This is a genomic window from Mesorhizobium sp. B283B1A (assembly GCF_020165735.1).
In the GTDB taxonomy this organism is placed as follows: Bacteria; Pseudomonadota; Alphaproteobacteria; order Rhizobiales; family Rhizobiaceae; genus Mesorhizobium; species Mesorhizobium opportunistum.
On record NZ_JAIUIQ010000031.1, the window covers coordinates 1 to 55,615 of the forward strand.

At 63.5% G+C, this 55,615-nt stretch carries 56 protein-coding genes (1 of these 56 cut by a window edge); 24 read left to right on the plus strand and 32 right to left on the minus strand.

Features of this window, described 5'->3' with window-relative positions:
• Positions 1-221: 221 nt before the first annotated feature.
• Positions 222-1,718 carry a histidine--tRNA ligase gene (hisS, locus tag LB577_RS23240; protein ID WP_224688764.1) on the minus strand — a complete coding sequence of 499 codons (1,497 nt, stop codon included), beginning with the start codon at positions 1,716-1,718 and terminating at the stop codon, positions 222-224.
• A 348-nt stretch (positions 1,719-2,066) separates the two neighbouring features.
• Here hisS and LB577_RS23245 point away from each other — a divergent pair, with 348 nt between their 5' ends.
• Entirely contained in the window at positions 2,067-2,318 is a 252-nt protein-coding gene (locus tag LB577_RS23245; protein ID WP_023767439.1) for a hypothetical protein, read from the plus strand.
• Between the two features lie 3 nt (positions 2,319-2,321).
• Here the strand turns inward: LB577_RS23245 and LB577_RS23250 are convergent, their stop codons facing one another.
• Positions 2,322-2,960 carry a DNA-3-methyladenine glycosylase I gene (locus LB577_RS23250; protein WP_023776658.1) on the minus strand — a complete coding sequence of 213 codons (639 nt, stop codon included), beginning with the start codon at positions 2,958-2,960 and terminating at the stop codon, positions 2,322-2,324.
• 214 nt (positions 2,961-3,174) lie between these two features.
• On the opposite strand from LB577_RS23250, the gene LB577_RS23255 reads away from it, so the two are divergent.
• Both LB577_RS23255 and LB577_RS23260 read left to right on the plus strand, forming a co-directional pair.
• On the plus strand, positions 3,175-3,918 hold the full coding sequence (locus tag LB577_RS23255) for a L,D-transpeptidase (RefSeq protein ID WP_224688766.1): 744 nt from the start codon (positions 3,175-3,177) through the stop codon (positions 3,916-3,918).
• Positions 3,919-4,189: 271 nt separating this feature from the next.
• The gene (locus tag LB577_RS23260) at positions 4,190-5,110 is read left to right on the plus strand and encodes a bifunctional 5,10-methylenetetrahydrofolate dehydrogenase/5,10-methenyltetrahydrofolate cyclohydrolase (protein WP_224688777.1); all 921 of its coding nucleotides are present in this window, start codon (positions 4,190-4,192) and stop codon (positions 5,108-5,110) included.
• A 15-nt stretch (positions 5,111-5,125) separates the two neighbouring features.
• On the opposite strand, the gene glcF is transcribed toward LB577_RS23260, so the two are convergent.
• The 4 genes from glcF to LB577_RS23280 form a co-directional block, all read right to left on the minus strand.
• Positions 5,126-6,451 (minus strand): glycolate oxidase subunit GlcF, encoded by a 1,326-nt coding sequence (gene glcF, locus LB577_RS23265; protein WP_224688779.1) that lies wholly within the window; start codon positions 6,449-6,451, stop codon positions 5,126-5,128.
• A 4-nt stretch (positions 6,452-6,455) separates the two neighbouring features.
• A complete protein-coding gene (locus LB577_RS23270; RefSeq protein WP_224688788.1) occupies positions 6,456-7,667 on the minus strand; it encodes an FAD-binding protein in 1,212 nt (403 codons plus the stop codon).
• A 221-nt stretch (positions 7,668-7,888) separates the two neighbouring features.
• Positions 7,889-9,385, minus strand: coding sequence for an FAD-linked oxidase C-terminal domain-containing protein (locus tag LB577_RS23275; protein WP_224688791.1), 1,497 nt, complete (start codon positions 9,383-9,385; stop codon positions 7,889-7,891).
• A 278-nt stretch (positions 9,386-9,663) separates the two neighbouring features.
• Complete coding sequence (locus LB577_RS23280) at positions 9,664-10,986, minus strand: DUF3422 family protein (protein ID WP_013893876.1); 1,323 nt, start codon at positions 10,984-10,986, stop codon at positions 9,664-9,666.
• A gap of 210 nt (positions 10,987-11,196) precedes the next feature.
• Between LB577_RS23280 and LB577_RS23285 the strand changes: the two genes are divergently transcribed.
• The 3 genes from LB577_RS23285 to LB577_RS23295 are packed head-to-tail and all read left to right on the plus strand — an operon-like array spanning position 11,197 to position 13,967.
• A complete protein-coding gene (locus LB577_RS23285; RefSeq protein ID WP_224688793.1) occupies positions 11,197-12,000 on the plus strand; it encodes a FadR/GntR family transcriptional regulator in 804 nt (267 codons plus the stop codon).
• Between the two features lie 25 nt (positions 12,001-12,025).
• Positions 12,026-13,162, plus strand: coding sequence for an alpha-hydroxy acid oxidase (locus LB577_RS23290; protein WP_224688794.1), 1,137 nt, complete (start codon positions 12,026-12,028; stop codon positions 13,160-13,162).
• 37 nt (positions 13,163-13,199) lie between these two features.
• The gene (locus tag LB577_RS23295) at positions 13,200-13,967 is read left to right on the plus strand and encodes a metallophosphoesterase family protein (protein WP_224688797.1); all 768 of its coding nucleotides are present in this window, start codon (positions 13,200-13,202) and stop codon (positions 13,965-13,967) included.
• Positions 13,968-14,002: 35 nt separating this feature from the next.
• Here LB577_RS23295 and LB577_RS33175 read toward each other — a convergent pair whose 3' ends face one another.
• On the minus strand, positions 14,003-14,134 hold the full coding sequence (locus LB577_RS33175; RefSeq protein ID WP_013893872.1) for a hypothetical protein: 132 nt from the start codon (positions 14,132-14,134) through the stop codon (positions 14,003-14,005).
• 295 nt (positions 14,135-14,429) lie between these two features.
• Positions 14,430-15,128, minus strand: coding sequence for a type 1 glutamine amidotransferase (locus tag LB577_RS23300; RefSeq protein ID WP_224688798.1), 699 nt, complete (start codon positions 15,126-15,128; stop codon positions 14,430-14,432).
• Between the two features lie 87 nt (positions 15,129-15,215).
• Here LB577_RS23300 and LB577_RS23305 point away from each other — a divergent pair, with 87 nt between their 5' ends.
• The 5 genes from LB577_RS23305 (at position 15,216) to LB577_RS23325 (ending at position 19,804) form a co-directional block, all read left to right on the plus strand.
• Positions 15,216-15,878 carry a hypothetical protein gene (locus LB577_RS23305; protein WP_224688800.1) on the plus strand — a complete coding sequence of 221 codons (663 nt, stop codon included), beginning with the start codon at positions 15,216-15,218 and terminating at the stop codon, positions 15,876-15,878.
• 31 nt (positions 15,879-15,909) lie between these two features.
• A complete protein-coding gene (locus LB577_RS23310; RefSeq protein ID WP_224688947.1) occupies positions 15,910-16,644 on the plus strand; it encodes a 16S rRNA (uracil(1498)-N(3))-methyltransferase in 735 nt (244 codons plus the stop codon).
• Positions 16,645-17,021: 377 nt separating this feature from the next.
• The gene (locus tag LB577_RS23315; protein WP_224688802.1) at positions 17,022-18,395 is read left to right on the plus strand and encodes a glutamate--cysteine ligase; all 1,374 of its coding nucleotides are present in this window, start codon (positions 17,022-17,024) and stop codon (positions 18,393-18,395) included.
• Between the two features lie 90 nt (positions 18,396-18,485).
• Entirely contained in the window at positions 18,486-19,517 is a 1,032-nt protein-coding gene (locus tag LB577_RS23320; RefSeq protein ID WP_224688804.1) for a DUF937 domain-containing protein, read from the plus strand.
• Between the two features lie 29 nt (positions 19,518-19,546).
• Complete coding sequence (locus tag LB577_RS23325) at positions 19,547-19,804, plus strand: hypothetical protein (protein WP_140780420.1); 258 nt, start codon at positions 19,547-19,549, stop codon at positions 19,802-19,804.
• 140 nt (positions 19,805-19,944) lie between these two features.
• Here the strand turns inward: LB577_RS23325 and LB577_RS23330 are convergent, their stop codons facing one another.
• Positions 19,945-20,235, minus strand: coding sequence for a DUF1127 domain-containing protein (locus LB577_RS23330; protein ID WP_023776643.1), 291 nt, complete (start codon positions 20,233-20,235; stop codon positions 19,945-19,947).
• Positions 20,236-20,406: 171 nt separating this feature from the next.
• On the opposite strand from LB577_RS23330, the gene LB577_RS23335 reads away from it, so the two are divergent.
• The 3 genes from LB577_RS23335 to LB577_RS23345 all read left to right on the plus strand — a co-directional run bounded on the left by LB577_RS23335 (position 20,407) and on the right by LB577_RS23345 (position 24,217).
• The gene (locus tag LB577_RS23335) at positions 20,407-21,363 is read left to right on the plus strand and encodes a LysR substrate-binding domain-containing protein (RefSeq protein ID WP_013893864.1); all 957 of its coding nucleotides are present in this window, start codon (positions 20,407-20,409) and stop codon (positions 21,361-21,363) included.
• An 84-nt stretch (positions 21,364-21,447) separates the two neighbouring features.
• Positions 21,448-23,094: an exodeoxyribonuclease VII large subunit gene (xseA, locus tag LB577_RS23340; protein ID WP_224688807.1), complete on the plus strand. Its 1,647-nt coding sequence runs from the start codon at positions 21,448-21,450 to the stop codon at positions 23,092-23,094.
• A gap of 4 nt (positions 23,095-23,098) precedes the next feature.
• Positions 23,099-24,217: a P1 family peptidase gene (locus tag LB577_RS23345; protein ID WP_224688808.1), complete on the plus strand. Its 1,119-nt coding sequence runs from the start codon at positions 23,099-23,101 to the stop codon at positions 24,215-24,217.
• A gap of 54 nt (positions 24,218-24,271) precedes the next feature.
• Here LB577_RS23345 and LB577_RS23350 read toward each other — a convergent pair whose 3' ends face one another.
• From LB577_RS23350 to LB577_RS23360, 3 genes are all read right to left on the minus strand, one after another.
• Positions 24,272-24,523, minus strand: a complete 252-nt coding sequence (locus LB577_RS23350) for a DUF768 domain-containing protein (protein WP_013893861.1) — start codon at positions 24,521-24,523, stop codon at positions 24,272-24,274.
• A gap of 431 nt (positions 24,524-24,954) precedes the next feature.
• On the minus strand, positions 24,955-25,644 hold the full coding sequence (locus LB577_RS23355; RefSeq protein WP_224688811.1) for an SDR family NAD(P)-dependent oxidoreductase: 690 nt from the start codon (positions 25,642-25,644) through the stop codon (positions 24,955-24,957).
• A 294-nt stretch (positions 25,645-25,938) separates the two neighbouring features.
• The gene (locus LB577_RS23360; protein WP_224688813.1) at positions 25,939-26,958 is read right to left on the minus strand and encodes an isopenicillin N synthase family dioxygenase; all 1,020 of its coding nucleotides are present in this window, start codon (positions 26,956-26,958) and stop codon (positions 25,939-25,941) included.
• 406 nt (positions 26,959-27,364) lie between these two features.
• Here LB577_RS23360 and LB577_RS23365 point away from each other — a divergent pair, with 406 nt between their 5' ends.
• The 6 genes from LB577_RS23365 to LB577_RS33180 are packed head-to-tail and all read left to right on the plus strand — an operon-like array spanning position 27,365 to position 31,457.
• Entirely contained in the window at positions 27,365-28,300 is a 936-nt protein-coding gene (locus LB577_RS23365; protein WP_224688815.1) for a MurR/RpiR family transcriptional regulator, read from the plus strand.
• Positions 28,297-28,944 (plus strand): cysteine hydrolase family protein, encoded by a 648-nt coding sequence (locus tag LB577_RS23370; protein WP_224688817.1) that lies wholly within the window; start codon positions 28,297-28,299, stop codon positions 28,942-28,944. The genes LB577_RS23365 and LB577_RS23370 overlap by 4 nt, the downstream gene beginning before the upstream one ends.
• Entirely contained in the window at positions 28,941-30,263 is a 1,323-nt protein-coding gene (locus LB577_RS23375; protein WP_224688819.1) for a glutamine synthetase family protein, read from the plus strand. The genes LB577_RS23370 and LB577_RS23375 overlap by 4 nt, the downstream gene beginning before the upstream one ends.
• The gene (locus LB577_RS23380; RefSeq protein ID WP_224688823.1) at positions 30,263-31,045 is read left to right on the plus strand and encodes an N-formylglutamate amidohydrolase; all 783 of its coding nucleotides are present in this window, start codon (positions 30,263-30,265) and stop codon (positions 31,043-31,045) included. Before LB577_RS23375 ends, LB577_RS23380 begins: the two co-directional genes overlap by 1 nt.
• On the plus strand, positions 31,042-31,293 hold the full coding sequence (locus LB577_RS23385; RefSeq protein ID WP_224688825.1) for a hypothetical protein: 252 nt from the start codon (positions 31,042-31,044) through the stop codon (positions 31,291-31,293). Before LB577_RS23380 ends, LB577_RS23385 begins: the two co-directional genes overlap by 4 nt.
• 38 nt (positions 31,294-31,331) lie before the next feature.
• Positions 31,332-31,457, plus strand: coding sequence for a hypothetical protein (locus LB577_RS33180; RefSeq protein ID WP_023767826.1), 126 nt, complete (start codon positions 31,332-31,334; stop codon positions 31,455-31,457).
• A 121-nt stretch (positions 31,458-31,578) separates the two neighbouring features.
• Here LB577_RS33180 and LB577_RS23390 read toward each other — a convergent pair whose 3' ends face one another.
• From LB577_RS23390 to uxuA, 13 genes are all read right to left on the minus strand, one after another.
• Positions 31,579-32,433, minus strand: a complete 855-nt coding sequence (locus LB577_RS23390; protein WP_224688826.1) for an SMP-30/gluconolactonase/LRE family protein — start codon at positions 32,431-32,433, stop codon at positions 31,579-31,581.
• Positions 32,434-32,451: 18 nt separating this feature from the next.
• Positions 32,452-34,227 carry a CoA-transferase gene (locus LB577_RS23395; RefSeq protein ID WP_224688827.1) on the minus strand — a complete coding sequence of 592 codons (1,776 nt, stop codon included), beginning with the start codon at positions 34,225-34,227 and terminating at the stop codon, positions 32,452-32,454.
• Positions 34,224-35,240, minus strand: coding sequence for a hypothetical protein (locus LB577_RS23400; protein WP_224688829.1), 1,017 nt, complete (start codon positions 35,238-35,240; stop codon positions 34,224-34,226). Before LB577_RS23400 ends, LB577_RS23395 begins: the two co-directional genes overlap by 4 nt.
• Positions 35,237-36,025, minus strand: coding sequence for an enoyl-CoA hydratase/isomerase family protein (locus LB577_RS23405; protein ID WP_224688831.1), 789 nt, complete (start codon positions 36,023-36,025; stop codon positions 35,237-35,239). Before LB577_RS23405 ends, LB577_RS23400 begins: the two co-directional genes overlap by 4 nt.
• Before the next feature lie 2 nt (positions 36,026-36,027).
• Positions 36,028-37,233, minus strand: coding sequence for a CaiB/BaiF CoA transferase family protein (locus LB577_RS23410; RefSeq protein ID WP_224688833.1), 1,206 nt, complete (start codon positions 37,231-37,233; stop codon positions 36,028-36,030).
• Between the two features lie 21 nt (positions 37,234-37,254).
• Positions 37,255-38,040, minus strand: a complete 786-nt coding sequence (locus LB577_RS23415) for an SDR family NAD(P)-dependent oxidoreductase (RefSeq protein WP_140780402.1) — start codon at positions 38,038-38,040, stop codon at positions 37,255-37,257.
• 1 nt (position 38,041) lies between these two features.
• Positions 38,042-39,037 carry an ABC transporter permease gene (locus LB577_RS23420; protein WP_140574566.1) on the minus strand — a complete coding sequence of 332 codons (996 nt, stop codon included), beginning with the start codon at positions 39,035-39,037 and terminating at the stop codon, positions 38,042-38,044.
• A 54-nt stretch (positions 39,038-39,091) separates the two neighbouring features.
• Positions 39,092-40,624 carry a sugar ABC transporter ATP-binding protein gene (locus tag LB577_RS23425; RefSeq protein WP_224688835.1) on the minus strand — a complete coding sequence of 511 codons (1,533 nt, stop codon included), beginning with the start codon at positions 40,622-40,624 and terminating at the stop codon, positions 39,092-39,094.
• Positions 40,614-41,597 (minus strand): ABC transporter permease, encoded by a 984-nt coding sequence (locus LB577_RS23430; protein ID WP_224688837.1) that lies wholly within the window; start codon positions 41,595-41,597, stop codon positions 40,614-40,616. The genes LB577_RS23425 and LB577_RS23430 overlap by 11 nt, the downstream gene beginning before the upstream one ends.
• 68 nt (positions 41,598-41,665) lie before the next feature.
• On the minus strand, positions 41,666-42,697 hold the full coding sequence (locus LB577_RS23435; protein WP_013893838.1) for a sugar ABC transporter substrate-binding protein: 1,032 nt from the start codon (positions 42,695-42,697) through the stop codon (positions 41,666-41,668).
• A 28-nt stretch (positions 42,698-42,725) separates the two neighbouring features.
• Positions 42,726-43,574 (minus strand): IclR family transcriptional regulator, encoded by an 849-nt coding sequence (locus tag LB577_RS23440; RefSeq protein WP_224688949.1) that lies wholly within the window; start codon positions 43,572-43,574, stop codon positions 42,726-42,728.
• A complete protein-coding gene (locus LB577_RS23445) occupies positions 43,574-44,722 on the minus strand; it encodes an ABC transporter substrate-binding protein (protein WP_224688850.1) in 1,149 nt (382 codons plus the stop codon). The genes LB577_RS23440 and LB577_RS23445 overlap by 1 nt, the downstream gene beginning before the upstream one ends.
• Before the next feature lie 122 nt (positions 44,723-44,844).
• Complete coding sequence (uxuA, locus tag LB577_RS23450) at positions 44,845-46,029, minus strand: mannonate dehydratase (RefSeq protein WP_224688853.1); 1,185 nt, start codon at positions 46,027-46,029, stop codon at positions 44,845-44,847.
• A gap of 167 nt (positions 46,030-46,196) precedes the next feature.
• Between uxuA and LB577_RS23455 the strand changes: the two genes are divergently transcribed.
• The 4 genes from LB577_RS23455 to LB577_RS23470 all read left to right on the plus strand — a co-directional run bounded on the left by LB577_RS23455 (position 46,197) and on the right by LB577_RS23470 (position 49,173).
• Positions 46,197-46,979, plus strand: a complete 783-nt coding sequence (locus tag LB577_RS23455) for a FadR/GntR family transcriptional regulator (protein WP_224688856.1) — start codon at positions 46,197-46,199, stop codon at positions 46,977-46,979.
• Positions 46,972-47,757 (plus strand): SDR family NAD(P)-dependent oxidoreductase, encoded by a 786-nt coding sequence (locus LB577_RS23460; RefSeq protein WP_224688860.1) that lies wholly within the window; start codon positions 46,972-46,974, stop codon positions 47,755-47,757. The genes LB577_RS23455 and LB577_RS23460 overlap by 8 nt, the downstream gene beginning before the upstream one ends.
• A 3-nt stretch (positions 47,758-47,760) precedes the next feature.
• On the plus strand, positions 47,761-48,873 hold the full coding sequence (locus LB577_RS23465; RefSeq protein WP_224688862.1) for a mannonate dehydratase: 1,113 nt from the start codon (positions 47,761-47,763) through the stop codon (positions 48,871-48,873).
• 99 nt (positions 48,874-48,972) lie between these two features.
• Positions 48,973-49,173 carry a KTSC domain-containing protein gene (locus LB577_RS23470; protein WP_224688865.1) on the plus strand — a complete coding sequence of 67 codons (201 nt, stop codon included), beginning with the start codon at positions 48,973-48,975 and terminating at the stop codon, positions 49,171-49,173.
• A 650-nt stretch (positions 49,174-49,823) separates the two neighbouring features.
• Here LB577_RS23470 and LB577_RS23475 read toward each other — a convergent pair.
• The 7 genes from LB577_RS23475 to LB577_RS23505 all read right to left on the minus strand — a co-directional run.
• Complete coding sequence (locus LB577_RS23475; protein WP_224688868.1) at positions 49,824-50,819, minus strand: acyltransferase family protein; 996 nt, start codon at positions 50,817-50,819, stop codon at positions 49,824-49,826.
• A gap of 15 nt (positions 50,820-50,834) precedes the next feature.
• Positions 50,835-51,503, minus strand: coding sequence for a methyltransferase family protein (locus LB577_RS23480; RefSeq protein ID WP_224688870.1), 669 nt, complete (start codon positions 51,501-51,503; stop codon positions 50,835-50,837).
• A 297-nt stretch (positions 51,504-51,800) separates the two neighbouring features.
• Positions 51,801-52,340 (minus strand): prepilin peptidase, encoded by a 540-nt coding sequence (locus LB577_RS23485; protein WP_224688872.1) that lies wholly within the window; start codon positions 52,338-52,340, stop codon positions 51,801-51,803.
• Between the two features lie 9 nt (positions 52,341-52,349).
• Positions 52,350-52,898: a tetratricopeptide repeat protein gene (locus LB577_RS23490; RefSeq protein ID WP_023767807.1), complete on the minus strand. Its 549-nt coding sequence runs from the start codon at positions 52,896-52,898 to the stop codon at positions 52,350-52,352.
• 65 nt (positions 52,899-52,963) lie between these two features.
• On the minus strand, positions 52,964-53,914 hold the full coding sequence (locus LB577_RS23495; protein WP_224688874.1) for a type II secretion system F family protein: 951 nt from the start codon (positions 53,912-53,914) through the stop codon (positions 52,964-52,966).
• 18 nt (positions 53,915-53,932) lie between these two features.
• Entirely contained in the window at positions 53,933-54,904 is a 972-nt protein-coding gene (locus tag LB577_RS23500) for a type II secretion system F family protein (RefSeq protein WP_224688876.1), read from the minus strand.
• A protein-coding gene (locus LB577_RS23505; protein WP_224688878.1) for a CpaF family protein crosses the window boundary here: on the minus strand, positions 54,904-55,615 show its 3' portion. It continues 686 nt past the right edge of the window; 712 of the gene's 1,398 nt are visible here — the last part of the coding sequence; its start codon lies beyond the right edge, outside the window — the gene reads right to left on this strand; its stop codon occupies positions 54,904-54,906. The genes LB577_RS23500 and LB577_RS23505 overlap by 1 nt, the downstream gene beginning before the upstream one ends.

Sequence of the window (55,615 nt, forward strand, 5' to 3'; positions counted from 1 at the left end):
AACCCCTCCGTATTGCCCTTGCCTTCTCCTCTCACGCCCGGAGATCAATAACGCAACGGGCCCCTTGTGGGAGAAGGTGGATCGGCGCGCAGCGCCGAGACGGATGAGGGGTACGTGACGGAATGAGACGTTGGCATTCCCTGGAACACCCCTCATCCGACCTCGCTCCGCGAGGCCACCTTCTCCCACAAGGGGAGAAGGACAAGAGGGGGCTGCGCTCGTCACTTAGACCGTTCCTCGGCCTGCGCCGCCAATATCCGCCTCACCTCGGCGACCAGCTCGCTTTCGGCCACCGTCACCTGCGCGGGGCGCGCTGCGCGCCATTCGGCGTTGTCGGTGATCTCGGCCGACATGCGCGCGCCTTCGATCAAATCCTTGATCTGCAGCTCGCCCTTGGCGCGCTCGTCGCCGCCCTGGATGACAGCGACCGGGCAATTTCGCCGGTCGGCATATTTAAGCTGCGCCTTCATCCCGGCGCCGCCGAGATACATTTCGGAGCGGATGCCGGCGGAGCGCAGCTCGCTCACCATCTTCTGGTAGCGGCCGAGGCTGTCAGTGTCCTTGTCCATCACCAGCACGACGACCGGCGCGATCACATCGGCGCTGTCGAGCTTGCCGAGGTTCTTCAGCGCCGTCATCAGCCTGCTAACGCCGATAGAAAAGCCGGTTGCCGGCACCGGCTCGCCACGGAAACGCGAGACCAGGCCATCATAACGGCCGCCGCCACCAACCGAACCGAAGCGCACGATCTGGCCGTCTTCGTTGGGAATTTCGGCCAGAAGCTCGGCCTCGAAGACCGGGCCAGTGTAGTATTCGAGGCCGCGCACGACGGAGCGGTCCATGGCAATACGGTCTTCGCCGTATCCCGCCGCCCTGACCAGAGCCTCGATCGTCGAGAGTTCGCCAACGCCTTCCTGGTAGATCGCGTTCGAACTGACTATGGCATCCCGGCCGGCCTGTGCATTCTTCGCCGTGGCGAGAAGAACCGCCTCGGCTTGCACGTTCTCCAGCCCGGCACCCTTGGCGAAATCTCCCTCACCTTCCTTGCCGCCGTCCCAGCGCCCCGGGCCAAGCAGGAGCTTCACGCCTTCCGGACCGAGCTTGTCCAGCTTGTCGATGGCGCGCAGCACGGTCAGCCGGCGGCCGGCATTGTCGTCGCCGCCAAGACCGATCGCCTCCAGCACACCATCCAGCACCTTGCGGTTGTTGACGCGGATGACGTAGTCGCCGCGGTTGATGCCGAGCGCTTCCATAACGTCGGCCATCATCATGGCCATCTCGGCGTCCGCCGCGACACCCGGCGTGCCGATCGTGTCGGCGTCGAACTGCATGAACTGGCGGAAGCGGCCGGGCCCCGGCTTCTCGTTGCGGAACACCCAGCCGGAGCGGTAGCTGCGGTAGGGTTTTGGCAGGCGCTCATAATTCTCGGCGACGAAGCGCGCCGTCGGCGCGGTGAGGTCATAGCGCAGCGACAGCCACTGGTCGTCATCGTCCTGGAACGAGAACACGCCCTCGTTCGGCCGGTCCTGGTCGGGCAAAAATTTGCCCAGCGCGTCGGTGTACTCGATCAGCGGCTGGTCGGCCGGTTCGAAGCCATAGAGCTCATAGACCGAGCGGATCGTCGCCATCATCTTCTCGACGGCGCGGATGTCCTCGGCGCTGCGGTCGGCAAAACCGCGCGGCAGCCGCGCTTTCGTCTTTTCCGATTTGTCGGCCATGAGATGGGTCTTTTTGCTAGGTAAATGACGACTTATTTTGAGTGCGCGTGTCCTAACCGATGCAGCGGGGACCGGCAAGGGTCAGCGCCTCTGCCTTCTCCCTTGCGGGAGAAGGCCTCGCGAAGCGAGGTCGTATGAGGGGTGTTCCAGGGAACGTCAACGTCTCACTCCGCTGGAACACCCCTCATCCGTCTCGGCGCTGCGCGCCGATCCACCTTCTCCCACAAGGGGAGAAGGAAAACGCTTGAAACAAAAACGAACCGAAAATGAAACAGTCCGGCCATGAGCACGGCATCGTGCCGACACAATCGCGGCCGATATAGCGCACCACATGAAGGGGTTCGGGACATGACCAGCGCAACAAAATTCCATGCCAACAGCGATGCCGGCGAACTGCCGGCGCGCTTGCGTCCGGCCGACATCCGCGCTCCGAAGATGGCTGGCCAGCCCGCCGGGCCATTCGAGATACCGGCCGATATCGGCAAGGGGCCTTCGATGCGCGATGCATTGGTGACCGGCCTGCTGGTGATCTACCCGACGGTGGCCACCGTGGTTGCGATCGTCGCCGGCCTGTTCCTGGCCAGCATCAACGGCACCTGAGCCCTATTTCGGCCGCTTGAAAGCCTTCCTTTCCTTCTCGACCTCCTTGCGGCAAACACAACCCTCGAGGTGGTCGTTGACCAGGCCCATGGCCTGCATGAAGGCATAGACCGTGGTCGGGCCGACAAAACTCCAGCCGCGCTTCTTCAATTCCTTCGAAATCCGCACCGAGACCGCCGTGGTCGGGTTGGCGCGCAGGTGGGCGAGGTCGACGATCCTGGGCCGCTCGTCCTTGCCGGGCTCGAACTTCCAGAACCAGGCGGCCAGCGAGCCGAACTCGTCCACCATTTCGCGGGCGCGCTTGGCATTGTTGATGGTCGAGACGATCTTGCCGCGATGGCGGATGATGCCGGCATTGCCAAGCAGGCGCTCGACATCCTTGTCGGTGAAGGCGGCGACCTTGTCGAAGTCGAAGCCAGCGAAGGCCTCGCGAAAATTCTCGCGCTTGCGCAGTATGGTCAGCCACGACAGGCCCGACTGGAAACCTTCGAGGCAGATCTTTTCGAACAGCCTGCGGTCGTCCGACACCGGCCGGCCCCATTCATGGTCATGATAGTGCAGATAGTCGGGCAAATTGCCATGCCAGAAGCAGCGCGCGACACCGTCGGGACCGGCGAGCAGGCCGGTATTGTCTTTTTCCATTGGCCAAAATCCATTCGTTAATGCGCTTGCGCTGTATTTACTGCGGCTTTACCAGATTCCTGAACCCGGCGGTAACCACACCAAAAGGTTTACTGACAGAACCGCATTTTACGCATTCCGATTCATGTTTCGGTTGCTGCTTGCGCGCCAATGATCGCTGAACCGGGAGGTCGTTTCCACCCGGTTTTATCAGACGATCAAGGGTGCGTTCCCGATGAAGAGAGTTTTGTTTCCCGTGCTCGGCGCCATGGCTGTGTTTGCCTCCGGCGTCACGCCCTCAGCCGCTGACGACCGCTATGCCGACAGGCCTCCGGTGATGGTCAGCCCCGACCTTTCCGCCCCCTGGGTGCTGCAGCTGGGCAATGCGCCCGGCATCGTGCGGCAGAATCGTGAGGTCGTGCAGCAGCCGCGCCTGCGTACCGCGCAGCCGGCGCAGCCCGACCGTGTGCGGACGGCAGCCGTGCAGGCTCCGGCCAAACGCACGGTCATGCGCCCGCAGATCAACCCGATCTACCTGCCGCAGGAAGTCGCCTATGACGGCCCGCAAAAGCCAGGCACGATCGTCATCGACACGACGCAGAATTTCCTCTTCCTGATCGAGAAGAACGGCAAGGCGCGACGCTATGGCGTCGGCACCGGCAAGCCAGGCTTCGAATGGTCGGGCACGCACAAGATCACCAACAAGCGCGAGTGGCCGGACTGGCGCCCGCCGGCGCAGATGATCAAGCGCGAGGCGGCCAAGGGCCGCTATTTGCCGACCTATGTGGCCGGCGGCATGGAGAACCCGCTCGGCGCGCGCGCGCTCTATCTCGGCACGACCGAGTACCGCATCCATGGCACCAACCAGCCGTGGACGATCGGCGGCGCAGTGTCGTCTGGCTGCATCCGCATGCGCAACGAGGACGTGGTCGACCTCTATGAGCGGGTCAATGTCGGAACCACGGTCGAGGTGATATAATAGTTCTCGCGAATCACTTGGCCGGCAAAGCATTGAGCTTTTAGGGGCCAGTCTAGGAGATAACGGGGGACGGGCCGTATGGGGATGCGGCCGGTCAGGAAGGGCAGCACGGGAAACCGCGCTGCCCTTTCCGTTTTCCTGTGAAAACCGAGCCGACACCCAGGCAAGGCTGCGCCCGAACGTCGCGCCGAAGGCATGGTGGTTCGCTTTCGTGCTGCCATTTTCGATGTTCCTTTGCTATGGGAGCGCCACCAGACGAAAGAGTTCATCCATGTCCCTGTCCGACGACAACCGCTATCTCAAGGGCGGCCCGGTTGCCCAGCGCATCATCGCCGCCGTGCGCGAGGATGCCGCGATTGCCAAAGCCGAGGGTTTTCCGCCCAAACTGATCTCGATCACCGTCGGCGATACCGACGCGGTCGATGTCTATGTGCGCAACCAGCGCGCCAAGGCCGAGCTCGCCGGCATCGATTTCGAGGAAAGGCGTTTTCCCGCCACCATCACGTCGGGCGAACTGGAGGCCGCCATCCACGGCCTGAACGCCGATCCGCGCGTCACCGGCATCATCATCCAACGACCTGTGCCCGCCCATATCCCGATCAAGACGCTGCAGGCGGCGGTGCATCCGCTCAAGGATGTCGAGGGCATGCACCCGGCCTCGATCGGCAACATCGTCTACAACCAGCTCGATCTCGCGCCCTGCACGGCGGCCGCCTCGGTCGAGCTGCTCAAGGAAACCGGGCTCGATCTCAAGGGACTGGAAGTCGTCATCGTCGGCCATTCGGAAATCGTCGGCAAGCCGATCGCGTTCCTGCTGATGAGCGAAGGCGCGACGGTGACCGTCTGCCACCACATGACGCGGTCGGTCGCAGCCCATGCGCGGCGCGCCGACGCACTGTTCGTTGCGGTGGGCAAGCCACGGCTGATCAAGGCCGACATGGTCAAGCCCGGTGCTGCCGTCATCGACATCGGCATCAATGCCGAAATCGGGCCGGACGGGACGAGCCGCATCGTCGGCGATGTCGACACCGAAAGCGTGCGCGAGGTCGCCTCCTGGATCACGCCGGTTCCGGGCGGCGTCGGCCCGATCACGGTGGCCATCCTGCTGCGCAACACGATGGTGGCGCTCAGCCGCCAGCGCGCGCTTTACGAGGCGACTTATGGCACGGCGGACAGGCTGGCGGCGGAGTAACCGCCGAGCGCGGCCCTACTCCGCGGCGATCAGATTCTCGTCAAGAACGCCTTCCGGCTTCGGTCCGCCATAGGCCCAGTCGAGCAGTTTTACCGTGTGCACCACGGGCATCTTGGCGGCGGAAGCGATCTGCGTGATGCAGCCGATGTTGCCGGTGGCGACGATCGAGGCGCCTGTCGCCTCGATGTTTCTCACCTTGCGGTCCCGCAGCCTGGCCGAAATCTCGGGCTGCAGGATGTTGTAGGTGCCGGCCGAACCGCAGCACAGATGGCCCTCGCGCGGCTCGCGCACGACGAAGCCGGCCTTGGTAAGCAGCTCTTTCGGCTGGCGAGTGATTTTCTGGCCGTGCTGCATCGAGCAGGCGGAGTGATAGGCAACGACCGTGCCCGCCTTGCGCACCGGTTCGGGCATGTCAAAGGCGGCCAGATATTCGGTGATGTCCTTGGCCAGTGCCGACACGCGCGCGGCCTTTTCGGCATGGGCCGGATCGAGGCGCAGCATGAAGCCATAGTCCTTGATCGTCGTGCCGCAACCCGACGCGGTGATGATGATGGCGTCGAGACCGCCCTGGTCGATGGCGCGCGTCCAGGCATCGACGTTCTGCCGGGCCGAGGCAAGGGCTGCCTCTTCGCGCCCCATATGGTGGACCAGCGCGCCGCAGCAGCCCTCGCCCAGAGGCACCACGACCTCGACGCCGAGTCGCCTCAGCAGCGAAATGGTCGTGTCGTTGATGGCGGGATCGAGCACCGACTGCGCGCAACCGGTGAGGATGGCGACACGGCCCTTTTTCGCCCTCTGCCCGGCATGGATGCCTGGCGAGGCCATCGGCGAAGCTGCCGGTATCGACGCCGGCGCGAGCTTGAGCATGGCGCCAAGCGGCTTCAATGCCGGGACCTTCTCGAACAGGCCGATGAACGGCTTGCCCAGCTTGGCAAGCTTGAGCGCCGCGCGGAAGCGCCGGGGATAGGGCAGCACGAAGGCCAGCATGGCGCGGGTCAGGCGGTCGAGCAGCGGCCGCTTGTAGGTTTCCTCGATATGGGCGCGAGCATGATCGACCAGGTGCATGTAGTTGACGCCCGACGGACAGGTGGTCATGCAGGCCAGGCACGACAGGCAGCGGTCGATATGGGTGACGATCTCCTTGTCGGCGGGTCGGCCGTTTTCCAGCATGTCCTTGATCAGGTAGATGCGCCCGCGCGGTGAATCGAGTTCGTTGCCCAGCGTCACATAGGTCGGGCAGGTGGCGGTGCAGAAGCCGCAATGCACGCATTTGCGCAGGATCTTCTCCGATTCCGCGACATCGGGATCGGCCAGCTGGGCAAGCGAGAAATTGGTCTGCATCGCGTTAGTCCTGGGCCATGCGGCCGGGATTGAGGATGTTCTTCGGATCGAATTCCTGCTTCAGCCGCCTGCTCAGTGCGGCAAGCGCCGGCGACTGCGGCTCGAACACCGGCAGCGCGGCACGATGGGCAGGTGCCGCGCGCACCAGCGTCGCATGGCCGCCGCCATGTTTGCGCAACAAACCGCGCAGCAGAGCGGCTTCCGGATCGCCCTCTTCCATACGCAGCCACACCAACCCGCCCTGCCAGTCATAGAAGGCGCTGACGGCGGCCTGCATGCGCAAGGTCAGGACCATTTGATGACCCTGGGAAGGCGTCATCGAGACGCGCCAGACCGGTTTCTCGCTGCCGTCGGCGAACGGCCTGCAGTCGCGCACATCGCGCCAGATCTGCCGCGAAACGTCCCCGGAAATTTCCTCCAGCGGTCCGGCCTTGCCGAGCAGCGTCTTCAGCGCGGCGATACGATAGGCGACGGACGGACCAAAACCCTCGACACGCAACAGCGTGGCGGCATCGCTGCCGAGAGCGCCGCCGGCGACACGCGCGGCGATGCGCTCCGGCAGTTGGGCAGCGCTCGACACTTCCGCGCTGGAGCCGAGCGCCAGGGCCATGGCGCTTGCTGCCGCCTCGTCGAGCAGGCCACGCACCGCGAGCGTGACCTCGGTCTCGGCCGCGGGCAGCACCTTGAAGGTGACATCGGTGAACACGGCCAATGTGCCCCAGCTGTTGGCCATCAGCTTCGACAGATCGTAACCGGTGACATTCTTGACCACGCGGCCGCCCGACTTGAATTCCTCGCCCCGCCCGGACACCACGTTGATGCCAAGAATATGGTCGCGCGCGGCACCCGCCTTCAGCCGGCGCGGACCGGACAGGTTCGCGCCGAGCACGCCACCGATGGTGCCTCTGCCCGGCTCGCCACCGAGCAGCGGGCCGTAATCCATCGGTTCGAAAGCGAGCTGCTGGCCGTTTTCCGCCAGCAGCTTCTCGATGCCGACCAGCGCCGTGCCGGCCTTTGCCGACAGCACCAGTTCGGCGGGTTCATAGAGGGTGACGCCGGTGAGTTCCGAGAGGTCGAGCGTGTGTTCCGTCTGCAGCGGACGGCCGATGCCGCGCTTGGAGCCGTGGCCGAGGATTTCGAGCCGCGCCTCTTCCGCCACGGCCCAGGCTATGGTGGAGAGGACTTCGGATGAGGTGGTCGGGGTGAAGGTGGTCATGAAGAGAACGCGCCCTCGAATGCGGAAACGCCGCGTTCCTTCGCACCCCCCTCTGTCCTGCCGGACATCTCCCCCGCAAGGGGGGAGATTGGCAGCTTCAGCCACTCGCCTGGCTGGCAGCGCTGGAGATTAGCGAAACCCCACGCGACATCCGATCTCCCCCCTTGCGGGGGAGATGTCCGGCAGGACAGAGGGGGGTGTTCAAGCGCTGGCATACCCACTCAAAACCTCGGAATGTCCGGAAACGGCAGCTTGCCGCCCGAAATATGCATGCGTCCAAGCTCAGCGCAGCGGCGAAGCTGCGGGAACACTTTTCCCGGATTGAGCAGGTGGTTGGGATCGAAGGCGCATTTGACGCGCATCTGCTGGTCGAGGTCGACCTGGTTGAACATCTCGGGCATCAGGTCTCGCTTCTCGACCCCCACACCATGTTCGCCTGTCAGCACGCCGCCGACCTTGACGCAGAGCCGCAATATGTCGGCGCCGAAGCTTTCGGCCATGTCGAGTTCGCCCGGCACGTTGGCATCGTAGAGGATCAGCGGGTGCAGATTGCCATCGCCAGCGTGAAAGACGTTGGCGACGCCGAGCCCGTATTTTTCCGACAGTTCGCGCATGCCGGCCAGCACGCGTGGCAATTCCTTGCGTGGGATGGTGCCGTCCATGCAGTAATAGTCGGGCGAAATGCGGCCCACCGCCGGAAATGCCGCCTTGCGGCCAGCCCAGAAGCTCAGCCGCTCCTGCTCGGACTGCGAAATGCGGCAGGTGGTCGAACCGTTGCGGATGGCGATTGCCTCGACCGCGGTGATGAGATGATCGACCTCGACGCCCGGCCCGTCGAGCTCGACGATCAGCAGTGCCTCGACATCCAGGGGATAGCCGGCATGGACGAAATCCTCGGCTGCGTGGATCGCTGGCCGGTCCATCATCTCCATACCGCCCGGAATGATGCCGGCGCCGATGATGTCGGCAACGCACTGGCCGCCCTGCTCGCTGGTCGGAAAGCCGATCAGCAGCGCGCGCGCCGTCTCCGGCTTCTTCAGGATGCGCACGGTGACCTCGGTGACGACGCCGAGCAAGCCTTCCGAACCGGTCATGACGCCGAGCAGGTCGTAGCCTTCCGCGTCGAGATGATTGCCGCCGAGCCGCACCACTTCGCCGCTCATCAGCACCATCTCGATGCCGAGCACATTGTTGGCGGTGAGGCCGTATTTCAGGCAATGCACGCCGCCGGAATTCTCCGCGACGTTGCCGCCGATCGAGCAGGCGATCTGGGAGGATGGATCGGGGGCGTAGTAGAAGCCCTCCTGCTCGACGGCGGTGGTGATGCCAAGATTGGTGACGCCCGGCTGGGCGACCACGATGCGATTGGGGTAGTCGATCGCAAGGATGCGGTTGAAGCGGCTCATGACCAGCAGCACCGCGTCCTCGAGCGGCAGCGCGCCGCCCGACAGCGAGGTGCCGGAGCCGCGCGGGACGACGCGGATGTTGCGGTCGTTGCAGTATTTCAGCACCCGGGAAACCTGCGCCACCGTTTCGGGCAGCACCACCACCAGCGGCAGTTGGCGATAGGCGGTCAGGCCGTCGCTCTCGAACGCCCGCATGGCATTGGCCGCATCGACAACGCCTTCGCCCGGCACGATGATGCGCATGTCGGCGACGATCTCGTCGCGCCGGCGGATCGTGGCGTCGTCTGGTTTCGGCATGGCCAGGCCGGACATCAGCAGCCTCATTTCGCTTGACTGGTCAAAATCTTTTACCAGTGAAGCGCGATGGTTGCAAATCTCGGCAGCGAAGATCCAAGTCCAGGGACGAGCGAACCTTCCGCAGCGGCAATCTGCCGCTGTCTTACCCTCCCCTTGTGGGGAGGGTCGCGAACGAAGTGAGCGGGGTGGGGGTCGGCGCGGCGCTTTATGATGCCCCCCACCCCGTCTCACGATCTTCGCTTCGCTGCGATCATGAGCCAACCTCCCCACAAGGGGTAGGGTAAGGGCTGCCGCTATTCGCCCGGGTGCTTGCCGGGCTCGGAATGCATCTGGCGCACGCGGCGCACGCCCCACCAGACCAGCAGGATGGCGATAGGCACCGATGCGGCGGTGACGATTTCGGGCGCGAAGGCATGGCCGAAAATCGAGGCGCCCTTGGCGACATAGCCGATGAGGCCGACCACATAGTAGGAGACGGCGGCGACCGAGAGGCCTTCGACGGTCTGCTGCAGGCGCAGTTGCAGGCGGGCGCGGTTGTTCATCGAGGCGAGCAGGTCGCGGTTCTGCTTTTCGACCTCGACATCGACCCAGGTGCGCAGCAGCGTCGTGGCGCGGGTCAGCTTGCGCGACAGATTGGCTTGCCGCTCCTCGACCGACCGGCAGGTGCGCATGGCCGGTGCCACGCGCCGCTGCAGGAACCCGCCCCAGGTGTCGTAGCCGGGCACGGCTTCTTCCTCGAGCGCCTCCAGCCGCTCGACGACGATGCCGTCATAGGCGCGGCTGGCGCCGAAGCGGTAGAGGCTCGATGCCGCGTCCGCCTCCAGTTCCGCGGCCAATTCGGTCAGGTCGGCGAGCAGCGTCTGGCTGTCGCGGGTCTCGGCGACCTTCATTTCCAGCGTGGTCTGGGCAAGCCTGTCCTCGATGCGGCGGGCGCGGCCGGACAGGGTCAGCGCCAGCGGCAGGCCGAGCATGGCGAGCGTGCGGTAGGTCTCGATGTCGATCAGCCGCTGCGACAACGCTCCGGTGCGCGCCGGAGTCAGGCCACGATCGAGCACCAGCATGCGCGTCATGCCGTCGCCGTCCTGGCGGAAATCGGTGACTATGGCCGCATTGCCGCGTTCGACCAGCGAGTAGCACAGGCTGGTCGGGTCGAAAGCGGCGATCAGCCGCTCACTCGCCTGCGTCCACTTGCGAATTTCCAGGCGAATGCCGGAGATGACGGTTCCCGGCGGCGAAAAGCCGTTGCCGAAGGGCGAGTCCTCCTGCGTCCTGCCGTTTTCGGAAAGCGGCCCCTCCCACAGATAGGTCGAGAATTCCGTGTGCCGTTCCCAACGCAGCGAGCCCTTGCCCGACTTCATGGCATGATGGCGGGCCTGGCGATCGGGCGCGGCGATGCCGAGCCGCCGCGACAGCTCGGAAAGGACGGCATGATCGACGCTGGAGCCGCCCTCCGTCATGAAGGCAAGCTGGATCAGGACGCGCGGCTTTTGGATCAGCGGATGCGGCCGGGCATGCACCTCACCCAGCGCGCCGGGCCGGCCTTCATGCGCCGGAAAGCCCATGACGCTGCCTTGGGCGCGCGGCTGGAACTCGAGATTGGACGGGTCGTCTGACACGGCTAGTTCCCCGGGTTTCTTTGAACCCTCTTGTAGTTGCGTCCCTCTAGGACCAATAGGCTGGTGACGCAAACAGCAAAGTTTAGCCGAAGACGATATGGCGCCGTGCGGCAAAACCGACCCGCCTCGGCCAATTGGATAAATAATTTGACCAGTTGGCGACGCAGGCTTTATCCTGCGCGACACCGTTTTCACCTTCCAGGCATTCTGTTGAGCGATATTTTTTCCAGGATCGAGCATTCGCGCACCGCCGACGAGGTCGTGCAGCAGATCGAGAGCCTCATCCTCGAAGGTGTGCTGCGCACCGGCGACCGGCTGCCGGGGGAGCGCGAACTGGCACGCCAGTTTGACGTATCGCGGCCGATTCTGCGCGATGCCCTGAAGGCACTCGAAGGGCGCGGACTGCTGACGACCAAGGCCGGCGGCGGCACGCATGTCGCAGACATCATCGGCCAGCTGTTCGCCAAACCGGTGGCGGACCTGATTTCGATGCATCGCAAGGCGGTCACCGACTATCTGGAATACCGCCGCGAGATCGAAGGCATCGCCGCCGAATATGCGGCGCGGCGCGCCACGCCGGAGGATCTGGCGCTGCTCGACCGCATCATGGCGCGCATGGACCAGGCGGATCGCACCGGCGATTTCGACGACGAGGCCGAAATCGACGTCGAATTCCATCAGGCGATCTGCGAATGCGCGCACAACATCCTGCTGCTGCACACGCTGCGCTCCTGCTATCGGCTGCTGTCGGAAGGCGTGTTCCAGAACCGGTTGCTGGTCTTCACCGTACCCGGCGCACGCGAGGCCCTGCTTGCACAACACCGCGCGATCCACGCCGCGGTGAAGGCCGGCGACCCGGCCGGCGCCCGCCAGGCGGCGATGGATCACATCACCTATGTCGAGCGGTCGATGGCCGAGGCGGAGCGCAGCGGCGACTGGCAACGCGTGTCGCGGCTGCGGCTGCGGCAGCGCTCGGAAGCCGGCGACACCGAACCGGCACGCGGACGCACCTAATCAATTCGATCAAGCGGGGACTATCATGAGCGACATTCTCACCATCGCGGACCTCAAGGATCTCGCGCGCCGGCGCGTGCCCAAGATGTTCTTCGACTATGCCGATTCGGGCGCCTGGACCGAGAGCACCTATCGGGCAAACGAGGAAGACTTCCAGAAGATCAAGTTCCGCCAGCGCGTGCTGGTCGACATGAGCAACCGCTCGCTGGAATCGACCATGATCGGCCAGAAGGTGGCGATGCCGGTGGCCTTGGCGCCGACCGGCCTGACCGGCATGCAGCACGCCGATGGCGAGATGCTGGCGGCGCAGGCGGCCGAGGAATTCGGCGTACCGTTCACGCTCTCGACGATGAGCATCTGTTCGATCGAGGATGTCGCCTCGGTGACGAAAAAGCCTTTCTGGTTCCAGCTCTATGTCCTGCGCGACAAGGATTTCGTGCTCAATTTGATCGACCGGGCGAAGGCGGCGAAATGCTCGGCGCTGGTGCTGACGCTCGACCTGCAGATCCTCGGCCAGCGCCACAAGGATGTCCGCAACGGGTTGACCGCGCCACCCCGCATGACGCTTACCAACATCATCGACATGGCCATCCGGCCGCGCTGGTGCCTGGGCATGGCCGGCACCAAGCGCCGCACTTTCCGCAACATCGTCGGACACGCCAAGGGCGTCGGCGACGTGGCCTCGCTGTCGTCATGGACGACGGAGCAGTTCGATCCGCATCTGTCGTGGAAGGATGTCGCCTGGATCAAGGAACGCTGGGGCGGCAAGCTGATCCTGAAAGGCATTCTCGACAAGGAAGACGCGCTGATGGCGGCCAAGACCGGAGCCGACGCGATCATCGTTTCCAACCATGGCGGACGCCAGCTCGACGGCGCGTCGTCCTCGATCATGGTGCTGGAGGAGATTGCGGACGCGGTCGGTGACAAAATAGAGGTGCATATGGATGGTGGCATCCGCTCCGGCCAGGACGTGTTGAAAGCGCTCTGCCTCGGCGCCAAGGGCACCTATATCGGCCGGCCATTTCTCTACGGCTTGGGTGCGCTCGGCAAGGAAGGGGTTACCAAAGCCTTGGAAATCATCCGCAAGGAGATGGACATCACGCTGGCGCTGTGCGGAAAGCGTCTGGTCACCGACATGGGCAAGGACCAGCTCCGGCGCTAGCTTCGGGTGACGACCTGACCACGGAGAACAGCGAGAGTTGGCGGAACCGGGCATCCATTTTCTCGACGCGCATGGGCCAGACGGCATGCGGCTCTACGCGATCGGCGATGTGCATGGCCGGCTCGACCTGCTGGCCGCCATGCACCGGCGGATCGAGAGCGAGCTGCAATGGGAACCAGTTCGCGACTGGCGGGTGATCCACCTCGGCGACTATGTCGACCGCGGGCCGGACTCCAAGGGCGTCATCGACTTTCTCATCGAGGCGCGCGAACGCGATCCGCGAAATCTGATGCTAGCGGGCAACCACGATATCGGCTTTCTCGATTTTCTGGGAACCCCTGACCCGGAAGGGCTTTTCATGCGCTATGGCGGCGTGCAGACGGCGCTGTCCTATGGTGTGTCACTCACCGCCGATGCCAGCTGGTTCGGCAAGACGGAAACGATGAGACGAAGACACGCGGCGCTGCTCGAGGCAATGCCATCCAGCCATGTCGATTTCCTGCGGTCGCTGCCGTTCTCGGCAACGTTCGACGACTTCTTCTTCTGCCATGCCGGCATCAGGCCGGGCATCCCCCTGGAGAAGCAGAACCCGCAGGACCTGATCTGGATCCGCGACGTTTTCCACGACTACACCGGCCTCTTCCCGAAGATCGTGGTGCACGGCCACACGCCGGTGCCGGAAGCGGAAGTGATGGCCAACCGCGTCAATGTCGACACGCTTGCCTGGCAATCAGGCATGCTGACCGCGCTCGTCGTGGACGGCGCGGACAAACGCATCCTGGAAATCACGATAAGGGAAGCTTAAGCGCCCGCGTCCGGGGACGCGAAGACGTTGCGGCTTTAGCGCAGGGAAGCGGTGACGCCGTAGCCGTCGACCGCATTGTGGTTGTTTGCCGCGTCGGCGGCATAGATACCCAGACCGCAAAGCACGATGGCGGAGAGCATGGCAAAGGACAGAAGCGCTGCTTTCACGGAAGTCATCTCTTGTTGAGCTTTCTGCATCTGTGCACGAGGCGGTTACCAATGCGTTGAAACGGAAAAATCGCTTCAAAATTTCGACGATTTCGCGCTTCTAGGCATGTTCTGTATCGGCGGTGTGTCGCACGGGTCACACAAAAGGTTCATCGCGGTTGCACAGCCGATGCAAAGCGCGCGCCTTCTAGGATGGCGGGCGGACACAAGCCAAGGAAGAAAGGGGTTTTCCCGGAAGGATTCACGGCTGCGTGCCAATTATGTCACGCAGCAGAGCGCCCCAAAGGGCGGAGGCTCAGATAGTCGCCACCCAGGCGCGGGCAATGGCGAGGCCGGCGGCGTCGGCGTCGGGGCCGTTGCGCGCCATTTCGCCATCGAGCTCGCCGGCCCAGTCTGGATGGCGCGCGGCAATGATCGGCGCGAAGGAGGAACTCCAGTCCTTGACCATCGGCCGGTCTGCCTCGAAGTGGAACTGGAAGCCATAGACGGCGCGGCCGACGCGAAACGCCTGATTTTGAGCGACATCGTTGCCGGCGAGCCGTACGGCGTTTCGCGGCAGCTCGAACGTGTCGTCGTGCCACTGGAAGATCGGGAACTTTTCCGGCAGTGCGCCCAGCACCGGATCGGCCTTGGCGTCCGGCGTCAGCGACACGCCGCGCCAGCCGAATTCGTTGGCGCCGCCGATGCGGTTCTCGCCACCGAAGGCGCGGGCGACCAGCTGGCTGCCAAGACAGATGCCGAGCACGGCGCGATCCTTGCCGGCGAAATCGCGGGTCAGTTCGAGCAGCGCCGGAAAATAGGGATACTCATCGTCGGCCAGCGCATTCTGGCCGCCGCCGAGCACCACCATGGCGTCGTGCCCGGCCGCATCTTCCGGCAGGGACTCGCCCTTGTAGGGCAGGCGCACATCGAGATCGGCACCCGCTTCCGCAAGTGCGGCTCCGACCTGGCCCAGGCCGGTATTGTCGTAGTTCTGGACCACCAGCACCCGCATCGCAAAACCCTGCTGACATGAAAAAGATGCGACGAGCGATATCATGCCGCCAGCATTGCAGCCAGATGCGTATCCCAGGAGAGAACTATGCCACTGCAGAACCGGGTCGATCCATTCGGCGCCATCCACGCCGTGCCCGAGCGCGGGCTGTTCACCGGCAATCGCGGTATCATCCACGACCCCGAGACCAGGACGCTGCTCAGGAAACGCTGGGCGCTTCAGGCCTGGATCATCTGCGTCTGCCAATTCCGCAATGTGCGGCGCGAGCCGATGGGCCGAAACCGCAGGAGCGACGACCATCTGGGCGGCAAGGCGGGCTGGACGGAATTGTTCTTCCTCGACGAGGTGACGGCACTGGCGGCGGGGCATCGTCCCTGCTTCTTCTGCCAGCGCGAACGGGCCAAGGATTTCGTCGGCCATTTCGGTGAAGCCTTCGGTATTGCCGAGCCGCGGGCGCCGCAGGTCGACAAGCGACTGCACAAGGAGCGGCTGGCCTCGGGCGGCAAAAGGCCGGATGTCGCAACGGCCGAGCTTGCCTCCCTGCCCGACGGTGCGGTGATCGCGGCCAACGGCTGCGCATATGCCTTACGCAACGGCAAGGCGTTGCCGTGGTCCTTTGCCGGATATGGCCCGCCCATCGACCTTGACCAGTTCGAAGGCAAGGCGCTTGTCCTGCTGACCCCGGAGACGACGCTTGCCGTCCTGCGTCATGGCTTTCGGCCGGTGTGGCATCCGTCGGCCGAGGCTTGACGCCGGCGGCCGGCTCGCCCATTCCTCGGCCATGCGCGCCAATTACAAGATGCAACGGCTGTTCGTGCCCGACGATCTCGCAGGGGATGCCGAGTTCGATGCCGGCCAACAGCAAAGCCATTATCTCATGCACGTGCTGCGGCTCGGCGAAGGGGCCGAGATCCTTGTCTTCAATGGCCGCGACGGCGAGTGGTCGGCGGCCATCGCCGCGAAGACAAAAAGGGCGGTGCGGCTGAAGGTGCTGGCGCTGCAGCGGCCGCAGCCGCCGCTGCCCGACCTGGTCTATTGTTTCGCGCCCCTCAAACAGGGGCGGCTCGACTATCTCGTGCAGAAGGCGGTCGAGATGGGCGCCGGCATCCTGCAGCCCGTCATCACCCAGCATACGCAAGTGGCAAAGCCTTCCATCGACCGACTGCGCGCCAATGTCGTCGAAGCCGCCGAGCAATGCGGCATCCTGGCGGTGCCGGAGGTTCGCGAGGCGGAAAAATTCGAGCGCCTGCTGACCGGCTGGGACAAGGAACGGCGGCTGATCTTCTGTGACGAGGACGCCTCGACCAACAATCCGCTGCCGGCCTTGCAGGCGATAAAGGAAAAGAAGCTCGGGCTGCTGGTCGGGCCGGAGGGCGGCTTTTCCGATGAGGAGCGCAAGATGCTGCGCGCCCTGCCCTTCGTGAGCGCCATTCCGCTCGGGCCGCGCATCCTGCGCGCCGACACGGCAGCCGTGGCCGCACTTGCGGTGATCCAGGCAAGCGTCGGAGACTGGTAAAGGATCTTCCCTTCTCCCCTTGCGGGAGAAGGTGGCCGAGCGAAGCTCGGTCGGATGAGGGGTGCTCCAGCTTGGCGCGGACATTACTCCGTCACCCACCCCTCAACAGTCTCGGCGCTGTGCGCCGATCCACCTTCTCCCACAGGGGGAGAAGGAAAGAAGCCGCAGTTCAATTCCTCTTGACCTGTGGCTCAGGATTTTTCGCTTGATCGGCTACTGACATTTCGTCCATCTAGCGCCGGCGGTCGTCCGGCCGCTCTACAGTGCCGCGCGTCCTTTCGGACGCGCAAAGGACGCTGTAGCATTCGATTGGGGCACATGATCCTTTCCGAAAATCGAAAGTCGATTTTCGGGGTCATCTGCCGAGGGCTAGGATCATGGCGCGCGACACAACCGATTTCCGGCCGATCGAAGGCGTCGACGAACTCGTCGAGCACCTGGCCGAAGGCAACAAGGCGCGCGACAAGTGGCGCATCGGCACCGAGCACGAGAAATTCCCCTTCTATGTCGATGGCAATGCGCCGGTGCCCTATGGCGGAGAGCGCGGCATCCGCGCCATCCTCGAAGGCATGCAGTCGAAGCTCGGATGGGATCCGATCATGGATGACGGCCGCATCATCGGCCTGGTCGAGCCGACCGGCCAAGGTGCGATTTCGCTCGAGCCTGGCGGCCAGTTCGAACTCTCCGGCGCGCCGCTGGAAACCATCCATCAGACCTGCCGCGAGGGCAATGCGCATCTGGCCCAGGTGCGCGAGATCGCCGAGCCGATGGGAATCCGCTTCCTTGGCCTTGGCGGCAGCCCGAAATGGTCGCTGGCCGAGACGCCGAAAATGCCGAAGTCGCGCTATGAGATCATGACACGCTACATGCCCAAGGTCGGCACCAAGGGCCTCGACATGATGTACCGCACCTGCACGATCCAGGTTAACCTCGACTTCGAGAGCGAGGCCGACATGCGCCGCAAGATGCAGGTGTCGCTGAAGCTGCAGCCGCTGTCGACGGCGCTGTTCGCCAATTCGCCCTTCACCGAGAGCCGGCCGAACGGCCTGCAGAGCTGGCGCGGCGACATCTGGCGCGATACCGACAACCAGCGCTCGGGCCTGCTCGAATTCTGCTTCTCACCGGATTTCGGGTTCGCCGACTATGTCGAATGGGCGCTCGACGTGCCGATGTATTTCGTCATTCGCGACGGCCGCTATCATGACATGACCCATATCACCTTCCGCCAGTTCATGGCCGGTGCCGCGCGCAATGAAGTGCCCGACGGGCTGCCGACGATGGGCGACTGGGCCAACCATCTGTCGACGCTATTCCCGGACGTGCGCCTGAAGCGGTTCCTCGAGATGCGCGGCGCCGATGGCGGGCCGTGGCGGCGTATCTGCGCGCTGCCGGCCTTCTGGGTCGGACTGCTCTACGACGAGGCCGCGCTCGACGCGGCGGAGGCATTGACCTCGAGCTGGACATATGAAGAAACACTGGCCATGCGCAATGCGGTGCCTGAACTCGGCATTTCCGCGCCTTTCCGCAACACCACGCTGCGCGAGATCGCTCGCGACGTGCTGGCCATTTCGCGCACGGGGCTGAAGAACCGCTGTAAGAAGAACCGCGACGGCTACGACGAGACCTCGTTCCTCAACACATTGGACGAAGTGGTTGCGCGCGGCACCACCAGCGCCGAGGAGATGCTTTCCGCCTATCACACGCGCTGGGGCGGTTCGATCGAGCCGGTGTTCATGGAATATGCCTATTAACCGCGAGCCATAACGAGCGACAAAAGCTGCTTCAATCGGGCGTTGAAACGAATTAGGCTCTCCGCCCAGGATTTCCCGGAGGAGAAGCCGATGCCTACCTTGTTCGACATGCTGACCCAGGCCCAGAACGGCAATGGCATGCAGGCGCTTGCCCAACAATATGGGCTTTCGATGCAACAGACACAGGCGGCGGTCGCAGCACTGCTGCCAGCCTTTTCGCAGGGGCTGCAACGCAACACCGCCGACCCCTATGGGCTCGGCGCCTTCATGACGGCGATGGCAAGCGGACAGCACGCCAAATATTTCGAGGACGCGACCCGGGCTTTCTCGCCGCAGGGCGTCGATGAGGGCAACGGCATTCTGGGGCATCTGTTCGGCTCCAAGGACCTGTCGCGCGCGGTCGCCAGCCAGGCGGCGCAAGCCAGCGGTGTCAGTCAGCAGATCCTGCAGCAGATGCTGCCCGCGATCGCCTCGATGGTGATGGGCGGGCTGTTCAAGCAGACGACCAATCAGATGCAGGCCGCCGGCGGTTTCGGCGGTGGCGGCAACAATCCGCTGGGCGAGATCATCGAGCAGATGATGCGGCAAGGCGGGGGCATGCAGGCTCCGGCTCCACAACCACGCCAGGCACCGCCACCTCAGAACCCGATGGACAACCCGCTCGGCAAGGTCTTGCAGGACATGTTCGGCGGCGGTACGCCGCAACCGCAAAGCCAGCCGCAACCGGCACCCAATCCCTATGGCGACAACCCGCTCGGCAAGGTGCTGCAGGACATGTTCGGCGGTGGCACGCCGCAGCCGCAAGGCCGGCCCCAGCCGCAGCCGCAGCAGACCCAGAGTCCCTATGGCGACAATCCGCTCGGGAAAATCTTCGAGGAGATGCTACGGCAAGGTGGCGGCGGCTTGCCTGGCGGACAGCCGGCGCCACAACCTCAGGCGTCGCAACGGCCGCAGCAACGACAGGCGCCGCAGCCGGAGACCAATCCGAGCGGTAGGGCGAGGAACCCGTTCGACGATTTGTTCGGCAAGATGTTCGAGACCGGCGCCCAGCAGCGCGACGAGTACCAGAAGGGCGTGGAAACGATCTTCGACCAGTTCAAGCGGGACATGGACCGGCGGTAGTTCGAGCAATGACTTTAGGTGAAATAGTCGTGAACGGCTTGATGGCTGCAGCACTAATTGGGGGTGTCTACTCAATTTATCGGTATGACTTCCTTAGTCCGGGCGATGCTCCCGGTTACAGAGACATTCGCGACGCCTTGAGATACGGAAAACCGCTTCCGTCGCAATGGAAGCCCTTGGACGAGAGCAATCGCGCCGGCTATGGGATCTTTGCCGTCAGCCTTTTGGCCTTCGGGATTCTCATTTTTACAGACAGATGGCTGATTGAACTGATCGATCAGTTCTGAGCCACAAAAGAAAAGCCCGGTCCTGTGAGGACCGGGCAACGTGCAGGCAGGCCGGCGGGGGACCGGCAGGGAGTGGGAAGCCTGCAGAACCTTTGGTCGCGCCGAACCGTGAATAGGTTCACCGGACCGAAACTGAGCGATCAAGCAACCTTGCGGGCAATGTCCTCGATCGTTTCCACACGATCGCTGGCAATTTCCCGCAACATCGCCGTCGGATCGCGGCCAAACGGCACGTCGATGGCGACATGCAGGTCGGCGCGCGTCAGGCCGATGTCGGCGAGCTCGGCGTCCGACATCTCGCCGAGGCGGTAGAAGGCGCGGCGATTTTTCCAGGCGCGATAGGCGTTGGAGACGGTGTTTGCCACGCGCGTCGCAACGGCCGGACGCGAGGTGATGCGCGAGGTCTCGGTGGCGAAATCAAACGTGGTCATAGCAATCTCCTTCGAGCGAACAAAGCCAAGCGACCGGCGCTGGCGACAGCGGCCGTTTCGGCTTCGATTCACATGCCTTCATGTGGACAATACCAATTTGCCATCAGCCGATTGATTAATCCAACGAATGTTTCTAATCATAGACATCAACAACAATGATGGATTGGACCGATGAAAGCGCCACTCGATCTCGATCAGTTGCAGACCTTCATCTCGATCGCCGACACCGGCAGTTTTACCCGCGCGGCGGAGGAGGTTCACCGCACCCAGTCGGCGGTGTCCATGCAGATGCGCCGGCTGGAGGAGCGGATCGGCAAGCCGCTGTTCGAGAAGGAGGGGCGTACCAACAGATTGAGCGAGGAAGGCGACAAGCTGCTCTCCTACGCAAGACGGCTGCTCTATCTCAACCGTGAAACGCTCGCCGCCTTCGACGACCAGCGGCTCGAAGGCACGATCCGTATCGGCACGCCGGACGACTATGCGGACCGTTTCCTGCCCGAGATCATGGCACGCTTCACGCGCTCCAATCCACGCGTCGAGCTGACCGTCATCTGCGAGCCGACGCCGGGGCTGGTCGAGCATATCAAGCGCGGCAATCTCGATCTGGCGCTGGTGACGCACAACGATGTCCGCGGCCAGTCGGAGGTGGTGCGGCGCGAGCCGCTGCTGTGGGTCACCTCCGCCAACCATGCGACGCATGAACAGGTAACGCTGCCGATGGCCTTTGGCCGGCCGAACTGCATCTGGCGGCGCGCCGCCGTCGACGTGCTCGACCAGCAGAACCGCGACTACCGCATCCTGTTCACCAGCTTCTCGGCGACCGTGATCACCGCCGCGGTGCTTTCGGGCCTGGCGATCTCGGTGCTGCCGGAATGCGCGCTCAGGCCCGGCATGCGGGTGCTGGGTGAAGCCGACGGCTTTGGCGCCCTGCCCGATTGCCGCATCGGCATCATGCGCGGCCAGACGTCGCGGCCGGAGATCGTCGACGCGCTCGCCCGCCATATTTCGGAAAGCCTGGACAATATTTCCGTGCCGCTTGGCGAGGAGACGGGAACGTTCGACTTCGCGGCACTCGCCTTCGCCAAGATGAAGCGGAGCAAGCCGAACCAGATCCTCCCGGGCTGGTAGGAGGGATCAGGCATATGCGGACCATGAGTGCCTGGATCGACACTGCGCCTTGACGCGGAACGCCAACCGGCCCCCAATCGAGCGATGAGCGACGCAGCATCCGAATCACGCACCAACGCCACCGAATACACGGTGAGCGAGATTTCCGGCGCGCTGAAGCGCACGGTCGAGGACGTCTTCGGCAATGTGCGGGTGCGCGGGGAAATCTCCGGCTATCGCGGGCCGCACTCCTCCGGCCATGCCTATTTCGCGCTGAAGGACGACCGCGCCCGGCTCGACGCCGTGGTGTGGAAAGGCACGATGAGCCGGCTGAAATTCCGTCCCGAGGAAGGGATGGAGGTGATCGCCACCGGCAAGCTCACCACCTATCCCGGCAAGTCCAACTACCAGATCGTCATCGACAATCTGGAGCCGGCCGGCGCCGGAGCGCTGATGGCGCTGCTGGAAGAGCGCAAGCGCCGGCTGCAGGGAGAAGGGCTTTTCGATGCCGGCCGCAAACGCCGGCTGCCGTTCATGCCGCGCGTCATCGGTGTCGTCACCTCGCCGACCGGATCCGTCATCCGTGACATCATCCACCGCATCAAGGACCGCTTTCCGTTGCATGTGCTGGTTTGGCCGGTCCGCGTGCAGGGCGAGACGTCAGGCGTCGAAGTGACCAATGCCGTCGCCGGCTTCAACGCCCTGGCATGGGACGGCGCCATCCAGCGCCCCGATCTCTTGATCGTGGCGCGCGGCGGCGGCAGCCTCGAGGATCTGTGGGGCTTTAACGACGAAGCGCTGGCGCGCGCCGTTGCCGCCTCCGGCATTCCCGTGATCTCGGCCGTCGGCCATGAAACGGACTGGACGCTGATCGACCTCGTCGCCGATGTGCGGGCGCCGACACCGACAGGTGCTGCCGAAATCGCCGTGCCGGTGAAGGCCGACCTCGAAGCGACGCTTGCCAGCCTGGGCGCGCGGCTCAAGGCGGCGGTCCTGCGCAACTTCGAACGCAAGCGGCAGGCCGCCCGTGCGGCGGCCCGTGCCCTGCCCTCGCCCGACCAATTGCTGGCGCTGCCGCGCCGGCGCCTCGACGAGGCGACAAGCCGGCTCGGCCGCGGCCTGATGGTTTCCACCGAACGGAAGCGGGCACGATATGTTGCCGTGAAGCTGACGCCGACGATGCTGTCGCAGCGAATTGCCGAGGCGCGGCGCACCAACGAACGCAATCTCTTGCGAGCGCAAGGAGCGCTGCGCGCGCTGGCGAGAGCCCGGCGTGCGGAGCTAAATCGGGCAGCGGACCAGTTGCCCAAATGCGCGAGGGCATCGCTGCAACGACACAGGCAGCAATTGGCCTTGCTGCAAGGTCGCATCACGATCGAGCCGACAGCGCGGCGCCAACGCGTGCAAAGGGATTTTCTGGCAGCCTTGACGAGGCGCGGTACGCAGGCGGTACTGATCCGGCTGGAGCGCTTGCGCGGCCGCGTTGTCCAGGCCGACAGGTTGATGGCGACGCTTTCGCATAAGGCCGTGCTGGCGCGTGGCTTCGCGCTGGTGAAGGACGCCGACGGCGCGGTCATCAAGCAGGCCGCCGACGTGGCGTCGGGAATGGCGCTTTCATTGGAGTTCGCCGACGGCACCGCGGATGCGGTGGCAACCAGCGGTGCGGCCCGGCCGAAGCCGGCTGCCAAGCCATCCGCAAAGACCCCGGTTGCCAAGACTAGGGAACCCGGCAATCAAGGATCGCTGTTCTGAGATCATGACCGATAGTCCGCATCATCTGGCAACGCCATCCGGCAAGCCGCGCGCGCGAAGCTTCGGCATCGGCTTTGACGGAACGCCAGGGCCGTTCAACGCGATCACCGACGTGCCGGGCGTCGCGGTCGGCTATGCGACGCTGATATCGGGCGACGGCACGCTCGTCGTCGGCAAGGGGCCGGTGCGCACCGGCGTCACCGCGATCCTGCCCAGGCCGCGCGCCGAGCTGGCCACGCCAGTCTTTGCCGGCATTTTCAGCCAGAACGGCAATGGCGAACTGACCGGCTCGCATATCATCGAGGAAACCGGCGCCTTCAACTTCCCGATCACCGTCACCAACACGCATTCCTGCGGTGTTTCACGCGATGGCACTCTGCGCTGGCTGCACCATGTGCTGCCGGCGGCACTCGACAGCGGCTGGGGCCTGCCGGTGGCGGCGGAGACCTATGACGGGTTTCTCAACGATATCAACGGCCACCATCTGACATCGGAGCATGTTGCCGAGGCCCTCGACGGTGCCGCCGGCGGCCCGATCGAGGAAGGCAGCGTCGGCGGCGGCACCGGCATGATCGCCTTCGGCTTCAAGGCAGGCTCAGGGACCGCGTCGCGCATGGTCGAGTGGCAAGGCCTCAGCTTCACGGTCGGCGCTTTCGTGCAGGCGAATTTCGGCAAGTTGCGCAATTTCACGGTTCGCGGCCTGCGTGCCGGGCCGGAGCTCGTGGAGCCGGCGATCCGCGAAGGCACGCCGCGCGCCGAAAAAGGCTCGATCATCGCTGTCATCGCCACCGATGCACCATTCCTGCCGCACCAGATGAAACGGCTGGCTCGCCGCGTGCCGCTCGGCGTCGCAATGACCGGCGGCTTCGGCTATCACAGCTCGGGCGACATCTTTCTCGCCTTCTCGACAGCCAATCCCGCCGCGGCGCTGGCGCCGTCGGGCCGCATCGCCAATGCCGATTTCATCCCGGATAGCGACATCGACCCGTTCTTCGACGGGGTGATCCAGGCCGTGGAGGAGGCGATCCTCAACGCGCTGACCGCCAATGACGACATGACCGGGCGCGACGGCAATTTCGTGCCGGCACTGCCGAAGGCTTGGCTAAGAGAAAAGTTCGGCTGAGACGAAAACGCGGGCCGAACAGCCCGCGCATTCAGACAGGGTCGCCCCTAAAGTCTATTCGGCGGCCTTGCTGGACGCCTGCTGGTTCCCGTCCGCCTCGGCTGCTTCCTCGAGCCGGGATGCGATGAGTTCCTTGATATCGCCGACTTCTTCCTGGATGTCCTCCAACGGAATGCCGACCTCCGCTGCCTTGGCAGCGCATTCCTTGGCCAGAGTCTCGGCCTGCTTCTCGATCCTGGCGTGGGACTGGCAATGGACTTTTTCGCCAATCCATCCCTGCAAGAACTCGATCGCGTGTTCACTCATACTGCTGTTCCCTGGCGGCAAAGCCGGTTGGTAATCATAAACGCCGGCATCCCGCAAAGGATGCCTGTCCCCATTCCAACCGAGTCGCAACGCCCCGGCAAGCCGATGCCGTCCAAGGTCCACAGAGCCGTAGGAAATCGAGGTTTGAAGAACATTTTCTGATTCTGGAGGGGCTGGTACCGTTTAGCCGGATCGAGCCGGCTGTGCGCCACTGTTTCTATTTGCTTTTTTCCGGTTTTCGAGCCGATTTTCGTCACAAAAGATGGCGCAATACCTAGCACATTTACAGTCGCTTCCGTGGTGCAGCCCTCAGGCATGCGTTACGAAGCCGCCGCTATATAGTGATATCCCCGTTCAATGTCGACTCCTCTCGACCTTGACCGCCAGACGCGGAAAGTCGCACCTTTTGCCAGCCCCGTCAGCGTGCCCCGTCAGAATGTCTCCACCCACGGCCTGAGCTCCATTTCCCAGGTCCAGGCGCTGCGCTGCTGGCGATGGATGGAGAGATAGGCCTCGGCAATCGCATCCGGTGACAGCCGGCGATCCTGCGGCTCGGACTCCTGGCCGGACGTTGCCGAAGCGATGGCGCCATCGATGATGAAGTGGGCGACGTGGATGTTCTTCGGGGCCAGTTCGCGGGCCATGGATTGCGCCAGTCCGCGCAAGCCGAATTTCGGCATGGCAAAACCGGCGGAGCCGGCGAACCCTTTCACGCTTGCCGTCGCGCCGGTGAAGAAGATCGAGCCTGACCCCAGGGCGAGAAGCCGCCGGGCCGCCTGCTGGCCGACCAGGAACCCACCATAGGCACCGACCAGCAATGCCTGCCGGACCGCCTCGGGATCGAGCTCGGTTATCGGGCCGCGGGCGCGCCCGCTGGCATTGAAAATCACGATCGAAAGCGGACCGGCCTTGTCGGCGACATCGAACAAACGCTCGACCGATGCGGGATCGGAGACATCCGTTGCCACGGCCTGCGCGCCGATTTGTGCCTGCAAGGCGCCGAGTTTCTCGATGTTGCGGGCGGCAAGGACCACGCGAAAGCCCTCGCCGGCGAGCAGGCGCGCCAGCGAGGCGCTCAATCCGGAGCCCGCGCCGGCGATGACGGCGACATTGGATGTCATGAGACCCTCCTTCTTTCCACTGATTGCGGCCGATCACTGAATGACCCAGACGAAACCTGCCGGATCGGCGCGGCCCTGGCAACGCGCATGTCAGGAAGAAAAATGGCCGGGCGCGAAAGCGGCCCGGCCAAAAAGAAGGTCAAAACCTTCAGAGGGGAACACCGTTCAACGAAATGGGAGGAAAACGCTGAACTGATTTTTTCCTTTTGAGCCGATTTCCGGCCAGGTACGACGAATAATTTTCTAAAAATCGGCATGAGTTGCGAAAATCCTGTCCTTTCGAGCCTGTGAAGCTCAGCCGGCCCGGACTTCCGGTTCCAGCAGGTCCGCATAGTGGCGCCGCGCGACGTCGGGATGCGAACGCAGCCGGCTTTTCAGCACATTGGTTCCGACATCGCGAAACAGCGGATTGTCCGGATCGCTGGCCGGCCCGCGTGCCTGCGCCGCCAGTTCCTCGGAAAGACCAAGCAGTGGTATCGTCGCATCGAGCCTGGCGCTGAAGAAGAACGGCACCGAAATGCGCTCGACCCCGGCGGGCGGCGTCACCACGCGATGCACCGTCGCGCGCAAATAGCCGTTCGAGGCCAGTTCGAGCAGTTCGCCGATATTGACGACGAGCGTTCCGGGAATGGGGTCCACATCCACCCAGCTTCCATCATAGTCGACCTGCAGCCCTTTGCTGTCGTCCTGGAGCAGCAGCGTCAGGAAGCCGCCATCCTTGTGCGCGCCAACGCCCTGGTCGCCGGCGGTTGCATCGCGGCCAGGGTAGCGCACGATCTTCATGCGGTGATTGGGCTCCCCGTCATAGATCGGGTCGAAGGCGTCCTCGGGCTGATCGAGCGACAGTGCGAAGGCCTTCAGCAATCGGATCGCCACCGCCGTCGCCTTGCCCTGCCAGGCAAGCAGCGCCGGTTTGAGCTCCGGCAGCGCCACGGGCCACTGGTTCGGGCCTTGCAGCCGCGTCCAGGCGGGAACCCCAGGGCCTTGCACCACGGGCTGGCGTTCGACGCCGATGTCGAGCTGTTCGCGCCAGTCCTCCTTGCCTCTGGTCAGTTCGCCACCGGCGCGCGTGTAGCCGCGGAACTGCGCGGATCTGACCATCTCGATCGCAAGCTTGTCGGCCTCCGGCAAGGCAAAGAAATGGCGTGATGCGGTGAGCACCTCGCTGATCTCGGCCCAGGAGATGCCGTGCCCGGCAAGATAGAAAAAGCCGATGTCGCGCGAAGCGGAACGCAAGTCCGCCAGAAATGTCCGGCGCTCCGACGCCCCTTGCTCCAGACGGCTCAGATCGAGCACAGGCACTATTCTTGGCATATCAGGCTCCTTCCCCTAGTCTTTCGGGACGTGGCATGAACCTCCACTTGGAAAACCCAGCCAATTGAACATGCAGGCATTTTTCCGCGACCGGAGTCGTGATCAGTGCTTGCAAGTTTCATCGACTTCCTACTGCCCGGAAAGGAACGATCGGCCCTCGTCGCGGCCACGACGGAACAATTTTTCCATTAGCACGGGCAAGCAGATGATGATCGCAACCGAACAGGAGCTGGGGGCGCCCTCAACTCTGCCATTTCGCATGGCTGTTCCCCACAGTCTCTTGGCTGCTTTCCGACAAGGTAGGGCCAGCGATCAAGTAATGTCAATATATCTTCATTCTTGACCGAGTTTTAAATCTCTGTAACAAACTCGACAAAACAAGAGAACACGGATTTCGGGGAGGCCAATGGCGATACGCGATGTTCTGATGCGCGGGGATCTGGCGCTGACGCCGTCGGAAGAGAAGATCGTCCGGCTGCTGTTGACGGACTATCCGACCTCCGGCCTCGGCACCGCTTCCTCGCTCGCCCGGCGCGCCGGCGTCAGCGACCCGACCGTGGTCAGGCTGGTCGTCAAGCTCGGCTATGACGGGTTTCCGGATTTCCAGGCGAAGCTGCTGGCCGAGGTCGAGGCAAGGCTGCATTCGCCGCTGTTGATGATGGAAGCAAAGCGGCAGAGCGGCTCCAGCGACAGCGCCGTGCTGGCCTATCTCGATTCCGTCACCACGGCCCTGCAGAAGGCCACCGCCGCGACACCGGTGCAGACCTACGAGCGGGCCGCGCGCCTTTTGATGGAGGCCAAGGGCGAGATCGTCCTGGTTGGCGGCCGTTTCAGCCGGCACATCGCCGGCATGCTCGCAGGATATCTCGCGCAGTTCCGGTCCGGGGTCCGCGATCTCGGCGTGCTCTCTCCGCAGACATTCGACACGCTGGCCGATCTCGGCCGCCGCGACGTGCTCGTCGTCTTCGACTATCGCCGTTATCAGCTCGACGTGATGGCTTATGCAAGCCAGGCGGCGGCGCTCGATGTGCGCATCCTGCTTTTCACCGACCAATGGCTGTCGCCGATATCAAGTCTTGCCGAACTCACGATCGTCAGCCCGCTCGAAGTCGCCTCGCCCTACGACACGCTGGCGCCGGCGACCGCACAGATGGAAGCGCTTACCGCCCACATCGTTTCGACGCTGGGGGATGACGCCCGGGCTCGCATCGAGAGGATCGAGAAAGTACGACACGCCAATGCGGTGACGCTCGACAGCGGCCCGGACGAGAATGGCGCAGGCCAAGCCGGGCCACGCAGGACACCTGGACCCAAATCAGTAAAGCGGGACGACAAAGCATGACCGAAACCTTACCCAGGCGAGACGAAGCCTTCCGTCCCGGCGAGACAGCGCTGCTGCTCGTCGACATGCAGCGCATCTGGCTGGAACCGGGTGCCGATCCCTCGCATCCGGAGCGCGGCCCCGACCACTATTTCTACCGGCAGACATCCTCGCGGACGATCCCCAACCAGGAACGACTGCTGGCGGCGGCGCGGGCCAACGGCGTCGAGGTGCTGCACACCATCATCCAAAGCCTGACCGAAGACGGCCGCGACCGCTCGCTCGACCACAAGCTGACGCCAATCCATGTCGCGCCGAGCCTTGCCGAGGGCCTGCCGGTCGCCTCGCTGGCGCCTGTCGGCGACGAGATCATGCTGCCCAAGACCTCTTCCGGCATCTTCAATTCGACCAATGTCGACTATCTCCTGAAGAACCTCGGCATCCATTATCTCATCGTCGTCGGCGTGCTCACCGACCAGTGCGTCGACATGGCGGTGCGCGACGGAGCCGACCGTGGTTACCTTGTCACCTGCGTGGCGGATGCTTGCGCCACCATCACCCAGGAGCGCCACGACATCGCGCTCAAGGCCTTCGGCGGGTATTGCTGGGTCACCGATACCGACAGTGTCGTCGCTCGTTTCAATGCCTTGGGAAAAGCAGCATGACATCGATCGTCGAGCCGCTCGTTGCCGTCGTCACCACCGATCTCTCCGCCGTCACGCGGGGCCGCTTCGTCGTCGAAAGCAAGTTGCAGAAGACCGCGACGACCGGCGTCGGCTGGCTGCAGGCCAACCTGTCGCTGACGCCGTTCAACTCAATCGTCGATCCCAACCCTTGGGGATCGTCAGGCGACCTGCGGCTGATCCCCGACCTCAAGGCGCGCTTTCGCACCGCACGGACCGGATCGGCGACACCGTTCGACATGGTGGCCGGCGACATTGTCGAGCTCGACGGCAGCCCCTGGCTCGGCTGCACGCGAACCATGCTCAGGGATGCGCTGGCGGAGCTGAAGACGGCGACCGGGCTCTCCGTCATCGCCGCTTTCGAGCATGAATTCCACATTGCCGACGGCGGCTTCGCGCCGGCGCATTCGATGTCCTTCGCCGCACTCAGGCGGACGGACCCCTTCGCCCCCAATCTGATGGCGGCACTGGAGGAAGCGGGCGTCGGACCCGAAGTGGTCATCGCCGAATTCGGCGCGGAGCAGTTCGAAGTGACGCACGAGCCCGCCGATGCGCTGACCGCGGCAGACCGCGCGGTCGCCATCCGCGAGATCACGCGCGAAGTGGCGCGCAATGCCGGCTGGCGCGCGAGTTTCGCGCCCAAGACGGCCCCCGATGCCGTCGGCAATGGCGTGCACATCCATTTCAGCTTCGTCGACGAGGCCGGCAAGCCGGCAACCTACGATGCGGCACAGCCCGGCGGCCTCTCCGGCAAAGCCGGTGCGTTCTGTGCCGGCGTGCTGCGTCATCTGCCTGGGATGACCGCCATGACGGCATCGAGCGTCTCGTCCTTCTACCGGCTGAAGCCGCACAGTTGGAGTTCGTCCTACACCTGGCTCGCCGACCGCGACCGCGAAGCGTCGCTGCGCATCTGTCCGACGGTGACGATCGGCGGACGCGATCCGGCGCGGCAGTACAACATCGAGTATCGGGCTGCCGACGCCACCGGCAATCCCTATTTGTCGCTGGCCGCGATCATCCGCGCCGGGCTGGAAGGCTTGAAGGCGGACCTGCCGTCGCCGCCGCTGGTCACCGGCGACCCGACGCTGATGAGCGATGCGGAACGGGTAAAGCTTGGCCTGGTGCGGCTGCCTGAAACGCTGCCGGCGGCGCTGGACGCGCTTCTCGCCGACAGCACTGTCACGGGATGGTTCGCTCCGGTCTTCATCGAGACCTTTGTCGGACTCAAGCGGCACGAGGCCGAGCGCCTGGCCGGCCTCGATCCGGTTGCCGTCTGCGATCTCTACCGGACACTTTATTGATGACCGCGCGGACTGAAAAAGACCCGCTTCCTCGAAAAGACTGGCCCGACGCCGTCGAGGTTCTCAACGAGCACGGCCTCTCGGACATCGTCCTGTTGTGCGAGCACGCCTCCAATCACATGCCGGCGGAATATCGCCAGCTCGGGCTCGATGCCAGCCATCTGCGGCGCCACATCGCCTGGGATATCGGCGCCGCGGAGGTGACGCGCCTGTTGTCGGCACGGCTCGATGCGCCGGCCTTCCTCAGCGGCTATTCGCGGCTGCTGATCGACCTCAACCGGCCGCTGGGCACGCCGGGCAGCATTCCGGTGGTGTCGGAAGACACCGGCATTCCCGGCAATGTCGGTGTCGACAAGGCGGAACGGGACCGGCGCGCCAAAATCATGTTTTCGCCGTTCCATGAGCGTGTGGTCGCGCATCTCGATCGCCGGGTAGCTGAAGGCCGGCCGACGCGGATCGTGACGATCCACTCCTTCACGCCCGTCTTCCTCGGTGTCGCCAGGCCTTGGCATGCGGGCGTACTGCATGACCATGCAGCCGGTCTCGCCGAGGCAATCCTTTCAGCCCTGCGCACTGATGCGGCACTCAACATCGCGGCCAACGTGCCCTACGTGATCAGCCGCGACGCCGATTACGCCGTGCCCATCCATGGTGACGACCGCGGCATCCCCGCCGTCCTCGTCGAAATCCGGCAGGACCTTTTGTCGACAAGGCACGGCATCGAAGAATGGGCTGATCGGCTGGCGGCGGCGCTGCCCGCACAGACGGAGGCGATCCCTTGAGCAATCTCAGCCTGCGCGAGCGTGACGCCGCGACCATCGCGCAGATCGGCAAGCTGCGGTTCTCGCCGCTCAGCGTGATTGGCGGCCAGGGCAACCGGCTGATCGAGGAAGGCGGCCGGTCGCTGCTCGACCTGTCGGGATCGGCCGGCCCTGCAGTGCTCGGCTACGGCCATCCAGCTGTTGTCGAGGCGGTCGAATCCTCGATCCGCAACATGGCGGGCGCCAGCCTGCTGCTCTACCCGAACTAACCAGCGGTCTCGCTGGCCGAGCGGTTGCTCGCGATCACATGCCGCCGCTGACACTGAGCGAGCACGAAGTGGCAGAGGGCGTGGCGATCGTCGACCAGGCGATCGCCGACGTGAGTGTCGGCAAGGTGTCAGATGCGGATGTCGCGTCCTTCATGATGTGGTGACGGGCGGGCGCGCCTGCGAGGGAACACAGTCGCCGTCCAACCTAGAGCAATTCACCGTTTCACGGAAACGGCGAACCGCTCTATCTTTTTGTTTTTACGCAATTCCGGACAGAAAACCGTGTCACACTTTTCCCGGAATTGCTTTAGGCAGCGCCGCCAGATCGATCTCGGTGATGTGCCAGCGGCCAAGATTTGCGGTGTAGAGCTTGTCGCCCTTGAAGGCGATGTTGGTGGGGTGCGCCAGCGTGGTCGCGGCTGGATCCTCGATCAGCACTTCGAGGCCTTTATCCTTGCGCCAGCGATAGATGCGGCTCGGTTCGTAGCACGAGATGAACAGCGAGCCGTCGGGCGCGAAGGCAACGCCATCAGGGACATTGCTCACGCCTTCGACGACAACTTCTCGCGGCCCTGCCGTGCCGTCGGCGAGGATCGGCACATGGCTGATGCAGGGCGCATCGCTTTCCACGACGTAGAGCCCATTGCCACCAGGCGCCATGGCCATGCCGTTGGCGAAGGACATGGCCTCCCGGCACCACAGATCGCCCTCGCCCGTATCGAGATCGTAGCGGAAGATGCCGGAGCGATTGTCCTTGCCGACGCTGTCCGAGACGTAGAGACAGTTCCTCGCCTCGTCGACGATTGGATAATTCGGTACCCGGATGCCCGACGAAGCGAAGCGTTCCATGCGCCCGGTCGCGGCATCCCAGCGAAAGATCGCAGCATGCCTGAGATCGCAGGCAAAGCAGTTGCCCGCGCTGTCGAAGGCAATGCCGAGCAGAAAGCCGTCCGTGGCGCCCATGCGCTCGACCGAACCGCCGTCGGCGGCCAGGCGCAGCAGGTCACCGGTCTCGGTGCCGCACCAGATCGACCCATCGCTGTGGACGGCCACGCCTTCCGGATGCGCGACGCGCGGATTGGTGAAGATGCCGTCGAAGAAGACGCGCGCGGCGGACATATCGAGCAGCGGCTTTGCCATGGGTTCCTCAGCTTGCGATTATGATCCCTGTACGGCGATGCAGCGCTCGACCATGGCGCGATCGGCGGCAAGAATCTCGGCGATCAGCGCGCCGCGCTGCTTGGCACTGACGAATTCCAGGCGACGCAGACCGAGCGGGTCGATGCGGTTTCGCAGAACAGCAAGCGTATCGCTGGAAGGGAGCGGGACCTCCCGGCAATCGGCGTCGAAGGTCACCGCAAAGCCGGTGGCGTCGCGGATCTGTTGCCGCGTGACGCCAGGCATGATTTCGATGACGGTCAACTCCCTGGATGTCGGGTCGAGCCTGAAGACGCAGAGGTCGGTGAAAACCAGCGCCTTGCCGGTGCGATAGCCCATCGGTTCGCGCTCGGCCGGCGTCAGCAGCCCACGGGCGGAGCTGACGATCTCGACCTCATCCACCAGCGACTGGGCCGAATGACGGGGGATGTAGAGCAGATAGTCGCGATGCATGTTGGCGACATCGGCCATCCCGCCTTGCCCGGGCAGCCGGATCAGGCCGCCGCTTGGTTTGCGGAGCGCGATGGTGTTGACGCGGCCGCGCCGGTCGACCTGTGCCGCGCCGACGATCTCATGCGTCACGGCACCGGCCTGATAATAGGTAGAATAGGTATCGTCGCCGCCGGCATGCGCCACCGCCGTCTCGCAATCCAAGCTTTCGATCAGCGACAGGATCATCGGGCTCGGCGCGATGTCGAGATGGCCGCAGCTCATCGTCGCGATGATCATATCCGGCGCATGCGTTGCCTTGGCCAGCCGGTAGGCGACATTGGCCAGCGGCGAGACGGCACCGGCGCTGGCAAAACTCTCATTGTCGAGTTCGGCGGCGATGCGGGCAGCGATGATCTCGTCGACAGATGCTTTTTCTTCGCTCCGCCCGAGCGCTGGCATGGCAAGGACCGTCTCAGGGCGGACCTTCGCAGCCTCTCGAAGCCATGCCGGCACACCTTCGGACGGCAGGCGCAGATTGTCCGCCGGGGGCCTTTCCCTGGCCGCGAATGCCTCAGACAATGCCTGATAATCGGTGGCGTAAAGCGGCAGGCAGGAGGCCGGCCAGGCACCGCCCGGCGCCAGGGCTATGGCCGACACCTGGTTGCGGGTCAGGATGCTCTGGCGCCCGTCCTTCCGCAGCGCCCCGACCGGGACGATTTCCTCGACGGTGACCAGCACCTTGCGCGCCGCGCCCGCCATGGCGAAGTCCAGTGCGCGCGGCCCGATGATCTGCACATTGCCGCTTTCATCCGCGCGCTGCGCGTGGACAATGAAGGTATCGAGCCGCAATGGCGGGATGAATCCCGTAGCGGTACCGGCGATCGGATCTGGTGCGGCGCTTGCGCCCGGTATCCGCGCGAGCATGTCCGAGCCGGCGGGAAGCTGGAACGGCATCGATGGCAGATTCTGCTGCGCGGCCCGCAGCGCCTGGATCATGGCCAGCGCCGTCCAATCGCGGACCGCTATCGCGCCGCTCTCGGCCGCGGCGCGAAACCTCGGCGGCAGGCCGAAAATGTCGAGGCTGGAAAAGCAGAGATCGATCCGCGCCACCGCACCGGCTTCCAGCAGCAACTCAAGCGGCAAGCCGCCGGCCCAGCAGACGTAGCGCAACTCCTTGACGCCTGAGCTGACTATCGCACGCAGCAAGGCGATCGGCAGCCGAGCGAAATGGTGGCCGCCGACACCGAGGGCATCGCCCTGGCCGACCATCGCGACCAGCCCCTCGATATCGGTGAAGCGCGGCCGGTTCGGCTTGACCAGCGACTTTGCGGCACGGTTCGTCACAGCGCGGATGCCTCGATGCGGTAGCGGGTCACGAAAGGCTTTTCGGGCGAGAATTCCAGCGCCGTCGCAATGCCGGATTGCGCAATTGGATTGTCGGCCAGCGCGGTTGCCGGACCGAGCCCGAAGGGCGAGCAGATCGGCTCGATGCCGATGGCGACATGACGCCCATTCCAGGGTGCAGCCTTGCGGCCGCGGTTGGAATACCAGAGCAGAAGGCTTGGGAAATGCTCTTTCTGCCAGGAGAGTTTTACCCGGTAGCCGTCCTCATGGTTGGCAAGCGCCACCGTGCCGTCGAGACCCTCGATCTGCAGCAGTTCTTCGGTATCGGCGGCCAGCGGGAGTCGCGAGGCATCAGTCGTGCCGCCGGCTCGCGCCGGTACGCTGGCCAGCTCAGTGAAGGATCTGTTCCGGGCGAACAGCGCGGCGCCGGGCTCGACATCGTGTGGATAGGTGCGGCCTTCATCGAAGCCGCCGAGTTCCAGCGTGGCGGCACCTGTCTCGAACGGCAGTCGGAACACTGGATGAAGACCGATCGGCAAGCGGCAGGCACGGCGAACGACGACCTTGAATTCAATGTCGATGGCCGGCGCCGACGGATCGGGTGTGATCGTCCGCTCAACGCGCTCGACCGGACTTCGCTCGGGATACGCTAGTCCCAGCGACAAGGATGCGCCGTCGCTGTCGCGCCATGTCCAGTCATGGTTGGAGCTGTGGCCATGGACTTCTTCGTCGCGCTCCGGCGGCCCCATCACGCCTGCCCAGTCCTCCGGCCATCCGTCGGCGGGCACCGAGTAACCGAAGGGCACGCAAGGCCATTCGCCGCGCAATTTGCGCAGAATGCCCGGCAGCGCTTCCACCTCCGGCTCGTCCGACCAGGGTGCGATGTGCATCGGCGAGACCTGCCGGCCATTGTCCAGGACGAAGGTCACCGGCGCCAGCATCGCGCCGAGCCGCTGGACGGTCAGCGCACCACGCGCCCAGCCCAACCCGCGATAGGCGTCGTTGGTCTTCACTGTCCGGCCTTCTTCGCCTTTGTCGTGCTCCGCTCGGCGAACTCCCTAACCCGCCGCTGGCCGATCTCGCTGCGGTAGAGGTCTCCCAATATGTCGCGCTCCATGGCGAGACCGTCGGCCAGATCGCCCGACACGGCATGCGCCGTCAGCTTCTTCAGGCCTTCGATCGCAGCTGCCGGCTCGGCGGCGATCATCTCGGCCAGTTCCAATGCGCGCGGCATCAGCCGGTCGACATCGACGATCTCGTTGACCAGGCCGGCGGCGACGAATTCGGAGGCCGGCACGATGACGCCGGTCATCAGCAGAAGATTGGCGCGGTTGCGGCCGAGCCTGGCGACGCTGCGTTGCGTGCCGCCACCGCCGGGGATCAGCCCGAGCTTGATCTCCGGCAGGCCGAGTTTGGCGAACTGGTTGGCGATGACGATGTCGCAGCACAGCACCAGCTCCATGCCGCCGCCCAAGGCGAAACCGTTCACCGCCGCGATCACCGGCTTGCGGTTGTTTTCGATGGTCGCGTACATGCGCGTGCCGGCAGTCTGGAACAGGTCGAATTCAGGGCCCGTCTGCGCGGCATATTCCTTGATGTCGGCGCCGGCCATGAAGCCGCGCCCCTCGCCGGTCACCACGATCGCGCCGACACTCGCATCTTGAGACAGCGCCTCGAAGGCCTCGGTGATCTCACCTTGCATCAGCCTGTTCATGGCGTTGAGCTGATCGGCGCGCCGAAAGGTGACGATCGCGACGCGACCCGACATTTCGACCGTGAGTGTCTGGTAGGCGCGCATCGTCAGGCTGCATCCACGGTCATGTCGCCGGACGCTTCGAGAGCGGCGATCTCGTCCTTCGACAGGCCGAACTCGGCCAGGATCTCACGGCCATGCTGGCCGACCAGCGGCGCCGGGCGGTCGATGGTCGCCGGCGTCTCGCTCATCTTGACCGCCGGAGCCACCACCCGCACCTTGCCACCACGTGGATGATCGTAGCTGGTGATCATGCCCATATGCGTGACCTGCGGATCCTCGGCCGCGCGGCGGATGTCCTTCACCTCGGCGCACCAGATGTCGACCGAGAGCAGGCGTGCCAGCAGATCCTGCGTGCCGAACTTCTTGGTCTCGGCATTGACCTTGTCGAACACTTCGTCGCGCTTGTCGAACAAGGTTTTCAGGTCGTCGTAGACGGCAAGCTGCGGCGCCTCCAGCACCTCGTACAGCGTCTTGAACGGGCTCATGGCGATCGACACATAGCCGCCATCCTTTGTCTCGTAGATGCCGAACGGCGCTTGCATGCCGGGATGGCCGATGCCGGATTTCGGCCGCACGAAATCCTCGCCGAGGTTGAGCACCGCGACATATTCCTGGTTGAGATGTGCCAGCAGGCCGGCCAGCAGGTTGACCTCGATCTTCTGGCCCTTGCCGGTCTTCTCGCGATAGTAGAGCGCCGACAGGATGCCGTAGACCATGTTCATGGCGCCGATCTGGTCGGCAAGGCCGGCGCCGGCGGGAACCGGCGCCTGGTCGCCGCGGCCGGTGTTGGCAATCAGCCCGGCGAGCCCCTGGATCAGCATGTCCTGGCCGGGGCGCTCGACATAGGGACCCTCCTCGCCATACCCCGAACCCGAGCAGTAGATGATGCGCGGATTGACGGCCTTGAAGTCGTCGTAGCCATAGCCGAGCTTGGCCAGCACGCCGGGGCGGAAATTCTGCACCACGACGTCGGCGCTCCTGGCCATCTCCATGAGGATGGCATGCACCTTGCGGCTCTTCAGATTGAGCGCGATCGAACGCTTGTTGCGGTTCCAGGCGAGGAAATTCGGGCTCTCCGAGCCGCCCACCCATTTGGCGAAGAAGGTCATGCCGCGGAACATGTCGCCGGCGCCGGCACGCTCGATCTTGATGACATCGGCGCCCATGTCGCCGAGCAGCTGCGTGGCGAACGGTCCTTGCAGCAGATGGCTGAAATCGAGGATGCGGACGCCTTCGAGGGCCTTGTTCATTTCAGATCTCGTTTCAAAGTTTCAAAGCAGTTCGGGAACGTAACGCGGGGCAGCGGTCAGCCCGCCGTCGACACGCAGGTCGGTGCCGGTGGTGAAGCCAGCGGCGTCCGACGCCAGATAGACGGCGGCCTCCGCCACTTCGGAAGGCTCGCCGATGCGGCCGAGCGGATGCATCTTGACCCAGGCTTTCGCCAGATTGCCGCCGATCTCCTTGATCAGCCTGTCGTTCATCGGCGTGTTGATGGTGCCCGGCGAGATCGAATTGACGCGGACGTTCATCGGCCCGAACTCGACCGCCATCTGCCGCGTCATCGCCATGACCGCGCCCTTGGCGCCGGCATAGGCGGTCCAGCCATCGAGGCCGATATGGCCCTGTGCCGAGGCCATGTTGATGATCGAGCCCGACTTTTGCGCGATCATGTGCGGCAGCGCGTATTTGCAGCCGCGAAACACGCTGGTCAGGTTGACCGATATCAGCCGGTGCCACTGCTCGTCGGTCATCTCGTGTACCGGCATGCCGCCAATGGCGATGGCGGCATTGTTGACCAGGATGTCGAGGTGCCCGGTCTTGTCGATGGCACTATCGATGAGGCCGGCGATGTCAGCTTCCTGCGAGACGTCGCAATGGATATAGTCGGCACGGTGGCCGACCGCGCGAAGGGCGGCCGCGAAATCCTCGCCCGCACTGTCGGCGATATCGCCCAGGAAGACATGCGCGCCTTCGCGCGCCATCGCCTGCGCGATCGCATGGCCGATGCCGTCGGCAGCACCGGTGATGATTGCGGTTTTCCCCTCAAGACGAGCCATGTCAGCCTCCGTTCGCGCGCCGGCGTTTCGCCTCGTCGAAGGCGACGGCGGCAATGATGATCATGCCGGTGATGACCAGTTGCCATTCGGTCGGCAGGCCAAGTCCGCGCAGGCCATTGGACAGGAACTGCAGGATCAGCACGCCGAGCGCCATGCCGGTCAGGCTGCCGATGCCGCCGGCAAGGCTGACGCCGCCGAGCACCGTCGCGGCAACCACCTGGAATTCGAAATTCAGCCCTGCCGTATGCTGCGCCGAACCGACGCGCGCGGCCAGGATGATGCCGGCGACCGTCGCCAGCAGCGCGCTGATGATGAAGCAGATGAACTTGACGCGCCGCACGTCATAGCCCGCCAGCCTCGCCACTTCCTGGTTGCCGCCGACGGCATAGATCTGCCGTCCGAACGGCCGGTGCTGCATCATGTAGGCGAAGGCGGCGAGCAGGACGATGGCGATGACAGCCGAATAGGGGATGATGTTGAACAGGCGGCCATCCGACAGCGCAATGAAGCTGTCGAGACTGGCATCGTCCGGGATCGCGCGCTGGCCGGTGTAGAGATAGACGCCGCCCCGCATGATGAACATCGTGCCCAGCGTCACGATCAGCGAGTTGATGCCGGCATAGGCGGTGAGATAGCCGTTCACCACGCCGATGATCAGCCCGAACAACAGTGCGCCACCGACGCCAAGCAACAGCGAGTTGGTGTCGTTCATGATGATGATCAGCGGCAGCGCGATGGTCGCGAGCAGCGAGCCGATCGAAATGTCGACCTCGCCGGAAATGAAGACGACGGCACAGCCGATGCCGGCGATCAACGGCAACGACGCCTGGCCGAGCACGTTGGTCAGGTTGCGCACGGAAAAGAAATTCTCGACCGTGAAAGAAAAGAACGCCAACACCAGGATGAAGCAGACCAGCAACGCCAGTTCCTGCCGGGCAAAGAGCCGCGCCAGCATCGAAGGCTGGGTTTTTGCGGAAGCCGTGCTTGCAAGGCTCATCGCTTGCTCCCTTTCAAGTACGGACCACGGGGTAGGCCGCGAGCCATCATGGTCTCACCCGATCGCTGCATTGAGGATCTTTTCCTGCGTGGCCTCTTCGCGCGACATGATCACGGTGAGGCGGCCTTCGCACATCACCGCGATCCGGTCGGCGAGACCGAGCAGTTCCGGCATCTCGGACGTCATCATGACCACCGCCAAACCTTCGCCGGCGAGCCGGTCGATGAGCGCGAAGATTTCCGACTTGGCACCGACATCGATGCCGCGTGTCGGCTCGTCGACGACGATCACCTTCAAGCCTCGCATCAGCCAGCGCGAGATCAGCACCTTCTGCTGATTGCCGCCCGACAGGTTCTTCACCTGCTGGAACAGGCTGGGGGTCTTGATACGGAAGCGATCGACATAATCCTGCACCGCCTGGTGCTCCCTGGCCTTGTCGACGAACCCCAGGCGGGCGAAGGCGCCAAGCGAAGCCAGGCTGGCATTCTGGTAGACAGGCAGTTCGGCCATCAGCCCTTCGCTCTTGCGATCCTCGGTGAGCAGGCCGATGCCGAGCCTGACGCCGGTACGCGTGTCGTGCGGCGCGAGGCGACCGCCATCAATTATGATCGTCCCCGATGTGATCGGGTCGTAACCGACGATCGCCTTGGCGAGCTCGGTGCGTCCGGCGCCCATCAATCCGAAGAAGCCGAGAACCTCGCCGGCGCGGGCCTCGAAAGATATGTCATGCAGCTTCTTGGCGGTGCTCAGTCCTTCCACGGACAGGGCAATCTTGCTGCCCGCCGCGCCGCGCTGGCGGGGAAACAGATTGTCGATGCGCCGGCCGATCATGTCCTGGATCAGCGTGTCATTGGTGTGCTCGCCGATCGGCCTGGTCGAGATGTGTTTGCCATCGCGCAGTACCGTCACCGTGTCGGCGATCTCGAACACCTCGTCGAGCTTGTGGCTGACATAGACCACCGCGATGCCGAGGGCGGCCAGCCGGCGGATGACGGTGAACAGCAGCGAGACTTCATTTGGCGTCAGCGAGGAGGTCGGCTCGTCCATGACCACGACGCGGGCTTCATGAGCGAGCGCGCGGGCAATCTCGACCATCTGCTGCTGGCTGACCGGCAGCGATCCGGTGCGCGCGGCTGGGTCGACATTGAAGCCGATGCGGTTGAACAGGGCCGCCGAATCGGCGCGGATCTTCTTCCAGTCGATCGAGCCCATCTTGCCGGTCGGATAGCCTTCGAGGAAGATGTTCTCGGCGACGGTGAATTCGGAGATCAGCGCGATCTCCTGGAAGACGACCTTGATGCCTTCCTTCAGGCTGTCGCGCGGCGACTTGATGTCGACCTCGCGTCCGCGCATGCGGATGGTGCCGGCATCCTTGCCGTAGACGCCGGCCATGATCTTGATCAGCGTCGACTTGCCGGCGCCGTTCTCGCCCATCAAGGCATGGATCCTGCCGGGCTCCAGCGTGAAGTCGACAGTGTCCAGCGCCACGACGCCAGGGAAGCGCTTGTCGATGCCGCGCAATTCCAGCGCCGGCACGTTGGTGTCGATGGCCGCGGCTTCGCCGGGATGCAGGAAATCAACGGACATTGGCTCTGTTCCGGATGATATCGAGATAGGTGGCGAGGATGATGACGACACCCGGCACCACCATCTGCAGGTCCTGGTTCCAGCCGAGGATGATGATGCCATTGTCGATCACCTTCAGCACCAGCACGCCGAGCAGAGTGCCGAACAGCGATCCACGGCCGCCGAGCAGGCTGGTGCCACCGAGAATGACGGCGGCGATGACGGTCAGTTCGAAACCACGGCCGGCGGTCGGCTGGCCGGCATTCATCAGCGACGACAGGATCATGCCGGCAATGCCGACGCAGAGCCCGGTGACAACGAAGGCGAACAGCTTGAGGCGCTCCGCGCGCAGGCCGGACAGGCGCACCGCCTTTTCATTGGCGCCGACCGCATAGAGGTAGCGGCCGAGCGTGGTGAAGCGCAGCGTCACATAGACGACGACGAAGATCAGCGCCGCCAGGATGACGGGAACCGGCGCCGCGCCGACGTAGCCGGCGCCAAGATCGGTGAAGCTTGCGAGCTGATTGTGGTTCTGCACCGCCTCGCGGGTGAACAGATAGACGCCACCCTGCAGCATCATCATCGTGCCGATGGTGGCGATCAGCGAGTTGACCCTCAGCCGGGTAACGACCAGGCCGTTGAACAGGCCGACGCCACCGGCAAAGGCGAGCGCTGCCAACATGCCGAGTGTGAGGCTGCGGGTTGAATTCAGCACCGCCATGCCGATGCAGCCGACGAAGGCGAGCGAAGCACCGACCGAGAGATCGACCTCGGCGGTGATGATGAGCATGGTCATGCCCGAGGCGACGATCAGCACCAGCGCGCATTGGCGCAGGATGGCGATGATGTTGGCCTCCGAATAGAATTGCGGCGCCGCGATCGAGATGGCGATGCACAGCACCGCCAGGATGACGCCCAGCACAAGCTGGCTGCTGCCCAGCAGCTGGCCGCCCATGAAGCGCTTCGGCGCGGAGGCGTGTGTAAGCTCGCTCATGTCAGTCCATTCCCGGCCGTTTACCAACCTGCCCTTCCCGCGATGCGGGAAGGGCGCTGTCGGCGGCCTTACTTTTTCAGGTCAGCCGAGGTCTTCATGCATTTTGCCGGCGGCTGCAGCGCGTTGACGGCATCCCATTTGATGGTGCGGGTGGTGCCGTCATAGTCGTAGTATTTCTTCCAGTCCTCGCCGTTCATCGGCGCGGTTGGGCTGACGATGTGCTCCGGCACTTCCTCGTTGTTGAAGAGCTTGACCGCGGCGTCGATGGCGGTGAAGCCTTCCTTTTCAGGGAACATCGCTGCCTCGATGCGGTAGGACGGCTCGTTCTGCATGGCGTTGATGAAGGCAAGGCCCTCGCCACCGGTGCCGACGGTCAGCAAGCCATCCTGCGACTTGCCGGCCGCCTTCCAGGCCTGCAGGCCACCCAGCGAGGACGAATCGTTGATGCCATAGATGATGTTGATGTCGGCATTCTTGGCGAGCGCCGCCGAAGACACTTCGAGCGCGCGGTCCGGATTGCCACCGCCATCTAGGTCGTGGACCATGACCGCGTCGGGGATGATGGTCTTCAGCCCGTCCATGAAGCCGTGCGAGCGCAGCACCGTGGCGGACAGCAGGGGAAGGCCGACATTCATCACCTTGGCGACACCGCCGAGCTTGTCCTTGGCGTATTTGCCGGCTTCCACGCCGGACATATAGCCGGTGTCGTAGTCGCAGATGGCGACCATGGTGGTCATGCCCTTGACGGGGTTGCCTTCGAGCACCACGGGGATGTTGGCGGCCTTGGCCTGACGCAGCAGCGGCACCACGCCTTCTTCATTCACCGGGGTGATGATCAGCACGTCGACGCCCTTAGCGATAAAATCCTCGGCCGCGGCGACCTGCTTGGATATGTCGAGATTGGCGTCCTGGACCTCGACCTCGATTCCGAGTTCCTTGCCGTGCGCCTTCATGCCCTTGATGACGTTCTGATACCACTCATGGGTGGCGTAGTTGGTGACATAGCCGATGCGCTTGGGCATGTTCTCGGCATGCGCCGCCGCGGCGCCCAGGGCCAGCAGGGCCGCGGATGCGAACAGGATTGATTTGGACCGGTGCATTTTCTTCTCCCAGGTTTTATCGCTTTTGTTAGTCGCTGAACGGGTAATCCCGCCGTTCCGGGTCGGCACGTAACGAAGGGGTGGATTCGCCCCAGCCAAGTGCCGCCGATATCTTCTCGGCGGCGGCCCGGGTACGCTCGAAGACGGTTTGCTGGTCGAACCGCGCCGCCTTCTGCGGCAGCAGCGGGACGGTGAGCGCGGCGATGACCGCGCCGGTATGATCGCGCACCGGCATGGAGATGTTGGTGCAGGCTTCGACCGCGAGCGAAGCGCGCATTTCGTAGCCGAGCCTTGCCACCTCGTTCAGCCGAGCCTCGATCTCGGCCCGTGTGCCCTGCCCTTCACCGGCGGCCACGATGCGCTCGATGATGCGCTCGCGCTCGGCACGGTTCGAATGGGCAAGCAGCACGGCACCCGAACTGGTTTCGAGGATCGGGAAATGCGACCCGAGTGCAACCGAATAACGCATCGGCAGCGGCGAATCGATCTGCAGCACCACCAGCGCGCTCCGTCCCTCGCGCACCACGAGATGGCAGCTCTGATCGGCATTGGCGGTCAGTTCGCGCATCACAGGCAGCGCGCATTCGACCAGCCGGTTTACCGGTGGATGCATGTGGGCCAGTTCGAACAGTTTCAGCGACAGCCGGAAGCGATCGGACTGCGTGCGGAAGATGTAGCCGCGCTTCTCCAGCAGAAGCAGGATGCGGTAGATTTCGTGGATGGAGCGGCCGAGGGCGGCCGCGATCTCGGTCTGGGTCAACGTCTCGGCGCTGGAGGCCATGAACTCCAGGACGTCGAGCGCCTTCTCCACAGCCGGCACGCGGTAGCCGTTGCGGCCGCCTTCGGCTTCGTCTGGTGTCTCGGCGACACTGGCCATCACGCAACGCTCCGTTGCGGCTGGCCCTGCCTGGTTTCGCGGTAGAGGCGGTTCAGATGGTCGGCGAGTTCGGCCGCAGTCATGTCGCCGGCGATGGCGGCAGCCGCATGCGGCGCGCATTGGCGGAAGAAGGCGATGAAGCCCGGATGCGTCGGGCGCAGATAGGACGAGGCGATCGTCGCAAGCGTCGAGCTGAAGAAATTGCCGGAGAGATGGTTGACCTCGACATCCTTCCAGGCCGCCAGCGATCCCGGCTGGCCGCCCGATCTGACATAATCGCCCCGCTGATATTCGGGCGAGCACAGGAACAGCGCGTAGTCGATCGCTTCCTGCTTGTGTTTCGACTGGGCGCTGACGCCGATGCCGGCGCCGCCGAGCAAGGCGCCGGCCGCATTCGGGGTCGCGACGTCGGCAAAGCGCAGATACGGCCTGTTGGTCTTCGCGGCGTAGTTCACATAACCGAAGGCGAACGGCACATAGACCACGTCATCATGCGCGATCATGTGGTCGTAGCAGCGGATCGGGTTCCATTTCGATGAGTTCGGATGCGACAGCGCCGCAAGCTCGCGCAGTTGCCCGATGGCTTGTTCGACCGTGTCCCTGGCGATGAAGTGCTCTGCATCCTCCCGTGGATGGCCAAGCGTCAGGAGCATGCACATGGCATCCGTCGGCACCGAGGGCAGCCCCAGCCACTTGCCATCCTTGCGCGCCTGCCGGCCAAGCTCGACCACGTCCTCATGCGTGCGCGGCACCGGCCCGTAGCGCTCCAGGAGATCCGGGCGATAGGAAGCGACCTGGCAGGCGGCATCGATGGGCAGCGCCCACTGGCGTCCGTTCTTTTCGTAGGATTGCCAGGAGGCACCGACGGAATCGCGTTCGAAGAACCGGATTTGCTCCGCCGACAGATAGGCGTCGAACGGCACCATCAACTCGTCCTGCGCGATGTCGCCGATGAAGGGATGGTCGAATACGACCAGATCGTAAGTGGCAAGCACCGGGCCGAGCGCACCCTCGCCGAATTCATACAGGCTGCGGCGGTCCCACTCGATTTCCAGGCCCGGATTGCCAGCGCAATACGGCCCCACACTGGCGTCGAGCGGACCCCAGCAACGTCGATGATCCCACGCAAGACCGCGCAGTCTTGTCATTTCAGGCAATTCCTCCCTGGAACCGGACATGCGTGTCCGGCCCGCCGTAGTAGCAGGTATTTTCACCCAGACAAATAGTTTTTACATATGCAAACGGCGAACCTATCGCCGGCTGACCATCCTCATGCCAGCCCGAACCGCTCCACGGCGCGCATGATGCCGCGCAGTTCGGCGAGCCCTTTCAGCCGGCCGATCAGCGAGTAGCCGGGGTTGATCTTCTTCTTGCCTATGTCGTCGGCAAGCAGATGACCGTGATCGGGACGCATCGGGATCCGCCAGTCGGCGCGGCCTTCCCCGCGGCGGCGCGTCTCTTCCTGCATCAGAGCGAGGATGACATGCGCCATGTCGGTGCCGCCCTCGAGATGCTCGGCCTCATAGAAGGAGCCATCCTCCTCGATGGTGATGTTGCGCAGATGGACGAAGTGGATGCGGTCGGCGAATTCCTTGACCATGGCGACGATGTCGTTGTCGGCGCGCGTGCCGTAGGAGCCGGTGCAGAACGTCAGGCCATTGGCCGGGCTGTCGACGGTTTTGAGGATGAAACGCGCATCCTCGGCGGTCGAAACGATGCGCGGCAGGCCGTAGAGCGAGAACGGCGGGTCGTCGGGATGGATGCACATGCGCACCCCTTCCTCTTCAGCCACCGGAATGATCTCGCGCAGGAACCAGGCAAGGTTTTCGCGCAGTTCCTTCGGGCCGATCGCATCATATTCCGCCAGCGCCTCGCGAAAGCTGTCGCGGTTGTAGCTGCGCTCGGTCGCCGGCAGGCCGGCGATGAGGTTGCGCTCGACCTGATCGATCTTCTCAGGCGTCAATTCCTTCAGCCGCGTCTCGGCCGCCGCGATACGAGCCGGCGTATAGCTTGCCTCGGCATTTCTGCGCTTCAGCACGAACAGGTCATAGGCCGCGAAATCGATCGCATCGAAACGCAGGGCATAGCCCGTCGTCGGCAGCCGATAGGCCAGATCCGTGCGGGTCCAGTCGACCACGGGCATGAAATTGTAGCAGATCGTCGCGATGCCGGCCTTGGCAAGCGATCGGATCGAGTCGCGATAGTAGCCGGCATAGCGCTGGCGTTCCGGCGCGCCGATCTTGAAGGAATTGTGGACCGGGATGCTTTCGACGACCGACCATGTCAGGCCCGCGGCCTCGATGATCCGCTTGCGCTCGAGCACTTCGGGCTCAGACCAGGCCCTGCCGTCATAGATGTGATGAAGCGCCGAAACCACGCCGGTCGCTCCAGCCTGCTTGACATGCTCAAGCGTCACCGGATCATCCGGACCATACCAGCGCCAACACTGTTCCATGAAGCCTCCTTGATATTTTCGGCAACCATATTGTTGGACCACAAGGCTGTCAACAAGCCAGAACTATGGCTCCCACAGACCGCCTTTGGCCATTTCATCTCGCTTCCAGTTGATTTCCCATCGTGTTCGCCGTAGCCTTGGTCCAACAAATGGCACGAGGTATTCGCGTGGAACAAGGTGATTCCGACCTGGCCGGACCGACAGACGACGCTGGGGTCAGCAGTTCGGCCGTCGACCAGACCGTACGGCAGATCCTCGATCTCATCCGCAATCGCTCGATGTCCGTCGGCGACGTGCTGCCCACCGAGCGGGAACTTTGCGAACTGTTCGGCGCCAGCCGCAACACGATACGCGAGGCGCTGCGCACGATCCGGACCTATGGCCTGATCGATCCCAAGCCGCGTGTCGGCGCGGTGCTGGCCGACCGCCAGAATGTCGCGATCCAGAATTTCTTCGCCGCCCAGATGGACATTTCCAAGACCTCCTTTCACGACATCCAGGGCTTTCGCCGCATCATCGAAGTGAGCATCGGCGACCACGTCATTCTCAACGCCAGCGCCACCGAAATCGATGCCCTTGACGAGGTCAACGGCCTGATAGAGGCCAGCAAGGATGTGCAGGAGGCCGCGCAGCGCGATTTCGATTTCCACCTCGCGCTGGTGAAGCTCGCCGGCAACCGCATGCTGGTGCAGACCTATCAGTTCCTGTCGCCGGTCATCCTGCACATCATGACCGTCGGCAAATCGATCCGGCCGATCCTCAGCGAAACACGCCGTGCCCATGGCGAGATCATCGCGGCGCTGCGCGCGCGAGACCGTATCGCCTACAGCTATCTGATGAGCCGGCATCTCGATTTCGGCTTGCGCTTCGTTCCCGACGACCTCGAAAACGTACGGACCCCGATTTCTTCCAGGGATTTGCCTTCTTCCAAGGATTTGCACCATGTCTGATTTTGAGAACAAGGTCGCGCTGATCACCGGCACGACCGGAATAGCACTCGCCACCGCAAGGCGGCTGGCGCAGGGCGGTGCCGCCATCATAGGCTGCGGCATCGACCGGGCGGCCAATGCCGCCATGCAGGAAGGCCTCGTCAAGGCCGGAGCCAAGGCGCTGGTGCAGACAGTGGATGTCTCGGTTTCCGACCAGGTTCGCGACGCGGTCGCGGCCGGCGTCGAGCGGTTCGGCGGCATCGACATCATCGTCAATTCCGCGGCGGTCCACCCTTATGGAACCGCGACGACGACCGACTGGGAAACGTGGAACAGAGCAATGACCGTCAATGTCGGATCGATCTACCTGACCGCGCATTTCGGCATTCCGGAGATGATCAAGCGCGGCGGCGGCGCCATCGTCAACGTCGCCTCGGTGCAGGGCCTCGCCTGCCAGCAGAACGTTGCCGCCTATGCCACGACCAAGGGCGCCATCCATACGCTGACGCGCTCGCTGGCGCTCGATTACGCGGCATCCGGCATCCGGGTCAATTCCGTCAGCCCGGGCTCGATCCGCACGCCGATCCTCGAGAAGGCCGCACGTGGCGAAGGCGGCAGCGACGCCGATGTCGAAGAGGCCTACAGGCGCTTCGGGGCGGCGCATCCGCTTGGCCGTATCGGCGAACCGGAGGAGGTGGCGGAACTCATCGCCTTCCTGTGTTCGGCGAAAGCCGGCTTCTGCACCGGCGCGGACTACAAAATAGACGGCGGCCTGACCGCCGGCATCGGCGTGAAATAGACCATGAAGATCGGTCTTGGCCTTTACCGGGAGTCGCTCACCCCTGACAATTTCCGCTTCGCCCGTCAGGCGGGCGCCACTCATATCGTCGCCCACCTCACCAACTATTTTCGCGGCCGCGATCCTTCGCTGTCCGCCGGCAGCGAGAAGGAAGGCTGGGGCGACTGCTCCACCGACGAACTTTGGAACTACGAGGATTTCGCCGGCCTGGTGAAGACCGTGCGCGACAATGGTCTGGAAATCGCCGCGATCGAGAATTTCTCGCCGCGCTTCTGGTCCGACGTGCTGCTCGGCGGTCCCGACAGGGCCAGGCAGATCGAAGGCTTGAAGCGGCTTGTCCGCGATGCCGGGCGTGCCGGCATTCCCTGCATCGGCTATAACTTTTCGATCGCCGGGGTCTGGGGCTGGTCGCGCGGGCCGTTCGCGCGCGGCGAGGCGATGTCGGTGGGGCTCGATCTCGCCGCCATCGACCCCGACCTGCCGCTGCCTGACGGTGTTGTCTGGAACATGCGCTACCGTGCCGGCCGGCCGAGTGCCGAACCGGTGTCGGTCAGCAGCGAGGAACTCTGGCAGCGGCTCGGCGGCTTCCTGCAGGAACTCGTTCCTGTGGCCGAGGAGGCCGGCGTGATGCTGGCGGCGCACCCTGACGATCCGCCGGCAGAGGCGCTGCGTGGTGCCGCGCGGCTGGTCAACCGGCCGCAGAAATACGACCGGCTGATGGGCATCGTCGACTCGCCATCGAACGGGCTGGAACTCTGCCTCGGCTCGCTGCAGGAAATGCCGGTCTCGGACGAGATCTACGGACATGTCCGGCGCTTCGCCCGGACCAAACGCATCGGCTACATCCACTTCCGCAACGTGCGCGGCAAGGTGCCCAGATATCACGAGACCTTCGTCGACGATGGCGACATCGACATGGCCGAGATCGTGCGCATCCTGCGCGATGAAAACTATGACGGCGTGATGATCCCCGACCATACGCCGGAAATGTCCTGCGATGCGCCCTGGCATGCCGGAAAGGCATTTGCGTTGGGCTACATGCGCGCGCTGGTCCAGAACGCCGCCGCACTCGGGCCTTCGCGCACCCAATCCACCAGCATCCGGATGCCAGCCTGATGACCATTGGCGACGGCATGAGCGCCGTGGAGGCCATGGCGCGGCACGGAACCGGACCAGGCCTGGCGGGTTAATCCGGCTGGGCAGTCAGGTGCCGATATGCCGTCGACCGCGATCCGGAACACACAATACGATCCCGCCACCAGGACCCTCTCCGTCTGGTTCGTGCCGAGCGGCAATCGGTATGACTATCTGGACGTTGCCCCGGCGACCTATGCCGCGTTCAGGAAGGCTTCCTCGAAAGGCCGCTTCTTCAACGAATTCATCCGGGATCGCTACAGCTACCGTCGCGTGGCATGACAGACGCTACGCGCTTTTCCTGACGAGGTTCCAACTCTTTGTTTTGACGCAATTCCCAAGGGAAAGCGCTACGCGCTTTTCCCGGGAAAACCGCTTCACACTTTTCCTGGAATTGCTTCTAGAAGCAATGCGCCATCTGCCCGAAGCCGCTCGGGCTGCATGTGCGGCCAGCGTGGCTGACGTGGGGCTTCGGACCTGCGCGGTGACCGCTCTGGCAGCCGCTTATCGCCAGCAACAGACCCAACACCAGGAGTTTTCTTCCAACCTTGATCACCACGGCAACTCCTGGCGCGGGTACGTCTGACGGGAGCCTGTCGGCCCTCGGATCGCATTCCATCGCGTCTCGCGACAGGCACCTCAGGGTTTTGCGGCAATGCGACCGCGGACGCGATCGATTGCCGTTGGAATGGCAAACATCCTTGCCGCCGAAGCCGGAATGAGCGTCGGCAAACCGGGGTTGGAGGGCTTGGTTCGCCGACGCTCGACGATCGCGGTGTTTGGGGGTACTGGGGGGTCGTCGGTACCGCGAACCATCATTTATTAGCACTTGCGAATATAAAGATACAGGGCCATTCGCGAATAAACACAGCTGATTTTGTCGAGGATTGCTGGGAGCCTGGGATTGCCTGCGGGCAGCAGCCATCGATCCTTTACGCAGGACGGAAGCCAGTTTCCAGGTGGGGATCATGCCGGCGCAGAAATTTGCGCAGCGGCAGCTCGAACCGGATGTACATCCGCCAAGCGAAAAGAACTGATGTGGCTGTGCCGATCACGATGACAAGGTCCGGAGGAATCGGAAAAGCGGTCCACACCATCAGAAGCAGCGTTATCGGCAGAGTGTGGATCAGATAGAGCATATAGGAGGCATCGCCGAGAGACGTCCAGACGCTCGGTTTCGCGTCGATCTGCATCGTGCCGAAGACGATCATCGCCGCCGGGAGACCGTAGACCAGCACGCGCTGGAAGCCGTTATCGCCGGCGAGAAACTCCATCGTCCCCCCTCCCGGCGCTATCCCGATGAAGCCGGCGGCTATCATCGCCATGGCGCCGATCGGCAGGCACCAAACCGCCGGTTTCCACTTGGGCATGTAGGCGAGACCGACGCCGAAGCCGAACTCGATGATCAGCGGGTTGCCAAGAAACTGCGGGACCGGCCCCGCCGAGCGAAACACCATCGCGAGGCCGAAAATACCGACGAGTCCGACCAGCAGTCGCCGGTCGATGAGAGCGATGGTCGCGGCGGCGTAGAAAAGCATTTCGAAGCACAGCGTCCAGGCCGCCGGCAGTGCCGGCGCGGTCATTTGATCGGTAGCCGGCCATAGCAAGAGCGTCGCCAACGCGTCCCGCCAGCCGAAGCCTGTCTTGTAGGCGACGATCGCATAGGGGATGCTGATCAGCAGGTAGAGCGGAACAATGCGCCGGAACCGTCTCCAGGCGAAAGATCGCCAGGTCAGACCAGGTGCCGTCCTGGCAATGATCACCCCCGATATGACAAAGAAGATGTCTACGCCCGCGAAGCCGGCAACCTGAAAATCGTGAGGCAACAGGCCATTGGATCCGGTGGCCGTAACGGCGGTCTGGGCTGCGTGGACATAGACGACCATCAGCGCGGCGACGAAGCGAAGTACTTGCAAGGACCAGATCAACCGGGTGGGCCCTGACTATTGGCCGCCAGGGTTTGGTATGGCCCCGCCAAGGAACCGCGGCAAGAGCATGGGGACACGCCGAGCGTAGTCGCCGTATTCCGGGAAGGTTTGCCGAAGGATAGCCTCCTCATTTCTCGCGCGCCTATACTGCAAAAGAAATTGAAATGCGCTCAGTGCCACCATCAGCATCGAAAAGTGCGAAAGGACCATCCCGAGAACGAATACCGCCTCGCAGATGTAAAGCGGATGCCGGACAACCGAGTACGGGCCAGTGGTAACCAGGCGACGAGCCGTCGCCATGAGAGAGAAGGAACGGCCCAGCCAATAAAGACAGAAAATCGAACTGGCCGTACCGATGAGGATCAAGCAGAGGGCCACCACTTGCGCCGCCTCGCTTGGCAATGCCGGGGTCAGGTTCAGTGCGAGCAGGATCATGAATGTTCCAGCTACCGCGGTCACCCGCGGTTCAATTCCCTGCGCGGTTCCCTTCGGCGGAAGGCGGGTGATGGTCATCACAAGCAGCAGCAGCAGAAACACGGTTGACGTCACTTGAGTGACGATTGCGAGCGAACTTGCTGAGGTATCCTCGCGGAAATATGCGAACAGGGGTATCGCGCTGGACGTTGCCATAATCGTCATGACAAAGACGATGGCAATACGGCCAAAAAAATCTTCGTTCAACATTGTCATCCCCCGTATCTGAGCAGTCATTGAAGCATCACTTCCGCGCGCCCACAAGAAGATGGTTTCCGAAGAGTTAACGGTTATGCCGTCTCAACTTTTGACTAATCTGTTCGGCTTCGCGGTCAAATGCCCAACCTTCTTCCCATGCTTCGCGTTCTGGCGCCGGTCTCAATTTGATTTCAGCCATTCGACGATCGCACTCAGCCCTCACAGCGCAACGCTTGCGTTTTGGTTGACGTGCCCGCTGAATGCCGCTGGATGGCCCGTGCTTCGCATGGTGAAGCGAACTGCCGTCGTTCAGTTAAGCTGATTCAGAATTCCCGAACTGGTGGCGACCACCAGCGCCGAATATATCTGCGTAACCATCGCGCATATGGCAGCTGCCGATATGGGCACGCCAAAGGGTACGACGCCTTTGCGATCCATGTGCTGCACATAGTGGCGAAATAGTCCTGCCGGCAGCAAAAAGGGATTCTTGACCAGTGCGGCCGTGGCGATCGCAAACACCAACAGCAACACGGAAAAGACGGCAAGGTTGCTTCCCCCGATGAGAAAGGGGGTGACGCTCAACAGCTTCACATCGCCAGCTCCAATCTTGCGTAACAGCCAGAATGGAAAGAGTGCGACGAACAGGATGGAGCCGCCAATCGCACTGATGCCCATCTCCAGCCACGAGCCGGTCTGCAGTGAATGCAGTTGCAGTGCGGCAAGTCCCAAGCAGAGCAACAACAATACGTCGCGGTTGGTGATCTTCTGCACGCTGAAATCCGTCCAGGCGATCTTTGCAAGGAGCAGAATGGCGAAGGCTTTGAACAGAAGCGCGACGGCGAGCAGCATTGGGATTGCCTACCGTTCTATATTCTGCACGCTGGACGACAGAAGCTTCAGATTGTTGGCTACCGTAGGGTCGTTGGGCGCCAGTTCATAGGCCTTGAGGAAATTTGCGCGTGCGTCCTGCAGCTTGCCGCGCAGCAGATAGGAATAGCCGACATTGTTATAATATTCGGGCGACGCGCCCATTAGCTTGAACGCTCGGCCATAAGCCCTGTCGGAAAGATCGAAACGATGAATTCGGTCGGTGCAGGCGGCCAATCCCATCCAGGCGCCACCGTCATTGGGGGCGAGTTGCGTCGCCTTGAAGAACAGGGCGCCGGCATTGCCGTAATTCTCGGCGCGAAACTGGTTCTTGGCTTCCGCTACGGCCTGGTCCGACGCATAATATTCGACGTCGCTGACCGTCTTCAAACCATCGAAGGCATCGCCAAACGACGTTACGTCGCCTTTCGACGGCTCGTTGGTGCGGACGACACCACCCGTGGTGTCCGCGCCGTTCGTCTGGCAGCCGACAAGCGCCATCATCAACAGACTGGCTGCGGCTGCGACTGAGAGGCGCATTGGCCCTGTCATTTTGTCCCCCGAGAGTCCTGCGACTCTGTTTTAGAATCTAAGCATATACCGTTTCAGAAGAAAATGCCCTTCATGCGGATGATCACTGGCAACATGATCACCATCATCACCACCGGGAAGATGCACAGCCCCAATGGAATCATCATTTTGACGGGCAACGAGTTGGCACGTTCTTCAGCATGAAGAATTCTCTGGCTGCGCATCTCTTCGCTGTAGACGCGCAAAGCGTCAGTCAGGCTGGTACCGAGCTCTTCCGACTGGCGAAAAAGGACGGCCAGCGCCCTCGCCTCGTCAAGGCCGATACGGTCGGCGAGGTCGCGCAGCGCCTCGCGCAGCGGCTTTCCGGCACGCAACTGCAGATTCATGATCGAAAGCTGGATACCAAGCCATTTATGGGTGCCAGCCAGCTCGCTGCTGACACGCTCCACCGCTGCCTCCAGGCTCATACCCGCGTCCGCGCAGGTGATCATCATATCCATGAAATCGGGAAAGGCGCGGCGATAGACTTCCTTCTGCGCACTCTCGAAGCGATCAAGCAGGATGCTGGGCACCACGATGCATGCGAGCCCGAAAAGAGCTGAACCGGCAAAGCCTATGAAACCGGGCATTTGAGGCGGGAGAACTCGCGACAAGAGCGCATAGGCAGCCAGAAAACCGGCACAGGCAGCAGCAAGCCGTGACAAGGTGTAAATGAGCGGAGCGCTGGTCTGATAGAAGCCGGCTCGAAACAGCTTCGCCTCGAGCGCATTCGGTTCGTCCCGTTCCTTCTTCATCGACCGGAAATAGGCGTCGACCGGCCGCTGCGCGGATATCTTCGCGAGCAGTTCCTGCCCAGCGAGAGAGCGGCGATCGGCAATCCCTTCCGTCTTCAGGCTTTGCGCGACCAGCGTCCGCGTCTGCAGCGCCGGGAGGAACACAAGCGCGCCGAAAAGGAACAGCGCAACCGCCGCCACGAAGACGGCAGCGGAGATCAAAAAGCTCAGATCTTGGATGATCGAAAACAAGTTTATGCTTCGCCCCCGTCAGAAATCGAAGTTGACCATGCGGTACATGATGAAGTCACCCAATAGCGCCCACAGCCCGAAAATCGTGAACACTGGCAAGATCAGCGGATTGCCCCAGACGGAGCCGTAATAGGACGGGGCAAGCAGCAGAAGAATCAGGAACATGACAATGGGAAACAGCGAGATAATCCATGCCGACACGCGGCCCTCTCCCGAAAGCGCCCTGATCTTCATTCTGAGTTTCTGTCTTTCGCGCAGCACCACGGAAAGATTGGACAGGATCCCGGTAAGATTGCCGCCCGTCTTGGCCTGGATCGACAGCGAGATCGACAGCAGGTGAAGGCCTTCGAAGCCAACGCGTTGCGACAGCTTCCGCACTGCTTGCTCGATGCTGAGACCAAATGTGATTTCGTCGGAAACAATGCCGAATTCGGTACCGAGCGGATCAGGCATTTCGCGCGCTACGAGCGCGACCGCGACCGAAGCCGGATGTCCGGCGCGCAGCGAACGGACGATCATGTCGAGCGCATCCGGGAGCTGTTTTGCAAATTTCAGAATGCGCTTGTTGCGGGCGCGGCGGAGAACGAGAAGCGGCAGCCCAACTCCGATCACCAGAAAAGCGATGAGCGACGCCAAGGTGGAGAAATGCAACAGGACCGACATCAGCAATGCAATCGCCAGTCCGGCGCTGAGAAACATAGCGGCGAAAACCATTGGGTTTCCGGTGATTCCGGACTGGGTGTAAAGCCTGTTCAGCCGGATCATGCCGAATAGAAAGTCGCCTGATTCCGTCAATCCACGTTCGCGCAGCAATCCCTGCAGGGTCTGTTCCGCTGGCGCTTCGTCCGCCAGCCGCCGCAGCCGGTGGTTGATCACGCCAATCCGGGATCGGCGCCCGGCAAAGGAAAGATACAGCGCTTCCCCGGCGAGAATGACCGAAGCCGCCGCCAGCATATAGATAAAGTAGAGCAATGCCTGGCCGGTCGGCATCAGAGGGCAACCTGCGGGTTGAAGGCATCCTTGGCAAAATGATGCCCGAGCGTCGCTGCCTCCGGTGCAAAACGCGGACGAACGCCGGTGGCGCGAAACTCCCCGATGACCTTGCCGTCCGAGGTCACCTCGCGCCGCACGAAGCTGTAGATCTCCTGGAGCTGTACGATATTGCCTTCCATGCCGGTCAGTTCGGATATGGACGTCACGCGCCTGCCGCCGTCCGACAGACGTTGGGTCTGCACGATGATGTCGATGGCCGAAGCGATCTGCGCCCGGATAGACTCGTGCGTCATCGGCATGCCGGCCATGCCGACCATCTGCTCCAGCCGCGAGATCGCGTCGCGCGGCGTGTTGGCATGGATTGTGGTCATCGAGCCTTCATGGCCGGTGTTCATTGCCTGCAGCATGTCGAAGGCTTCCTCGCCGCGCACCTCTCCGACGATGATGCGGTCGGGCCGCATGCGCAGCGCGTTCTTGAGCAGCTCGCGCTGGCGAACCTCGCCCTTGCCCTCGACATTGGGCGGGCGTGTCTCCAGCCGGCCGACATGCGGCTGCTGCAGCTGCAGCTCCGCCGCATCCTCGATGGTGATCAGGCGTTCCCTGGACGGGATGTAGCTCGACAGCGCATTGAGCAGGGTTGTCTTGCCGCTGCCGGTGCCGCCGGAAACCAGGATCGACTTGCGTGCCTGGACGGCGATGCGCAGCAGT

Excerpts from the sequence above, each read along its gene's own strand:
- LB577_RS23405 (WP_224688831.1), bottom strand. The coding sequence starts at position 36,025 with ATGCGCGCCTACCAGACACTCACGGTCGAAATGTCGGGTCGCGTCGCG.
- LB577_RS23320 (WP_224688804.1), top strand. The coding sequence starts at position 18,486 with ATGCCTACCTTGTTCGACATGCTGACCCAGGCCCAGAACGGCAATGGC.
- uxuA (WP_224688853.1), bottom strand. The coding sequence starts at position 46,029 with ATGGAACAGTGTTGGCGCTGGTATGGTCCGGATGATCCGGTGACGCTT.
- LB577_RS23470 (WP_224688865.1), top strand. The coding sequence starts at position 48,973 with ATGCCGTCGACCGCGATCCGGAACACACAATACGATCCCGCCACCAGG.
- LB577_RS23355 (WP_224688811.1), bottom strand. The coding sequence starts at position 25,644 with ATGACATCCAATGTCGCCGTCATCGCCGGCGCGGGCTCCGGATTGAGC.
- LB577_RS23375 (WP_224688819.1), top strand. The coding sequence starts at position 28,941 with ATGACATCGATCGTCGAGCCGCTCGTTGCCGTCGTCACCACCGATCTC.
- LB577_RS23365 (WP_224688815.1), top strand. The coding sequence starts at position 27,365 with ATGGCGATACGCGATGTTCTGATGCGCGGGGATCTGGCGCTGACGCCG.
- LB577_RS23305 (WP_224688800.1), top strand. The coding sequence starts at position 15,216 with ATGCCACTGCAGAACCGGGTCGATCCATTCGGCGCCATCCACGCCGTG.
- LB577_RS23425 (WP_224688835.1), bottom strand. The coding sequence starts at position 40,624 with ATGTCCGTTGATTTCCTGCATCCCGGCGAAGCCGCGGCCATCGACACC.
- LB577_RS23490 (WP_023767807.1), bottom strand. The coding sequence starts at position 52,898 with ATGCGCCTCTCAGTCGCAGCCGCAGCCAGTCTGTTGATGATGGCGCTT.
- LB577_RS23270 (WP_224688788.1), bottom strand. The coding sequence starts at position 7,667 with ATGACCACCTTCACCCCGACCACCTCATCCGAAGTCCTCTCCACCATA.
- LB577_RS23460 (WP_224688860.1), top strand. The coding sequence starts at position 46,972 with ATGTCTGATTTTGAGAACAAGGTCGCGCTGATCACCGGCACGACCGGA.
- LB577_RS23430 (WP_224688837.1), bottom strand. The coding sequence starts at position 41,597 with ATGAGCGAGCTTACACACGCCTCCGCGCCGAAGCGCTTCATGGGCGGC.
- LB577_RS23350 (WP_013893861.1), bottom strand. The coding sequence starts at position 24,523 with ATGAGTGAACACGCGATCGAGTTCTTGCAGGGATGGATTGGCGAAAAA.
- LB577_RS23500 (WP_224688876.1), bottom strand. The coding sequence starts at position 54,904 with ATGCCGACCGGCCAGGCATTGCTCTACTTTATCTATATGCTGGCGGCG.
- LB577_RS23420 (WP_140574566.1), bottom strand. The coding sequence starts at position 39,037 with ATGAGCCTTGCAAGCACGGCTTCCGCAAAAACCCAGCCTTCGATGCTG.
- LB577_RS23440 (WP_224688949.1), bottom strand. The coding sequence starts at position 43,574 with ATGGCCAGTGTCGCCGAGACACCAGACGAAGCCGAAGGCGGCCGCAAC.
- glcF (WP_224688779.1), bottom strand. The coding sequence starts at position 6,451 with ATGCAGACCAATTTCTCGCTTGCCCAGCTGGCCGATCCCGATGTCGCG.
- LB577_RS23245 (WP_023767439.1), top strand. The coding sequence starts at position 2,067 with ATGACCAGCGCAACAAAATTCCATGCCAACAGCGATGCCGGCGAACTG.
- LB577_RS23360 (WP_224688813.1), bottom strand. The coding sequence starts at position 26,958 with ATGCCAAGAATAGTGCCTGTGCTCGATCTGAGCCGTCTGGAGCAAGGG.
- LB577_RS23260 (WP_224688777.1), top strand. The coding sequence starts at position 4,190 with ATGTCCCTGTCCGACGACAACCGCTATCTCAAGGGCGGCCCGGTTGCC.
- LB577_RS23345 (WP_224688808.1), top strand. The coding sequence starts at position 23,099 with ATGACCGATAGTCCGCATCATCTGGCAACGCCATCCGGCAAGCCGCGC.
- LB577_RS23380 (WP_224688823.1), top strand. The coding sequence starts at position 30,263 with ATGACCGCGCGGACTGAAAAAGACCCGCTTCCTCGAAAAGACTGGCCC.
- LB577_RS23415 (WP_140780402.1), bottom strand. The coding sequence starts at position 38,040 with ATGGCTCGTCTTGAGGGGAAAACCGCAATCATCACCGGTGCTGCCGAC.
- LB577_RS23250 (WP_023776658.1), bottom strand. The coding sequence starts at position 2,960 with ATGGAAAAAGACAATACCGGCCTGCTCGCCGGTCCCGACGGTGTCGCG.
- LB577_RS23480 (WP_224688870.1), bottom strand. The coding sequence starts at position 51,503 with ATGTTGAACGAAGATTTTTTTGGCCGTATTGCCATCGTCTTTGTCATG.
- LB577_RS23445 (WP_224688850.1), bottom strand. The coding sequence starts at position 44,722 with ATGACAAGACTGCGCGGTCTTGCGTGGGATCATCGACGTTGCTGGGGT.
- LB577_RS23300 (WP_224688798.1), bottom strand. The coding sequence starts at position 15,128 with ATGCGGGTGCTGGTGGTCCAGAACTACGACAATACCGGCCTGGGCCAG.
- LB577_RS23435 (WP_013893838.1), bottom strand. The coding sequence starts at position 42,697 with ATGCACCGGTCCAAATCAATCCTGTTCGCATCCGCGGCCCTGCTGGCC.
- LB577_RS23410 (WP_224688833.1), bottom strand. The coding sequence starts at position 37,233 with ATGAACAAGGCCCTCGAAGGCGTCCGCATCCTCGATTTCAGCCATCTG.
- LB577_RS23310 (WP_224688947.1), top strand. The coding sequence starts at position 15,910 with ATGCGCGCCAATTACAAGATGCAACGGCTGTTCGTGCCCGACGATCTC.
- LB577_RS33180 (WP_023767826.1), top strand. The coding sequence starts at position 31,332 with ATGCCGCCGCTGACACTGAGCGAGCACGAAGTGGCAGAGGGCGTGGCG.
- LB577_RS23390 (WP_224688826.1), bottom strand. The coding sequence starts at position 32,433 with ATGGCAAAGCCGCTGCTCGATATGTCCGCCGCGCGCGTCTTCTTCGAC.
- LB577_RS23370 (WP_224688817.1), top strand. The coding sequence starts at position 28,297 with ATGACCGAAACCTTACCCAGGCGAGACGAAGCCTTCCGTCCCGGCGAG.
- hisS (WP_224688764.1), bottom strand. The coding sequence starts at position 1,718 with ATGGCCGACAAATCGGAAAAGACGAAAGCGCGGCTGCCGCGCGGTTTT.
- LB577_RS23465 (WP_224688862.1), top strand. The coding sequence starts at position 47,761 with ATGAAGATCGGTCTTGGCCTTTACCGGGAGTCGCTCACCCCTGACAAT.
- LB577_RS23275 (WP_224688791.1), bottom strand. The coding sequence starts at position 9,385 with ATGTCCGGCCTGGCCATGCCGAAACCAGACGACGCCACGATCCGCCGG.
- LB577_RS23485 (WP_224688872.1), bottom strand. The coding sequence starts at position 52,340 with ATGCTGCTCGCCGTCGCGCTTCTGTTCAAAGCCTTCGCCATTCTGCTC.
- LB577_RS23255 (WP_224688766.1), top strand. The coding sequence starts at position 3,175 with ATGAAGAGAGTTTTGTTTCCCGTGCTCGGCGCCATGGCTGTGTTTGCC.
- LB577_RS23315 (WP_224688802.1), top strand. The coding sequence starts at position 17,022 with ATGGCGCGCGACACAACCGATTTCCGGCCGATCGAAGGCGTCGACGAA.
- LB577_RS23330 (WP_023776643.1), bottom strand. The coding sequence starts at position 20,235 with ATGACCACGTTTGATTTCGCCACCGAGACCTCGCGCATCACCTCGCGT.
- LB577_RS23335 (WP_013893864.1), top strand. The coding sequence starts at position 20,407 with ATGAAAGCGCCACTCGATCTCGATCAGTTGCAGACCTTCATCTCGATC.
- xseA (WP_224688807.1), top strand. The coding sequence starts at position 21,448 with ATGAGCGACGCAGCATCCGAATCACGCACCAACGCCACCGAATACACG.
- LB577_RS23290 (WP_224688794.1), top strand. The coding sequence starts at position 12,026 with ATGAGCGACATTCTCACCATCGCGGACCTCAAGGATCTCGCGCGCCGG.